Consider the following 57,671-nt stretch of genomic DNA (forward strand, 5'->3'; position numbering starts at 1 on the left):
ACTGGGCTACTACTGCGTTCTTTTATCTGAGAGCTCCGGGGCATTAGATCTCTCATAACACCAAACTAAGAATGGAAAGTTGGCAAGAAGATCGAATATGGCTATGGCTGATCGCTGCTTCAAAACGGCATCCTGATGATCAATGGATGTATTTCATTGACCTTGAAACAAAGGTACTTTTGCTTGAAAAGCATAAAAACAGCGAGTTATTGGTGAATGACAGATACTATGAATATCCTCCCTTGGATGACAGCTTCCCACTACTCCAAGATCCGAACGCGCATGTTTTTAGTGATAAGCAAGAAGACATTGAAAAAATGAACGATAGCTACCGGAGGATGAAGTATGCCGAGAAGGTTCTCGCAGATATTGGATTGGCATTCGAGGAACTAAAGGTAGTTTGAACCACAAATCATAAAACCATGATCAGAGTCATTTATAAATGGAAGGTCGTTCCTGAAAATTTTGAAGCTTTTCATAATACCTGGAGCGCCACAACCAATCGCATTCACGAATCAGTGAAAGGGGCGCAAGGCAGTTTCTTATTGCGTTCTGTAGAAAACGAAACAGAAGTACTCACGATCGCGAAATGGGATTCTTTAGAAGATTGGAAAAGCTTTTTCGCAAACCAGAACCCGGAATCCATGCAAGACATGCGAAAATTAGGGGAGCGTATCGCAGTAGAAGCGTACGAGGAAATTGAAGATCACACGAAGTAAAGTATGGATAAACTGATCAAAACTGAACTCCTGCGACTCGAAAAAGAGCAGCAAATCAAGATCTTGTACGCCGTAGAGTCTGGTAGTCGTGCCTGGGGGTTTGCCTCAAAAGACAGTGACTGGGACGTCCGATTCTTATATGTGCACCACCCTAATTGGTATTTATCCATTGACGACAAGAAGGACAGCATGGAAGTCATGCTTCCCAATGACCTGGATTTTGCCGGATGGGAGCTTCGTAAAACACTTAAGCTGTTTCGCAAGTCCAATCCACCGTTGTTAGAGTGGCTCAGGAGTCCGTTGATCTATATGGAACAGTTTTCTACAGCTGCGCAGATGCGTGAACTTTCCAACGAATATTTCAACCCGAAATCATGTTTGTACCATTACCTCCACATGGCTCGGGGGAACTTCAAAGCCTACATGCAAGGAGATCTGGTCAAAATGAAAAAGTATTTCTACGTATTGCGACCTTTGTTGGCCTGCAAATGGATTGAACAACATGAAACAATCGCTCCAATGGAATTTGAAGTATTGGTTGAATCACATGTCAAAAGTGAAGCCTTAAAAAAAGAGATCGACCAGCTTTTGGAACGTAAAAAGCGTGGTGATGAAATGGACCTGGCACCGCGCATAGATGTCATTCATGAGTTTCTTGACTTTGAAATCCAGCGGCTCACGGAATTATTGGAAGGATATGACATTCACATGACGCCTGACACAGAAAAACTAAATGTTCTTTTCCGTGACGCTTTGAATGAAGTTTGGAGCAGTTAAAGCTATCTCATTCATTTTGTGCGGGTTCTTTGATATAATTTTCCTTAATTAGGATTTATGAAGGATAAAATCGGAGTAGGTCTATTCATTGAAGTCGCCACATTAATATTTATCATTTTTATCGCCAGAGGCCAGGGAGTCAGTAAGGCTGAATTCTGGGAAAACTTCAACATCGGCACTGAAAAACTTGACATTCACTATCATGTCATTGGTTACGCTGGATTTAACGTAAATGGCACAGATGTAAGCACATGGCTCAAGGATAGCACCGTGGATACCAGCATCAAATACGACATCAATAGTATGCTGGACTCCCTCGCACTCAAAAAAATAGGTGGAGAGATTTTTTACAAAGGTGCTCAGGATACCTTGATCGCTGATTCGGAGATCAAGCATTTGGATGAACTAAAAGAACTGTTTACTCCGACGATCATCTTCAATGATTCGATCAGAACTTATTACAGAAACTTCCCCATCACTGTCCATCGCTACTATCCAGCAGATAAATTTAAGATCACACCCTTGTTGAAATCCAGAGACAAACCGTATTATTTCGACTTAGACTGGATCGACGACTTAACCGAAGAGAATATCGTCAACATTGATGAACTATCCGGGTTTACCAATATTGATCGCCTCGAAACACTGATCAAACTAGCCGAACCTGTTCTTGAGGAAAACGAGCACACGTTGGAGCTGACCTGGCGGAAGGGCTCCGAATCCCACTCCTATGGCAAAAACTATCTGGGTGGTGGTATCAGTCTCTACAAAATCAACAACCAAAAAGGGAAAGAGATCTATTACGCCGATTACTTATTTGACGGACTGGAATGGACCAGGGATGAATACGGTGAAGAAGTCGTTGACGAACGTTTCAACATTTGGTACCACAACTGGGTGTTTTGGGCATTTGCCATTGCTATTTCTATCAGTATCATTCGTCGGTTTCTGATTTGGAATAGCCTGTGACAAGATGCAATTTGAGAGAGCAGCTCAATAAGAAGTGGAAAATGAGATTTGCCCTGCTGTAGAGTCAAAGAGCAAATACGTTAAGTAGCTTAATCCCATTCAGGGTATTGAAAAATTCAATCCCTAATGATCGGAAACGACGCCAATTGATCTCCGGAAACTGAAAATTCCTAGGCTTCGGCATATCGATTTTTCACAATTTGCAGATCATGATCTTCAACAAACCAAACCACTACCGACTCATATTCTTGTCGATCCTGAGGAGCCAATGCTTTAAAAACACGGTTGCCCAGTTCTTCTACCATGGACTGTTCTTCGCCAATCTGCATCGGTAGCTCTCCGGTGGTAATCAACTCGACATTAAGGGTTTTCTTATCATCTTCTATGCACTGAAATACCTGATAGGATTCGAACCCATGGCTCTCACTCGTGTTTTGTAAATAGTCTTTGGTCAATTCATTAAGCTGGATTCTTTTTTTTCCTTCTTCTGGTCCATTCCAATTGAAGAAAAGGATAGCGATTAAGCCAATGATCAGACGTTGCATATTGTGTTGTTTATTTCCTGTAAGATAGCTCATTGCATGACGATCGGCCATTCAAAATCTTGCTGCCATGGCGTTGCAACGTAATCTCCGGATTCCGTCACTGAAAAATGAACCAGGTATTCGCCCGCTTCTTTCGGCGTAAACTGTACCATCATCACATGGCCGATTTGATTGGTCTTGAGATCAACGGGCACCTTTCTACCTGCTTTGGTAAGGTAGAAGTTTTCGTAGGCAAAAGTTGCATGGTCCCATAGCGATCGATCTCCATTCGGAAAAATGGCCATTTCGTAAAGCTCACCAGCGACTGCCCCATTGGTTTGTACAGTCATGGGGCTTGGAAAACAACAATCGACTATGCCGAGTTGCCGGGACCAATGCTCTACCAAAGAATACTCGATATAAGTCAACTCAGCTACTAATAGCTCTTGTGTTTGGGCATCCTGATCTTTACTATTCAAATATGCATCGACCCGAACAAAAGACTGGTCCAGGCCCAAATCATCTTTGATTTGAATTTTCAAAGCAACTAATCTGGATACGTAAACTTTCACTGCAGTCAGATCTCTATGATCCAGGTCTTTCCTGGAGTCCGCCAATTGCTTCAAAAGAGCGGTTAATTCTTCATTATTTCTACCGCGTTGCTCATCGGTCCAGATCGCTGTATTGAGTTGAAGGTCTACGTTCTTCCTCATGGACTCATTGGTCAGCCGAAGGGTTTGTATCAGGTTAGTCGGTCCTTCTGAAGTTTTTGTACAAGAACACATCATGAAAATGACCAGTAGGAAAAGAATAGAAGAATTTCTCATGAGATTATGATTTGCTCGTGCTTACTTAACGAAAATATGAAAACAAATTGCAACGAAAAGCATCAATGCCATAATGGTGCACCCCTATGATCATTTGAACACTTTTTCGTGCGACCAAACCACAAGTTCCATTATATTCACTCGAAGGAATACATCCATACAAGCACACCACCATGGACAAGCAGCAATCGATCAACGCCTATTTCAAAATGCCCTTTCAATTTGATGGCGACAAGCTTCAAGCAGATCTGACTACATGTGAAACCTATGAGTTTCAAGGCAATTACATCCCGGAAAACTACGATGGAGATAAATACATCCTACCACTTCGATCGGTGGAAGGCAAAATGGATCATGTCGTGGCTACACAGGGCGCTACGAATCAATTCAAAAACACCGAAGCACTGGAACAAAGCCCTTACTTTCAGGAAGTCATAGATCATTTTCAATGTGACAAAGAATCCGTTCGATTGATGAGCCTACCGGGTGGGGCCGTGATCAACAAGCACATTGATCGGCTAAGTGGGTATGAAGATGGTTTTTTCAGAATTCACGTACCGGTCAAAACCAATGATCAAACGCATTTTATCCTGGAAGACAATCCCATCCACATGGGTGTTGGAGAAGCCTGGTACACCAACATCAACCTTCCACATGGCGTGGAAAACAAAGGAACATCCGCACGGGTCCATCTGGTGATCGATTGTATCCGCAATGAATGGTCGGACGAATTGTTTGAGTCACTGGGGTATGATTTTGAAGAAGAAGCCCGATTAAAACAGCCAGTATATACGAAGGAAATGCTCGTTCAGATGATTGAAAATTTGTCATTAATAGGCAATGAGGCCTCCGAAGCATTGATTGCTGATTTCAAGCAGCAGCTAGAACAGCTCGACTCCTGAATCAATAAGAGCTTAAAAAATTAAGCCCGGAACCAGGGGCTCCGGACTTTCACTAACACCGCCTAAATAACTGGTTCTTAAAACTGAATTCTGTACAACACATCGGGGAAAAAACCGATCTGTTCTACACTGTTGATCTCGTCAGTCACTTCCTTGTATCTTCTCACGAACTCATTGGTACGATTGGTCACGTTTTGCAAGTCCACGAAGAATTGGTGGGAAACTTTCTTCGTTGCACTGTTCAAACGCACCCCAAATTTGAGATCCCATCGGAAGTAATCTTCGTAGCGTTCGCTGAAGGCAATGTTATCCATGCGTACTTCGCGTCCGGCATTTGCTCTGGTACCATCCAAATCGATTGGCGTAAATGTGTTCCCTCCTGCCGTGGTAAGCTTCGTATCAAAAGTCCAGGCATGTCTTCCATTAGGGCCAAATTTCCACTCTTTACCCGCCAGGAAGTTGACAATGTAATTGTTGTTATAGGCCGTACTTCGTTCAATGCCGTCACTGCCTTCATAAGTAGACTCATACAGTGATGTTGTGAACAAGGCATAATAGCCCCGGCTGAAGAATTTCTCAACGGTCAGCTCGATCCCGTAATTGGTACCGGTCCCTTCGTTGACCAATGAGCCCTTCTCGTCGAAGATGAAATCTGATCCCTGATTCACAATGGAATAACTGCTTGGAGTAGATTCAACCGGAATATCGAACAGGCCCTGGTAATACACTTCCGCTTTCACTCTCCAGTCGGTGCCAAAATTTCGATCATATCCCAGCACCAAGTGATGACTCTGCATGAATCCAATGTCGCTATTGGTTCTTTCAAAAGTCTCCGGAGCAATCTCTTCTTCGAAAAACAGGATTGGAGAGGGAGCAGCTTGTGCATGTAGACCGTATGCAAAGCTCAAACGCTGCACCTCGTCTAATTGCCAGCTCAGCCCAAATCTTGGTTCAAAAGAAGCTTTGTCCGTGAAGCTGTGGTACTGGCTATGAAAGCCCAATGTCGCATTGAAATCATCTGTGAATTTATATTCACCCTGAATGAAGCCCTGGGTCAGCGAATACACATCCTGAATGTCCCGCTGCAATAAGAATCGATCCGGTACTCCATCATTGTCTACATCTGGCAAGTCCACACGGTTATCACGATCTTCGGTAAAGAAATTCACGTCGTAAATCTCTACCAGACCTCCAGTCCTGAAACTGAAACGGGCATTGACTTTCTGATTGAACGTGGAACTTAGGGTGTATCGATTCTCACGATTGCTGGCATTTGTGGCTCGAAATTTACGCTCAATGTTACCATCTGCACTTCTGACTAAATTATCCTGACGATAGTCATTGAAAGTCGTGGACAGTCCCAGAGTGGTCTTGAGATAACCTGCTTTTCCAATTCTCAAGGTATTGCTCACCCCAAATAACCCCAGGTCATTGTCCACAAAAGCATCCTGATCAGGGTTGGCAAAAAGATCATTCTCATCGGTATCTTCTCCCTGGAATTCTATGTTGCTCAGTCCTCCAAGGCCAAATAACTCAAATCGACCTGCTTTGGTCTCGCCGAGATTTACTTTGAATGAAAAGTCCTGATAAAAGGGAATGGCGCTGGTTCCTGTCGCTGCCAGGCTGGCGATACCATAACGATAAGAGGCCACAAAAGAGCTGTTTCTTTCCCGGTCGATTGGCCCTTCTGCCATGAACTCCAGCCCGCTAAAAGCACTCATTTGTCCCGTAAATTCAAACTCATCGGGGTTACCATTTCGGAAGTTCACATCAAACACCGCCGCATTGGCATTGCCATATTCAGCAGGAAAAGCACTGGTCAGAAAGTCTGAAGTTCTCAACAGATTTGTATTCAAGGCATTCACCGGCCCACCAGTTGTTCCTAAAGTAGCAAAGTGGTTAGTCGTGGCTACAGGGATTCCTTCTACGCGCCATAGCAACCCTACAGGAGAATTACCACGAACCACAATATCATTCCGTGAATCATTGGGGGCACTTACTCCTGCAAAAGAAGTTGCCAGCCTTGCTACATCATTTCTACCTCCTGAAAATCGAGTGACTTCCTCTAGACTGAAGGTCCGGGCACTTACTTTGGCCAGTTCATTGATCGGAAGGTCTTTGTCGGCATCTGCCGTGATGACAATTTCTTTAAGACTTTCTACTGATTCTTCCAGTTGCACATTCAGCACTACCTGTTTCCCGGCGGTCACTAAAACGTTCGGTAGTGTGATGCTTTTGTAGCCTATATACTGAACGGCAAAATTATGCCGTCCCACAGGCACTCCTTTCATTTCGAAGTTGCCTTCTATGTCCGTTACCGCCCCGATGACCGGATCCGAACCTACTAACAAGATGGTTGCTCCGATCAATGGGTAGTCACCTTGCAGGTCGTTGATTTGCCCCTTTACCACCTGGGTTTGCGCGAGTAGTGTATGTGCGAGCAGGATAAGGGAAATTGCTAGTACTGATTTCAAATCTATTGAGTTCATAGTAATTGGTAGATTGTGAATTTCGATGGTGAAACTAGTGGGCTACCATCCTTATTAATAGATGAATCCTATTGAACTCAGGAATGACTATCTTGAAGCTTCAAATTGTCCATTTGAATCGTTTTAGGGCAGTTTTTGGGGATGTTTAGACTTTGACAGGTGTAATTCAGGGTTTCATCCCGATTTTTTCGGGTTTCACCATCAGATGAACATCCTGCAGGGGTACAAATACATAGTTTTAGGTATGATTTTACTGTGCTTGATATGAAGTTGAAACTGACAGAACCGATCATTCGGTGGGTTGGCATTCCCATTGTGGCTTACATTGCCAATCAAGTCATGGCGCACTTGGAAGATAGGCCAGCAGGGATCGTCTACCTGATTTCCCTTGGCTTCACTGCTTTATATTGGAATGGGGCCTGTTATATTATTTTTTACTTCAGGAGAAGATTCCCCGAAATTAATCGAACCAAGAAGCGTTTGATTCACACTGCAATATTCATCATGATATGGATGTCAATCGGAGGCATCCCACTGAAACTTCTTGTAGGGGTTAAAGAATTTCAAGATATCCTTCAACCTTCTGAACACACACAATTCCTTCCTTTCAATTTTGTAGCCGCCATCATCATTACGTTGGGCTATGAAGCAGCTTATTTCTTTGACAAGTGGCAGGTAACTTTCCGCCAGAATGAGGAATTGAAAAATCAACAGATCCGTACGCAGTTCGAAGTACTACAAAATCAAATGAGTCCGCACTTCTTGTTTAACAGTTTGAACGCCTTAACCACGCTGATCGCGGAGAATCAGGATACTGCCATAGAATTCACACAAAAGCTATCCGAAGTTTATCGATACATTCTCCAAACCAAAGACAAGGAACTGGTACGCCTATCGGAAGAAATCGAATTTTCAAAAGCTTATCTCTTTCTTTTGCAGATGCGCTATCCCGAGAACCTGGCCACGGAATTTTCAATCGAGCATCAATACATGGATCAGTACGTGGCACCATTGACCATTCAAATGCTCATTGAAAATGCCATCAAACACAATGTGATTTCTAAGACACATCCACTAAAGATTGAGATATATGTGGAGAACGGGCTTTCTGTGGTCGTAAAAAATAACCTGCAAATCAAAAAGACGATTGAAAAATCAACCAAGACCGGGTTGGCCAACATCAAAAAGCGCTACCAGTTCCTGGGGAATCGCGAAATTGACATCATCACTACCGCTCATAACTATATGGTGGCCATTCCGCTCATCAATGTGATGCGGGAGGAAGACTACAAACTAGCCAGTGCTTAAATGAAAGTATTGATCATTGAGGATGAAGCGCCTGCATTCCGAAGGTTGCAGAAAATACTTGAGGAAACTGATCCTGACATTGATATCGTAGAAGTGATCGATAGCGTGGAGGATTCTGTCAAATGGTTTCGACATCATGAGCACCCGCACCTTGTTTTCATGGACATTCAGCTCAGCGATGGCATCAGCTTCGAGATCTTTGATCAGGTCAAAGTCACGGCTCCAGTCATTTTCACTACTGCTTTTGATGAGTACATGCTGAAAGCGTTCAAAGTGAATAGCATCGATTATTTACTCAAACCTATTCGTCAGGAAGAATTGGCCAAGAGCCTGGAAAAATATCAGGAGTTGCGTCAAAGCTTCAGTGGCGAAGGACAGGTCAATATTTCTGAATTGGTTAAGGAAATCAGATTGGACGACAAGAAATTCAAATCCCGATTTTTGGCTAAGCAAGGGGATAAACTGATCTCAATCGAGACGGAAAGCATCGCTTATTTTCACAGCCGCCATGGTGTGGTACACTTGGTCACATTAGAGAACAAAAAATTCATTTTGGATCACACATTAGATGAAGTTTCTCAAGAAATCGATCCGGAAAAATTCTATCGTGCCAATCGACAATTCATCGTGCGGTTCAAAGCCATTGCGATGGTACACCGCTATCACAAAGGAAAACTACTGGTAGAAATGTCTCCTAAAACCGATGAGGAGATCATTGTAAGTGCCGAGAAAGCGAGTTCTTTTAAAGGCTGGTTGGATCAGTAATGGATCAAACAGGTTATAAGCCTGAATTTATCTCGAAGTTTAAATTAGCCATTAGGAGATTTAAGCTAGGTCTAGTGAATTTCCAAATCCCCCACCCTGCGGACACCCTTCAAGGATGAATCAATTCGATAATAATATTATGCTGAGAAAAGTGAATACCAACCGATCAGGTTCCCTTATGATCAAAATCATTACAAACAAATCAAATACTATAAATCCAGGGAATGACGATCGGTTGATAAGTGGATACTCTTCAGTAAGATCGCCTTTCAAGATTAAACTCAATCCAACCCAATCATGATAAAAGGTCCCCAGTACAAGGGGTCTCCGAATTCATTTCGGATCTCTTTTTTCGCGTCGATGAAGGCTTGTCTTTTGTCTCCCGTTTCAATCCATTTGCGGTAAAACTTCACCATCAACTGCTGGGTAGCATCATCCGCTACTTTGAACAGGCTCATGATGATGGTTTTAGCACCTGCCACCATGAAGGCACGTTGCAATCCATACACACCTTCTCCGGCCTCAATCTCACCCAGTCCCGTTTCACAGGCTGATAGCACCACGAGATCCGTTTGATCCAGGTTCAGGTTCATGGCTTCATAAGCGGTCAAAATACCATTGTCAATGTTGTAGTTGAACTTGGTTTCATTGAGAATGTCGCCTGCTCCGGAAAGCAACAAGCCCGTTTTCAACAATGGATTGTCATACGCTGCATTAGCTCGTAATTCATTGTCCAACGCACTAGCTGTAGCCGTTTCACTTTGGAAGAACCCATGCGTCGCAATGTGAAAGATCTTGGGACTGGAAATGGACTTGATGGCTTGCTCGCTGGCGTTGAGCTCAGTATAATCATTGATCTCCCAACCTCGATCTCCAAGATATTCTTTGAGTTCTACAATCTCTTTCTTGGTTCCAGGCAACTCACTGATCACTTCGGCTGTGGCACGAGTCAAACCTGAATTAGCAGCGGGTCTACCCGGCTGAGTGTCCACATAAAATTTCGGATTTCCAAACAGCATGGCGACCTGATTGGTCGGTTGAACATCTACGGGATCCTCCTCCTTCGGCTGCTGCAAAAAGAGGTCTTTGGTATTGCTGAGTAAGATGATGTTCGAATTATCCAACACATACCGCCCATCTGGCGTCGGGAGTGCCTCTACATTGATCTGGTTATACACGCCATCAGGTGACAAGTACAACCTCGAAACCGTACCTAATTCACTTTGGATAGGTGCCCAGAATTGATCATAGGAAAACTTATCCTTCAATTTGAACTTGATGCTGTTACGGTAGTACTTCAGGTATTTCTTCTCAAGCTCCGCTCCATTGGGTAACAAAATGACTTGTGGAGTGGAACGCTTTTCTCCAGTCACATATAACATTGCGTACATGACTGAATCGGTAAACGTATGATCAAACACCCTGAACCTTACCATTTCCATAGCCACTTCCTGTTCCTTCAGTGAGGAGCGAACGTTCTTCCAGGTGATCGCTTTATTTTCCAATCCCTGACCAAAAATCTCGGATTTCAGACTCAGCTCTTTTTCCAACAATTCTACTTCATTGGTCAAAGCAGATTGATTGATCCCATTTTCCGCCAGTTGCTGCGGCCCCATTGAAAGAGCAGCGGTCAACATTTCCTTTTTACTCACCCAATTGGCGTAGGCCTGCTTCAATTCCTCATCGTCGCTATTATTGATCCGCTGCCGAATCTTGATCGAGGAGTTCAAAAGCAATGCTTTGGTCAGCAGCGCATTGTTAAATAATTCTCCGAGGTACTTGCTGTTCCTGTTTTTGCTCACCACCAGCGTGTTATAAAATTCATAATCTGATTTGATGGTGTTCCAAAACTTGGTTTTTTCTCGCTCTGACAGTGCCGGGAAGTAATTGGCAATAAAATCCTGATAGTTACTTAGAACAGATTCCATCTGCTGTTGTGACTTTCGCCAATCTCCTTGCATGAAGTACGTTTTCGACAATTTGGATTGTACTTTCACAAATTCAGGATGACTATCACTAAAGAACTTCTCGAACTGCTTTTTGGCATCTTCATAGAATCGTTCTGCACGGTTGTAACGCTTTTGGCGATAGTAGATATCTCCTTTCAACATGTTGATCGTTGCGGCGTTGATGTTGTTTCTGCGACCAATCTTTGCGCTCCAGATTCGTCCCGCATCATCAAGGAAACTGAAAGCAATGTTATACTGCTCGGCGGCGATGTTCACAATCGCCAGGTTCTTAAGAATTTCCGCATAAGTTGGATTAGACGCCCCTAACTTCGCGCCAATGATCGTTTCTGCCTGAGTAAAAAGGTCCTGAACCTGCTCAAGGGAAGCTCCCTGATAATACTTGACCAGCGCCAGATCGGAGATGGACTTGGCCACATCGACATGCTCCGCACCAAATTGTTTCTTTTGAATAGCAATGGCATTGACCAGCAGGGCTTCCGCTTTGTCATAATCGCCGATCGTGCTGTATACCTCAGCCAGCCGAATCATGGAAAGTACCACCTTTGTAGATTCATCACCGAAAATTGCGCGCGATAATCCATTGGCCCTTCGTCCCAGGTTTTCCGCCTCTGTATAATCACCCTGCTTCAGTAATAATTCCGAACGCAGCACCAGTGGCTCATTCAATTGGCGACTATCTGCTCCGAATTGTGACTCCTTTTCCTCCAGGGTATACTCAAGAATTTCATCTGCTTCGACCAGCCGACCCAATTTGATATAAAGCCCCGCCAAATCCACATAGGAAGTCACAGCGGTTTCAACCGTCAATGCGCCATCTTCCTGCAGCTTATATGACTTATCCAGGTTGTCCTCTGCTTCATCGTAAAGTCCCTTGATCGCAAAAAGTTTAGCTTGCGTGATCAGCGCCAAAGACTCGGCGGTCTTGGCTTCACGGGTCTTTAATTCATCGAAGATTGCGAGTGCTCCATTGATGTTTTCTTCTGCTTTTTCGTAAGCCCCGATTTTGATTTGCAGGCCAGCGATCTGTTTCAACTCATTGCCATAGGCTATGTCTTTGTTATCGTACTTTTTGCGAGCAGTCAACAAGGCTTCATCCAAAACCTCGCTGGCTTTGCGATAATCATCTGTCTCCTGATAGTAGGTCGCCAAATGATTTAAAATATCGAGATAAGCCACATGGCCAGCCATGATCTCCGGCTGAACAATCTGTTCAAAACTCTCTTCGTACGCTGCTTTGGCTTCATCGAATTTATCCGAATAATCAATCCAGAAATTAGCAATATCGATCTTGGTCAGGTGGTATTCGGGAGATTCTGCCCCATACAAGTACCATTTGATCTGCAGGACTTCATTCAGATAAGTCTCGGTATTTTTTACCGATCCCTGTAATAAGGCCACCTGATTAGTAAGTTCCAGTAATTGGATGCGATACGAATGATTTTGAGGTATACTGGATTCTTCTAATAACTCATTGAGTATTTCCACAAGAAACTCGACATCCTCATTGATCAAACTGTAATTCAGTCGAATCAGATCATCTGCCAACCGGTAAACACTTGCCCGAGGATAGTCTTTGGAAATGGTCTTTTTGAACTCCGCAGAAACTACTTTAAGCTTACTTCCATTGCCATTTTCATAGTACGCTTTCATCAAGCTTTCACGAATGGCCATCAAGAGTTGATGTGAATTCGCATATTTCCGACCCGCTTTCAGGTAAATGTCCTCAAAGCGCTTGGCTTGAGCTTCCACACTCAACCCGTTTTCTTCTAGTAGTTGGGTATTCAGGTATTGATTTTCCGCATAGAGAATGTGGGTTTTTCCTAATTCTCGCTCAATCCATTGTTCATTGTAGACAAATGCCGAATCTGACCGCAGATAGTCCCCCATTTTCCGCAAAGCATTGGCCTTGGCAATGAGGATCCCAGCGTAAGCCGCTCTGGGCTCTTCATCTTTTTTACCCGCGCGCAATACCCGATCACTAAAGAAATCCGTCAGGCTATCTACTACGTTAATGGCTTCACGGTAATACCCCCTACCCGTAAGCACTTGCGCCCGCAAAACATCTAGTTCAGCCAGAAAGCTTTCAGGTACATCACCTGTTTCTGCTACGGTACTGCGGGAATCCCGGATGTAATCATCCGCCTTGCGAAAATTTCCATAAACTACCAGGATCTTGGCTGCCTCTTTCAGCAGATACGCTCGTTCCGCTGGGTTATTTGTATTGACTTGCTCACTGAGTGTGATGGCTTCTTCTACACCAGACTCCACCTCGACGAGTAGCCCCAAGCCGAGGTTATACTGCGCTTTTCGAAGCAAGGTACTCGCTAGTATCGGGCTATTTTCTCCCAATTTCTTCCGAACCTTCTTCTCGATTTTATCAATTCCTTTCCTGGCCTTGGCATAATCACCATAAGCATAGTAGGCATCCAGTTTGGCGAATGATTTTTCCCAATTCTGAGCAGAAAGGGGTAACGAGCCGATGACCAATATGGCGATCAGCAAGCTTTTGGCGAGGCTCAGCATGATAAAAGTTGATTATTTATATAAAATTATGGACTTTTCGGATATTTTCCATCTGGAATCCTGGAAAGATTTTACAGATTCGACTTTTATCAAGTAGTTTCTTCAAGAAAGTCTGTCCATTTCTATCTGATCAAATGTCATCTCTGACACTACATTCTTAGCTAGAAAACATTAATTCGACTCCATCAAGTTCTCCAAAATCTCAGTGGCAGCGGATGCGATGACCGTTCCAGGTCCAAAAATCGCCAACACACCTTTGTCCTTCAGAAACTGATGATCGCTTTCCGGAATGATCCCACCGGCCACTACCGCAATATCCGATCGGCCAAGTTTTTCAAGCTCTTCGATGAGTTCGGGAACCAGGGTTTTGTGTCCTGCAGCAAGTGAAGACGCACCTACTAAATGAACATCATTTTCAGCCGCCTGCATGGCCACTTCAGCAGGTGTCTGAAATAATGGACCTACGTCTACATCGAATCCCAGATCAGCGAAAGAAGTGGCAATAACTTTTGCACCACGGTCATGTCCATCCTGCCCCATTTTAGCAATCATGATCCGAGGCCGACGACCATCGAACTCTTCGAATTGATCGGCTAATTTCCTTGCTTTGAGGAATGTCTCATTTTGTTTGATCTCTGAAGAATACACGCCGCTAATGGTTTTTGTGTTTGCTTTATATCGACCGAAGCTTTTTTCCATAGCCATTGAGATCTCACCCAGTGTCGCACGATTACGTGCCGCATCAACAGCGAGTGCTAATAAATTACCCTCTCCGGATGCTGCGGAATTCTCCAATACCTTAAGTGCCTTTTCAACGGCGACCTGATCCCTTTCACCTTTCAAAGCAGTCAGCCTTTCTACCTGACTTTGTAGTACTTTCTGGTTATCAACTTCCAGCAAGTCGATTTCCGTTTTATCGTCGGTTTGGAAATTATTGACGCCAACGATGGTTTCTTTCCCGGTATCGATCCTGGCTTGCTTGATCGCCGCAGCTTCCTCGATCTTCATCTTTGGGTAGCCCTGATCGATGGCCTTGGCCATACCTCCCATAGCTTCTACTTCCTGCAAGATCTCCCAGGCCTTCTCCATGAGTTCATGTGTCCTTTTCTCCACTTCACGCGAACCACCCCAGGGGTCAATCACCCGAGTAATATCTGTTTCTTTTTGAAGAAATAACTGGGTATCTCGAGCAATTTTTGCCGAATAATCCGTCGGAAGCGCAATGGCCTCATCCAGGGCATTGGTGTGCAAGCTTTGGGTGTGACCAAAGACTGCTGCCATGGCTTCAATGCATGTACGAGCCACGTTATTATAAGGGTCCTGGGCGGTTAAACTATAGCCGGAAGTCTGACTATGGGTACGCAACGCCAGTGATTTAGGATTCTTAGGATTGAATTGCTTCACCAGCTTAGCCCATAGTACACGCGCAGCACGCATTTTGGCGATTTCTGTCAACAGGTCCATTCCAATCCCCCAGAAGAAGGAAAGTCGAGGAGCAAATGCATCGATATCGATCCCCGATTCTATTCCTTGCCGAATGTACTCCACGCCATCTGCCAGCGTAAACGCTAACTCAATCTCAGCCGTAGCTCCTGCTTCGTGCATGTGGTAACCACTGATACTTATCGAATTGAATTTAGGCATGTGCTTGGAGGTATACTTAAAAATATCACCAACAATACGCATAGAATGTGATGGCGGATATATATAAGTGTTTCGAACCATAAATTCCTTCAGGATATCGTTCTGGATGGTTCCCGCTAATTGCGCCGGAGCTACTCCTTGTTCCTCGGCCGCGACTATATAGAACGCCATGATCGGGATCACCGCCCCATTCATGGTCATGGAAACAGACATCTTGTCGAGCGGTATCCCGTCGAACAGGGTCTTCATATCGAGAATAGAATCAATGGCCACTCCGGCTTTACCTACATCACCTTTTACCCGTGGGTGATCACTGTCATATCCGCGATGGGTGGCAAGATCAAAAGCCACCGACAATCCTTTTTGGCCTGCTGCCAGATTTCTTCTATAAAAGGCATTCGATTCTTCCGCCGTAGAAAACCCAGCGTATTGTCGGATCGTCCAGGGACGTAAAGTATACATCGTACTGTAAGGCCCCCTTAAATACGGAGCAATACCTGCAGAAAAACCCTCATGTGCGTAAGGCTTCGGCCCAGGAAGATCAGCATTGAAAGATGCAATTATTGCTTCATAGTCTGGTAGGCCCTGGTCTCTTTGTCGCATGATCTTCCAAACAGCCTGGCAAAACTGATCAGTCAGATGATCCAGCACATACGACCCGGCGCTTGCATCAGCCAATTCTTCCAGACGAGATTCGTAACGTAACAGATTTCCAATGTTTCTGGCAATCCTGCTATCAAATTCCGTGGATTTGAAAGGGTGTATCTCAAAACCTATTGCATCTGCCCCCCCAAGAATGGCTGCCATTCCGGAAGTAGTCAGGCTCAGTAAGTCATTCTCAGCATTTCCGGTGGATTTTGGAAAAGCGACTAAGGCGAATTCTCCGGAGCTTTCCCTCCAGTTTTGCAATGCCTGCCCGAGAAATATAAGGGTACGCATCCTGATCACCTCTGAATAAAATCGATGCGATGGGTGAATGGTCAGGGTAGTATCATCAAAAGGATGACCTTCCTTCAACAAGGCAAGCAGCACCTCCGCTGTGTGCTCAATCAGGCTTTCCGTATTGAACACCTGCGTATCTAAGCCGTAAGTCCTGATCTCCGCTGCATGTACGTCTTCAATTTTCCCCGTACCGAATACAAAACCTGACATTTGGTCCTCGGCAACATCAGCACGCTGAAGGTATCCCTGTAATTGATCATTCGAAATTCCAGAGAATGAAACTGAACAATATTGTGGCTGTATTCCTGAAACTACTTTGGACAAATCAATTGAAGGATCCTGGAACTTAAAGAACACGCCATCTATTCCTGCCTTTAGCGCCTGAAGTGCTTCATGGTTGGCCTTACTTTCTTCTTTCGCCTTTACTTCAATCGGTTCAAGTAACTGCCAGCGCTTTGCCTGACGTTTTTCAAAAAAATGGGTAAGGTATTGCGATGGTACAACCGAACTTTGATCGTAATAGCCAAAAGCTTTCAAATGAGGATCCACAGACCAGGTCAGGGAATCTTCTAGCGAAGCTCCCTTAATATCGGCCGTGGCCTTTGCAATCCAACCGTCATTATCGATTTTGTTAAACTCCTCAAAATCAGGCATTACTAAAGTGGGGTTAATGTATGTTAGGGTAAAATTAGCTCTTTGTTAAAAACAATCTTGATATAGTTCAAACACGAAAAAAAAGGGAATTGCATTTTTCAAAGAATTTTATCAGGAAAGTCGGCCAAATACGTGTGAAATGAGTTTTCGAAAAAGTCAATAGGAAAACAATTTTTTTCTTAAAAAAGTTTGAGTCAATTTTGATGTCCCCTTAAATCTAAATGAGGGAAATAAACACTCAAAAGACCGCCCGTAAGACGCTTGTCCATGTACACAAAAACCTGGGAAAAATGCCTCCAATTCATTCAGCAGCGCATTCCTGCTCAAAGTTATAAGACTTGGTTTTTGCCTATTCAGCCAATTAAGCTGGAAAACAATGTACTTACCATTCAGGTACCGAGCCAGTTTTTCTACGAATGGTTAGAGGAAAACTACGTACACTTATTGAAACAAGCCATCCAGGCAGAAATCGGTTCCGAAGGTAGATTGGAATATTCTGTTGTGGTTGATAGAGGCGATGAATTGGTTCAACCATACACTGTAAATGTCTCTGGAGTTGTAAATAGTCAAAATAAAGCCCGTGTAAACGGTTTTGATCAATATAAGAATCCTCAATTCATTCAGGAATTGGCTTCGGATTCTAATCTGAATCCAACTTACCTTTTTGAAAATTTCATAGAAGGTGATTGCAATCGACTGGCTCGCTCAGCAGGATATGCAGTTGCGAAAAAACCGGGTGTTACCTCTTTCAATCCACTGATGATCTATGGAGGTGTTGGATTAGGAAAAACACATCTGGTTCAGGCCATTGGCAATGAGATCAAGCGAAACCATCCTGATAAGTATGTATTCTATGTTGCGTCTGAAAAATTCACGACGCAATTCATTGATGCATTAAAGAATAACAGCATTCAGGAGTTCATCGCTTATTATAGAAATGTGGATGTACTGATTCTGGATGACGTTCAGTTTCTGAAAGAAAAAGAAAAGACCCAGGAAATTTTCTTCCACATCTTCAACCACCTGCATCAGAGTGGTAAGCAGATCATCATGACTAGTGATTGTGCACCCCGAGATCTTCAAGGCTTACAGGAAAGATTGGTTTCCCGATTCAAATGGGGACTGACAACTGATTTACAAACGCCGGATTTCGAAACGCGCATGGCAATCATCCTTAAGAAATTGCAGGCAGATGGCATTCGCATCCCGGATCAGGTGGTAGAATACCTTGCCTATTCTGTTGACACGAATATCCGAGAGCTCGAAGGTGTGATCATTTCCCTAATCGCTCATGCATCTCTGACTAAAGATCAGATCGATCTGGAATTAGCCAAGCAGACACTTAAAAATATCGTTACTGATATCGACTCAGAGGTTGGGATCGATTACATCCAAAAGACGGTTTCTGATTACTTCAAGGTTGATCAGGATGACCTGAAAGCGAAGACCAGAAAACGCGAGATCGTAATTGCGCGTCAGGTGGCCATGTATTTCTCCAAAGATTACACCAATCATTCGCTGAAATCCATTGGTTATCATTTTGGAGGTCGTGATCACAGTACGGTCATTCATGCTGTCCAGTCTGTCAATGACATGATGGATACCAATGCCAAATTCCGCTATTCTATAGATGAACTGAAAAAGAAGCTCAAAATGCGTACAGCATAAGGGATTTTTCAACGCAGTTTTTCCGAACATTCTCCTTCTACCTATCTTGGTGAGATGAAAAGGATTTTCTCAATCCTGTGCATCTTGATCTTGTGCAAGGCTTGTACGCCCATATCGGACCTCACAATAATCCAGGTGTTCGTAGCTGCCAGCTTAAGTCCTGTTGTCACGGAATTAGGTGAATTGTATCAAGATGAGCGAAACATCAAAATTGTCTTGAATACTGCTTCCAGCGGAACCCTCGCCAGGCAAATCGCTCAAGGAGCATCAGCAGACCTTTTCATATCTGCAAATCAGCAATGGATCACCTACCTTCAAAACGAACAACTGATTTTTAACGAAAGCACACTACCCATCATTAATCAATTGGTTTTGGTGGCTCCCATAAAAGATTCCCATGATATCATTGACCCCTATAACAATGAAAAAATTAATGACCTGCTACAATCTAACAGATTAGCCATTGGAGATCCTAATCACGTCCCAGTGGGACAATATGCCCTACAGGCCATTGAGGCTTTGAATTGGCAACTATCATCAAAACAGACCTTACCATCCAAAGACGCCCGTGCCACTTTGGTGGCAGTAGAATTGGGAGAAGCGGAACTGGGTATTGTTTATCAAACCGACGCTAAAAAATCGAAAAAGGTCAACATCATTGGTACGCTCCCTAAAGAAGCATACGCGCCGATTCGCTACTTTGCAGGTACTTGTAGTAATAATCCATTGACTGCCGAATTTTTAATCTTCATGAACAGCCCTGAGGCAAGGCAGATTTGGGAAAAACACGGGTTTATCTTGTAGTGACCATTGACCTTTAGTGAATCAACATATCAAGCCATTTATCTGTCCGTAAAGGTCGGACTTATCAGCACACTGGTATCACTGCCTTTTGCAATTCTATTGGGTTATTGGATGGCCCGTAAAAACTTCATAGGGAAGCCCGTGCTGGAAGGGATCATCCATTTACCACTGGTGATGCCTCCGGTTGCTACTGGCTATTTACTTCTCCTGATTTTTGGGACGAAGGGGATCATCGGGAATTGGTTATTCGAAGTTTTTGGCATTCGATTGGCTTTTGCTTTTCCTGCAGCTGTTCTTGCAGCGATCGTCGTGGCGTTTCCCCTCATGGTACGTTCCATACGAACGGCCATGGAGCTGATCGATCCGAAACTTGAACAGACATCATTGCTATTAGGTGTCAGTCACATCAAGACCTTATTCAAAATCACGATCCCGCTTGCGGCTCCAGGCATCATATCCGGTACTGTATTGGCCTTTGCCAGATCTTTGGGTGAATTCGGAGCGACCATATCCTTCGCAGGAAATATCCCTGGAGAAACACAAACATTGCCCCTTGCCATCTATTCAAAAATGCAAATACCCGGTGAAGAACAAGCCACTTTTATGCTGGTGGCAATCGCCGTTGGCATTTCATTTATCGCCATGATCCTTTCTGAGTGGTCCATCAAAAAAATGAAGCTGCATGGTTAGTGTTGATTACCTTTTGGATCGAGGAAACTTCAAAACCCAGGTGAAAACCATCTTTCCAAAGGGTATCACTGGCATCTATGGCCCAAGTGGTTCCGGGAAAACCACTTTATTGAACGTTATAGCTGGCCTGGACAAACCGGATACTGGCAGCATTGAAGTCGGTGATCATACCTTATTTGATTCCGAAGCAAACATTCATACACCTATATCCAAAAGGAATGTCGGGTATGTCTTTCAGGAAGGTCGACTGTTCCCGCATCTTAGTGTGGAACAAAACCTGAAATATGGCATTAAGCCTGAGAAAGCGAGTCAGTTCACTTTTAAGGAAGTCATTGATTTACTGCAAATCCAACATTTATTATCCTCCAGGCCTGCCCAGCTTTCGGGTGGAGAACAACAACGCGTTGCCATTGGTCGCGCGCTGCTCTCCTCGCCTGCTATTTTGCTCTTAGACGAACCATTTTCTGCATTAGATACTCAGCTTCGGGATCAGATCTTACCTTTCATTTACCAGATTCATCAACGGATTGAAATCCCTATTTTGGTAGTCAGCCATGACTTATCAGAATTACTGAAACTTTCCCAAAATCTACTCTGCCTTCAGCATGGTCAATGTGTCGGGCATGGCAATTTTATTGACCTAATTAAGCAACCGGAGACACATGCCGTGTTTGGTAATCGTCCTTTGATCAATTGTTTTGAAATGCAGCCGGTTTTGACCGATAAGGATGAAGACCTCACTACCCTAAAATGGCAGTATGACAAACAAGATGTGTTTGTCAAATGTCAGCGTACAGCTATCGAACATGAGGGCTCTGTGAGGGTTTTCCTGAACGCTGATGACATTTCTTTATCCCTGCATCAAGTCGAACAGGTCACTACACAAAATCAATTGTCTGGAAAAGTGACGCAACTCATCCCTCGCAACCAGGCCATGATCTGTATTGTGAATGTAGGCTTCCCTCTGATCGTGGAGATCACACGTGATTCTCAGAAGCGACTAAACATCCAAGTGGGTACTTCGCTTTGGTGTTTGTTTAAGTCGGTAGCTATTGGGTTGGCGTGAGGATACTGTAAATGTCTACTTCGACAGGCTCAGTATGACATTAAATTCGATTGGCTCGGAGACACCCCAAAGCCATTAAGCTATGATTCGTCACAGCGAAGAATTGATCGGCCGAAGCGGCAGTCTATTCCCTATTTCAACTTCGAAACCTTATTTGAGATTGCTTCTTGGCATCGTAATGACGGTCCTTTTCTTAGCTTAATGGCTTTGGGGATACCTTGTCGGCATGAGTTTAAATTGCCGGGCTCTGTGACTTGCGGCTAGAATTACAATTAGCCTCTCATTTTAGCTTGTGTACCTACACACTTACAAATTTCTACCAATATTACCCATCCCATAGAAATACGACCTCTCGTAATGCCCGACGCTGACAGCTCGGATAGTTGATTCTAATTTCGAATCATGAGTTTTCGTTTTACTACTTTTTTCCTACTATTTCTGGGTTTCAATTTGGTTTTCGGTCAAACTGAATCTGAATTCCAGGAACTCATCAAAGTGCAAGTTGATTGCCGTGGTTGCAACAACAACTTCATTCGCCAAAACATCCGAAGTGTCTCTCATGTCCGTGACCAGGCGTTGGCGGATGTTTATGTGTTGGTCAATCAAACCTTTACTCCTGCTACCCGATTATTCAATATCTCCCTGGAAGGGTTGAATGAATTTGAAGGGATCAATAATCAGTTTGAACACCCGATCTCCCGTACGCAGACCTCTCAGGAGCAAAATGAGGAACTAGTCAAAGTACTTACTATCGCCCTGGCGCCTTATCTGTTGCATCGCATATCTGATGCCATGACCTTGGAAATATCCGCAGATTCGGCTAATTTGATCGGCCCGGAAGAAGAGGAAGACAAGTGGCGCAACTGGATCTTTAGCGTAGCCGCAAGACTCAACCTGAACGAACAGGATACTCGAAAACAATCTTCTCTCACCCTGCGCTTTGATGGCGATAAAGTAACTGAAAACTGGCGGGTACGGCTGGATGGCCGGTTTCGCCGGAACATCTTGAAAATCTCAGAAGAAGGCCAGGAGCCATTCTCTAGTCGAGTAGAAAATGAATTCATTGGTGGTAGTGTGGTCAAAAGTCTTTCCAACCATTGGTCTACTGGTGTATTCAGCAGCTATTTTGCCAATACGGCGGACAATTTGAACAGTCGGGTCAACACCTCCTTTGCTCTGGAATACAATTTTTTCGATTACCAGGAAGTACTGACAAGAGAGATGACCATCGCCTACCGACTTGGCATGAACTGGCAAGCGTATCAGGATCCGACCATATTTGATCGCCTTGACGATCGGTTTGGGAGCCAGTCGCTTGCCGTAGAAATACGATTTAGAAAGAACTGGGGTAATTTTTTCTCGACGATCCGGGGTTCTCATTTCCTGAATAATTTTAAGAGAAACCGGCTTTCCATCGACAATTCCGCCTCTGTCCGGGTCTGGAAAGGGCTCACTGTACAGCTCAATGCGGAATTCAATATCATCCGTGATCAGATCAATTTACCGAAGGGCGAAGCCTCTCTGGAAGATGTCATTCTTCAGCAAAGGGCAATTGCTAAAAGTTACGACCTGTTCATTGGTACTGGCATTAACTACACTTTTGGTTCCATCTTCAATAATATTTTGAATACGAGGTTGTAGGGATAAATAAGTATAAACGTCAACTTAAGCGTCATTCCTGCGCAGGCAGGAATCTCAATATTAGATGTGCGATATGATTTTGAGATTCCCAGACACGCCGGGAATGACGAATATTTTTTTTCGGCTTAAGTTGACTACCTCAAATCGCAACGATTAATTCAAGACAAGTATCAGAACCTATACGGAAAATAAACCTGTCGTCCATTTCGGTCGATACCGACAATGGTGACCCTGCCCCGGATACGGGACAACAACTCAGAAAGTTCTTCCGGAGTATCCATCGGACGACCATTGATGGAGGTAATGATGAACCCTTCCGGGATGTCTAGTCGGGCAAAGAAACCTCTTCGATCAAATTCAATAACTTTTATCCCTCCGGAAACGCCATACGCCTCTCTATCAGCTTTCGGCAGTGCTTCAAACGTCGCTTGCAGGTCTTCTGAATAGTAAGTTACCTTCCTTAGAATACCGGTGGTTCCTTCCCGATTGGTCAATGTCATGTTCTTATTGAGCGTGCGATCGTCGCGACGAACCACCAGATCAATCTCATCACCGGGGTATAATCCAGCCAGGTATTCCTCCAGATTGGCTTTGGAATCTACTTGCTTACCATTGGCTCTTAGGATGACGTCTCCTTTTTCTAATCCGGCCTTTTCTGAAGCACTATTTCGAGCGACTGCCGCGATCAGGACTCCTTGCAAGCTTTGTAGCTCTAATTTATCGGCAATCTCACTGTCTATGTCCAGGAATTCTGCACCTGTTAAGGCTTTCTGTACCTGACCATATTTTACCAGGTCCGTGTATACTTTTTTCACAATGTCTACAGGGACTGCAAATCCATAACCAGCATAAGACCCTGTTCTGGATAATATGGCGGTATTGATTCCGATCAATTCTCCCTTTTTGTTGACCAAAGCACCACCACTGTTCCCTGGGTTAATGGCCGCATCTGTTTGAATGAAAGATTCGATTGGGAAGCGGTCTCTTAAAATATTGATATTTCTACCCTTGGCACTGACAATACCTGCGGTAACCGTTGAAGTAAGGTTAAAGGGGTTTCCTACGGCCAGCACCCACTCACCTACATTTACGTTACTAGACTTCCCTAAGGCAATGGCCGGCAAACTGGCATCATCTACTTTGATCACAGCCAGGTCTGTTGAAGGATCGGTTCCAATTAATTCCGCATCATAAATTTTCTTACCTACTGTGACTCGGATGATATCCGCATCTTCAATCACATGATTGTTAGTAACGATATAGCCATCTTTTGAAAAGATCACACCAGAACCTGACCCCACCTTTTGCTGGCTTCTGGGCTCAAAGAACCAATCGAATACACTCCTTCCCATGTATTCGTATTCGGTCGAAGTTTGAATGAATACTACACTGTTGGTACTGGAAAAAGAAGCTTGCACAAAATCCTCCCGAAACAAGCTGGTGTCTACGGGTATATCTGCCCTGGAGATGATGGGTTCATCTTCGGTTGATCGAAAATTCGAAAACTGCGCTGATGTATCTTGTTCGATCTCAGAAATGATCTCAGATTTGTACCATTCGGCTCCTACGATCAATCCTAAAAACCCTGTTGAAAACCCGATAATCGCCGTAAGCAAAACTCTTCTCATCCGTTCACTCTTTTATTTCGAAAGTTATTTACTGCAAAGTGAAAAAATTGTTTCATTATTGTTTGTTCGACACGACTAAATTTGTGCAACGTCTCACCTAAATATGGGAATCCGAGCCATTTTAAGCAAACCTTTTGCCTCACTGATTGTGAAAGACCAAAAAAAATGGTCTCAGCATCCTGGTGAGTATCAACAAGCCATTTTCAACCACCTGATCAAAGTTGGTGCAACAACGACTTTCGGGAAAGACCATGGCTTTGGTGACATCAAAAACCACGAAGACTTCAAAAAACAAGTTCCGATTCGGGATTATGAAGCTTTGTCACCGTATGTTCAGCAAATACTGGATGGAAAATCGGATGTACTTTGGAAAGGTAAGCCTACTTATTTTGCCAAAACGTCCGGAACCACCAGCGGCACCAAATACATCCCGATCACTAAAGATTCTATCCCTAACCACATCAACAGTGCCCGGAATGCGCTCTTGTCCTACGTTCACGAATCAGAGAACTCGGATTTTCTGGATCGCAAGCTGATCTTCCTTTCCGGTAGCCCTACGATGGATAAAAGGGCTGGCATTCATACCGGACGACTTTCTGGCATTGTTAACCATCATGTACCTTCTTACCTGCGAACCAACCAGCTACCCTCTTACGAAACGAATTGCATCGAGGATTGGGAATCGAAAGTGGACAAAATCGTAGAAGAGACCATCGATCAGGACATGTCACTGATTTCTGGCATTCCGCCCTGGGTACAGATGTATTTTGACCGACTGGTAGAAAAGAAAGGCGTTCCAGTCAAGGACATTTTCCCCAATTTTTCGCTATTCGTTTATGGAGGGGTCAATTTCGAACCATATCGAAAAAAACTTTTTGAAACGATTGGCAAAAGCATTGATTCCATAGAGACTTATCCCGCCTCGGAAGGATTCATCGCTTATCAGGACACACAGCACGAAGAAGGATTATTGCTCTTAGCCAATAGTGGGATATTTTTTGAATTTGTTCCTGCAGATAAATATTTCGAAGAAAATCCTCCTCGTTACACCATTGATGAAGTAGAGATCGGAATAAACTATGCAGTCATCATCAATAGTAACGCCGGCTTATGGGGGTATTCCATCGGCGATACAGTGAAATTTGTGAGTAAATCTCCTCATCGATTGTTGGTTACTGGCCGGATCAAGCATTTTATTTCTGCTTTTGGTGAACATGTGATCGGCGAAGAAGTTGAAAAGGCAATGAAGCTTGCTTGCGAAGAACAGCCAGGAACAGAATTGGTGGAGTTTACTGTAGCTCCCAACGTGACCCCAGAAGAGGGTCTACCACGACACGAATGGTACATTGCATTCGCTAATGAACCAAAAGACCTGTCCTCTTTCGCAAAAAGCTTAGATTTGCACCTTCGTAAGCTTAACTCCTATTATGATGATCTGATCAGCGGGGCCATTCTGGAAGAGCTTAAGATCATTAGGTTGCAAAAAAATGCTTTTATCGACTACATGAAATCCATTGGAAAACTGGGCGGGCAAAACAAAGTTCCCCGACTGTCAAACGACCGAAAAATTGCCGATCAGTTGATCCAACATTCCCTCAAATAAGATCTTGGAAAAGCCCCAGAAACGAATTGCAATCTTAGGTTCCACTGGTTCCATTGGAACACAAACCCTCGAAGTGGTCGCGCAACATGCGGATCGGTTTGCGGTGGAAGTATTGACGGCCAACAACAATGCAGACCTACTGATCCGTCAAGCCGGTCAATTCAAACCCAATGTAGTGGTCATCGGCAATGAATCCCTGTACGATCAGGTATTCTCAGCACTGGATCCATTGGATATCAAAGTATATGCCGGCGACAATGCGCTGGCGAGTGTCGTGCAGATGGACTCAGTGGATATTGTGCTTACGGCATTGGTTGGCTATTCAGGGCTGAAACCTACCATCGCAGCAATAGAAGCCGGAAAACCGATTGCACTGGCGAACAAAGAAACATTAGTGGTTGCCGGTGAACTGATCACCAAACTGGCACAGGAAAAAGGTGTCAATATCCTTCCTGTAGATTCGGAACACTCTGCTATTTTCCAGTGCCTGGTCGGAGAATTCCACAATCCGATCGAAAAATTGATCCTTACGGCTTCAGGCGGCCCTTTCCGAGGAAAATCCAGAGAGGAATTGCTGACCGTAACCAAGGCCCAGGCCTTGAAGCACCCCAACTGGGACATGGGTGCCAAAATCACCATCGATTCCGCCAGCCTTATGAATAAAGGGCTGGAAGTGATCGAAGCAAAATGGTTGTTTGGCATTGGCCTGGACAAGATTGAGGTGGTGGTACATCCACAGTCCATCATCCACTCGATGGTTCAATTTGAAGATGCATCGATTAAAGCACAACTTGGACTACCAGATATGCGTATTCCTATTCAGTTCGCCCTGAGCTATCCAGAGCGACTGAAATCTAATTTCCCACGATTTGATTTCGTGGACTATCCATCGCTGACGTTTGAGAAGCCGGACACGTCCACTTTTAGGAATCTGGCTTTGGCGTACGAAGCCATAAAATCAGGAGGGAATAAACCATGCATCCTGAACGCGGCCAATGAAATAGCCGTAGACGGATTTTTGAAGGATAAAATAGGATTCCTGGAAATCTCCGATATCATCGAGCAATGTCTCGAAAAAGTTGATTTCGTAAGGCAACCCATATTGGAAGACTTTGTAAATACAGATAAAGAAACAAGAATTAAAGCGAGAGAATTAGTAGCGTAATGGAAACGATTATTATGACGGTCCAGCTTTTGCTGGGTTTATCCATACTTGTAGGCGTACATGAGTGGGGCCATCTGGCTGCCGCCAAAGCCTTCGGCATGCGTGTCGAAAAGTACTCTATCGGATTTCCACCGAAGATCTGGGGTAAAAAATTCGGTGAAACAGAATACTCCATTGGAGCGATTCCTTTGGGTGGTTTTGTGAAAATCTCCGGCATGATCGATGAATCACTGGACACAGAAAGCCTTAGCGAAGAACCCGAACCATGGGAATTTCGTGCTAAGCCAGCCTGGCAGCGTCTGATTGTCATGTTGGGTGGTATCATCGTGAATGTCATCACAGGTATCATCATATTCATCGCTCTTACTTACTCCCAGGGCGAAAGATATCTATCCAAAGAAGAGCTCAATAAGCATGGAATCGTAGCTTATGAACTGGGTGAAAAGATCGGATTCAAGACGGGTGATAAGGTCATCAACATCAATGGCCAGGATTTTCAGAAATTCCGTGATTTGATCAGCCCCGATGTGTTGTTAGGTACGGATGGTTACTACACCGTACTGCGAGATGGCCAGGAGGTCCGAATCGATATTCCTAACAATTTCCTGGATGATTTTTCCGAAGGACGCGAAGCTACGCCATTCATCATTCCGCTTGCGCCGTTCAAAGTAGGCACCATTCCAGCAGGCAGCGACGCAATTCAAGGCGGGCTTCAGGAAGGTGATAAATTCATTACGGTACAAGGTCAACCCATTCGTTTTTATGATGATCTGGCAACAGTGCTTGATCAAAACAAAAACGGTTCTGTCAATGCCGTGGTAGACCGGGATGGTCAACAACATGAGCTTAACTTAATCGTGAATGAAAATGGAAAATTGAAAATTGGCATTCAATATGACATTGATTATTCCACCAATGAATTCACTTTCGGAGAATCCGTATCCAGAGGGACCAACCGCGCATTCAGCGTCGTATGGGTGAACATTAAAGCATTTGGTAAAATCTTCTCAGGAGATATCTCGCCTAGAAAATCATTATCCGGTCCTATTGGTATCGCTGGCCTGTTTGGTGGCGATTGGGACTGGGTGAACTTCTGGAACATCACAGGACTACTCTCTATGGTTCTTGCTTTCATGAACTTGCTCCCGATCCCTGCTTTGGATGGCGGTCACGTCATGTTCCTTACCTGGGAAATGGTCACCGGCAGAAAGCCTTCGGACAAGTTCCTGGAGAATGCCCAAAAAGTAGGTATGGTTCTAATTCTGGGACTGATGGTTTTTGTCATTTTTAACGACATCTCCAAGTTCTTTTAACATATAAAAGATACTTTTTGAATACTTTAAACAGCCTCTTTTGAGGCTGTTTGTTTTTAAGGAGATTTGAGAATAACTCAGTACTTCAATAGTATCCATCGTACTGCTGATACCATTGTTTACTGAAGTTACGCAAGTTACTTTTTATGTTGCCACCTGACTTCCTGCCTCCAGCAAGTATAACCGTGAACCCGGAAAGTAAAAAGACTCCACCGATAGCTGATCTTTGATTTACTCCCTTCTGAAAATCCGAAGCGCAACCAGCCGTTCCACACTTAACACTTCCGAGGATACCTTGAACTTGACTAGCAAGTAGCAGACCTCCTCCAATTGAGGATAAGGCTATTCCCAAACTTTCAGATGCCCTGTGCTTTCGTCGATTTCTCAAGATCTTATTCAGCATATCATTAAACTTTGTCATAGAACCGTCATAATATTCGATATGAATATTTCTATCCTTCAACCAACGGGCATTTTCGTCAGACCTAAACAAGTCCGTACCTTCATACTTATCTCCTAAGGTCAAATCCAACCAATTGATTGTGGTCTTTTTCAGTTTCGCCAAAGACTTTGTTTTCAGTGCCTCTGATAAGTTTTTATTGATTGTGGGATTATTCCACTCGTATATGTGAACTGGAAAGTGATTTTCTTCCAGCCACTCTTCCTGCGCCGGGTAGAGAGAAGTCGTTTCTTGCGAAATAGCATCCTGGCACAATGGACAAAGTAGCACCAACAATAGAAATAGTTGCAGTTTCATGAATGATTTGAAGTTTTGATCAACATGTCAAAACTGATACAACAACCCGGCTTCATTTAATTGAATTTCAATTTTCCTGGTAAGTTGAGTTGCAAGATTCAATACATTTGAGAGTGAGTACGCGCTTTTTTGGGAAGCCCTATGTGACTAAGAAACTTGGCCAATTGCGATTATTTCATGAAATTCAACAACGTATGCTTAATCAAATTCCGTAGCGATTGAGATATTGAAAATGAGTATAAAACGAACCTCCCTTATTGTAGCTATTTTTCTATGGACCAGCCAATTAGAAGCACAAATCATGAAAGTGGATCGGATAGACGTCACTGCAGACTCCAGTTATTGGTCAGGGAGCGTTGATTTCCAACTTGATGTCAACAATCAAAGTGCAGAAGAAGAGGAGAACGCCACCTTTGTTGGCACCACACTCGATGTTGATGTGAGCTTCATTGGTGACAATCACCTTTACAAACTGATCAATCAGCTGCAATACTTTTCAACCGGGGTGGGACCATTCGTCAGTACCGGATACGGCCACTTCAGGATACAATGGCTCAGGAAAAAGAACTTCTCCTATGAAAATTTCGCTCAGGTACAATACGACCAGGGAAGAAACTTAAAATGGCGGGGCCTGACTGGCGGTGGCATCAAGATCAGACTATTTCGAAAGAAAAATTCTTATGTCCATTACGGACTGGGGGCCATGTTTGAACAAGAACGATGGACAGACTTTGAGAGCAATGTGATTGAAAAGAACCTCCTCAAAATGTCGACTTATTTTGGTTCTGAAATGGACCTGGGACAAGTAGGGAAAGTAACAACAACCCTCTATTTTCAGACCGGGTACGATGCAGATGATGCTGTTCATAGAAACAGGGTCAGTGGCGACCTGGCTTTGGAATTTGAAATCACAGAAGTCCTCGGGTTTACGAGCAACTTCAGCTTACAATACGAAGACAAACCGATCATCGACATCAACAACATCGTGTACTCGATCACCAATGGGATCACCCTGAATTTTTAAGAGATCTTTCCCTCTCTCTATTATTTACAGTACCCGAGGATCAGTAAAATTCAAGACAATGAATCCTTAGGTAAGAAGAATCAGTTTATTTTGAGCTTGCATTATGAAATTCACCGAAGAACAGCTAGCTATCATTCAATCGGATACAGACTTGAAAGTCAATGCGGTCGCAGGGTCTGGCAAGACCTCTACCCTATTGGCCTATGCAAAACAACACGCTGATAAACGCATCCTTTATCTCGTTTTCAATAAATCAGTCAAAGAAGAAGCCAAATTAAAATTTCAGGAACAGGGCTTGCGCAACACCACGGTAGAAACTGCTCACTCGCTGGCTTACGGCGCAATGAGAAGCAAGGGTCATATTGAGTTACGACACCAGGGATACACGGCTTTTGACGTCAGAGAGCTGCTTCAGTTTTCCATGGGTGATCTGATCACTGAAATGAAAATTGCCAGTCATGTGGTCAAGATGGCTTCTTGTTTTTGTAATAGCCAGGAATTGAAGCTGAAAGACTGTCCCTATCTATCCTTTTTGCCTCCAGGGCAGGAGCGCCAGTTTGCAGAAGAATACTTTGACCTGATCCATCAGTCGACCAGAGACTTTCTAGGTCTGATGCACCGACGAAAGCAACCCCTGACACATGAGTTTTACCTAAAACAATACCAGCTCTCTCAACCTCGCCTGAATTATGACATCATTCTGTTCGATGAAGGCCAGGATGCCTCAGGTGTAATGTTGGATATCTTTCTAAAGCAAGCTGCGCGAAAAGTGATTGTCGGAGACCAAAATCAGCAGATCTATAGCTGGCGATATGCGATCAATGCACTCACTGAAGTTGATTTTGAAGAGAAGGTCCTGACAAATAGTTTTCGCTTTCCGCAGGACATTGCTGATATCGCCAACGATGTATTGGCCAGAAAAGAACACCTGGATTATCCAAAAAGTCCAACAATCAAAGGATTGGCTGAAACCAGATTGATGACCAGTCCAGCCAGAGCCACCCTTGGGCGGACCAACTCTGGCATCTTAGTGAGTGCCATCGATCAGCTGATTGAGGAAAAAGAGATCAAGTCACTGTATTTCGAAGGAAATTTTGAGACCTACACCTACGCGGATGAAAATGGATCCATCTGGGACATTCTCAATTTGCACCAGGGCAAAAAGCACCAGATCAGAAATAACCTGATCCGAGGCATGAAGGGCATGACCCAACTCAAGGAATATGCTGAAGAAACCAATGACTCCTCGTTAAAAGGCCTGATCGAAATTGTGGTAAAGTATCAGAGTGAATTGCCATATCTGATCAAAAAAATCAAGAATGCACAGGTAGAGGTCGATGAGAAAGACAAGGCAGACATGATCTTTTCGACGATACACAAAGCCAAAGGGATGGAGTATGATCAGGTGACTTTAACTGCTGATTTCCTCACAGAAGACAGACTACTGGAAACCATCGGATCCGCTGACAAGGCCTCTCTTGATAAAGGACGGCTGGGTGAAGAAATTAATCTACTATATGTTGGGGTCACCCGAACCAAACAACAGCTCAACATGCCTAACGACTTGCTTCCGGTGGAAATGCAGGAACCGGAAGACGAGAAAAAAGGAACTGGTTTTTTCGACCTACCCGACTGGAGGTTCTCGCAGCAAGAAAAATCCAGTAAATCGATAAAACAAAGCAGGCAAACCAATCCGAATGCCTATAAGAAATGGACCGCTGCAGAAGATCAGGAGTTGCAGGATCGCTATGCGGAACAACAACCCATAAAGCGTATCAGCCAGGAAATGGGCCGAAACAAAGGAGCAATCTATTCCCGCTTGAAAAAACTTGGATTGGCAGAAGAATAAATTGTCTTTACTAAAGTTTTTAATCTGACATTCATCTTACCTATTTGAAAGGTCTATCGAAAAAGTGGCTCTCGCCTTTCTAAATTTCATTTAGCATTGCAGAACCTAACCACAAACTAATGAAGAGCATCCGCCAAGCCCTTTGTTTGCTATGTCTATTATTTGCCACTGTATTGACTGCTCAGGAAGATTATCTGGCAATTTGAACAGGCTATAATAGCACAAGTTTAAACTCATCTTCTAATTCAGATATCTCAATAAGTCCCAGAAATACGTGGCACGCGTCACTGGTTTACACTTATATTTCAGAGAATAACCTGATTGGATACTCCATAGAGCCCGGTTACATGATCAAAGGCTCAAGAGTTGGGAATGATACCACGGATTACAAGTTCAACTTCCTGAGTGTTCCAATCTTGTTGAATTTCTACCCAATCAAGAAACTAATGATCAGTGCAGGGCCTGAAATAGGCTATCTCCTTAATGCGAAAAATATCGTGAATGATTCAACCAAGGTCAAAATACACGATGTTTATGATAATCGACTGGAAATTTCAGGTATCATAAGCGCGAGTTACTCCATATCCTTCTTTGCAGACCTGGGAGTACGATATAACAGGGCTTTTACCTCGCTTTCTGGCAATGACGTGACGTTAAAAAGAGAAGACCTTTTCAGCTAGTACTTTCAGGTTTTTCTTACTTTGAAAATAGCTAACTAAAAGGCCTTCGTATATCAACTTAAGTAATCAGAAGATTACTCAGGAGTCTTCTCTTCAGGCCACTCTTTCTTGAAGTTGCCCCAGAATTCGTCCACTGTACTTTTCATGTCTTTGCGGAGTAGGAAGATACCCACTAAGTTAGGTAGGGTCATCACAGCAATGGTGATTCCTGAAAGGGTCCAGATGATGGTTGTGTCCGTAAATGCTGCCAGACAGAAAGCAATTACGTACACGATACGGTAGTAAACTACTGACTTACTTCCAAACAAGAAAGTCATGGCCCGGTCACCATAGTAAGACCAGGAAATAGCCGTACTAAACGCAAACAGCAGCAGTCCAATCGAAACGATGTATTGCCCCCATTCGCCAAAGAGCCCTTTCTGGAAGGCAATAGCGGTCAGTGGCGCACTATGAACCAGCGATTTTCCTCGAAGTACCACATCCGAAGAACTGGGCTTACCATCAACAATGGACAAGGCTCCTGAATACAGATTCCCTGTTTCAGTGTCGAACACCAATACTTTTTCGGCCAGAGATCTCGCATGGATCACCGACACATTGCCGGGCAAAGATCCATTGCTAACACGTGCTTCTCCATTGAATAAAGGAAGCGGTGCTTCTCCACTGATGTGGCCATATAGCAGTGCTCTTCCATCTTCAGTCGCATCAGTGTAGGTACCTTCGACAATGGCCAAATCTGACAACTGGAATTCGTTTTGATGTTTTTCGTTCCATACCCCAGACGATAAGAGTACCAGTCCGGTAACGGTACAGATCACGATGGTGTCTATGAATGGCTCCAAAATGGCAACCAAACCTTCTGACACGGGCTCATGTCCTTTTGCAGATGCGTGGGCGATTGGCGCACTACCCTGACCCGCTTCATTGGAAAACAAGCCTCGACCTACTCCTTTGTTAAAGGCAAAAGCAATGGATGCTCCCAGGAATCCGCCAGAAGCTGCAGAACCGGTGAATAAGTCAGCGAAAATGGATACAAATGATGATCCAATATTACCCAGGTTAGCAAAGATCACCGCGAAGGCTCCTATGAAGTAGATGATGGCCATAGAGGGCACTAATTTCTCGGTCACTGCTGCAATACGTTTGATACCACCAATGATGACAAATCCGAGCAAGATCGCCAGCACCACACCAGTTGCTACTTTATCGATCCCGAAGGTCGCAAAGAGTGAATTAGAAATACTATTGATCTGAGGCAAGCTACCCGTCCCAAAAGATGACAATACGGTAGCAACCGCAAAAATTGCTGCCAACCAGCCCATGTTCAACTTGTTCTTCATGTAGTACATCGGACCACCAGCCATGGTACCATCTTCCGCTTTTTCACGGTACTTATGCGAAAGCGTTACCTCCACAAACTTGGTACACATACCGACTGCAGCCGTCATCAGCATCCAAAACAAAGCTGCCGGGCCTCCGATGTGTACTGCCAGTGCTACACCGGCGATGTTTCCGGTTCCGACTGTTCCTGACAGGGCGGTAGCCAAAGCCTGAAAGTGAGAGGTATCTCCTTCGTCATCCGCTTTGTCAAACTTCCCTTTGACCACTTTGATGGCAAACCCAAAGTATCTGATCTGTGGAAACTTCAGATAAATGGTGAAGAATAGTCCCGTACCGAGCAAAGCGTAAGGAAACCATGCTGCACTTCCGATGTAGCTATCGATCAGGGCCAGAAAATCATTGAGTTGCTGCATACAATAATTGAGGTTAGGTAAATCGCAATCCGACAAAAATAAAGATATTGCCCTAGCGACCAAGACTGGGGAAAATTTAATTATACCTGTTAAGTGAATGACGTTATAAATGGTGACTAATCACCTTTGATATACCTATGGCAGAAAGAACAAATTTAAGCTCGGGTGCCCCCTGGGAGGCACATGTTGGTTATTCCAGAGCAGTCAGGATAGGAAATACTATCGAAATTTCCGGAACCGCGCCTGTGAAAGATGGACAAACCATGGAAGGCACACCCTATGAACAAGCAGTCAGGTGCCTGGAAATCATACAGGAGAGTCTGGAAAAACTGGGCAGTGGTCTAAAAGATGTCATACGCACCCGCATGTTTGTAACCGACATCAGTCAATGGGAGGCGATCGGACGTGCGCATGGTGAGTTTTTCAAGGACATCAACCCTGCAACCAGCATGGTGGAGGTTTCTCAACTCATTGATGAGCGGATGGTTGTCGAAATCGAAGCTACAGCGATTGTGCAGTAAATGGAGTACTTTAATCAATAGGCCGGGTCTCGCCAGACCGGGTCGCAAACGCACGCTATCTAAAGTAACCCATAAGGTATCATCAAGTCTTCTTCTTGACCAGGATTACCGTATTGTCCAATTCCTCTATCAATGCATATGCTTCTCTTAGTTTAGGATAATATCGTACATCGAATGAATTGGTCCGGGTCCAGAACAAAAAAGTGATATTGGCGGTATTCCCTCGTTGCGTAACATTGAACGACACATCCAACAATCGATTTGGCAATCGAATCAGCTTACTTTCTGGCAAGGATTCGAAAGTGTATTCATCCGACAATTCTATGTTCAACTGATAACTGTAACGTTTCCTGTAGAAAAAATCTACAGGGTAAGAACGCTCCTCGGCCTTTATTGGATTTTCATCAAAAATCAATTCATCAAACGTCAATGGGATCAGGATCAGACCATCTTCCACCTCCTTGGCAATGCTGGCAGTGACTTTTCTGGAAGTCAATTCGTCTTCTGCCATCTTCAGATCTTGCAATTCCCAGTCAGGCTTGAATAAATCCTCCAGTTCATCATTAGCGGAAACCATTCCATAATCCTCCATGGCGAGGATCATATCTGCAAGGATGGAGTCTCCAGCAATGGTAAGGTTCACCTGGCTTGTTTTTTGATCTTTTGCCGCTTTGGTTAGATCCTGCCATTCGACTTGATTGCCCAACACCAAACCTCGGCCATTCAAAAAATTACTACTCAAGTAGCCAAAAGGCATGTTTTGCAGTGGATCTAACAAATAAGTCTTCCCATCGATCTTCAATCGGACCACTGTCGCAATCAGCTTATCACTAAACGGATAATTGTAAGAAATAACACCATTGAATCTTGGACTGAAAAGAACCGGCTGCGCATCGAGTCCAGCTTGTCGCAGTACCTGAAACAAGGTAAGTCCCATTGAACTTGCATTACCCGTACGTCCTTCCATCATTTTCTTATAACCTACATCCGGATACACCCCATAATATTTGTTCCAGACAAATGTCTTTTTGAAATCAGAGTAGATGGCCTGTGCTCTTTCCAGTGGATCTTCGGCCGTTGACAAAGTGAAAGCTTCTTTAAAATCCTTTTTGCCCGTATAAAAAAGCTTGAACCTATGACTGTTCTGCAGGTCTGTAGTAACATCCTGCCAGGTTTTTAGAAAGTTCTTTTCATACTCCGGCGTACGCAGTGTCTGAAGTTGAAAGACCAACTTGGAAATATAATCCTCGCGGGTAGTCATGAAAGGTTCCTTGCGGAAAGCAGGAAGGTCTTCCATCAACCAAAACGCCTTCAAATCCTGATAGGTGTAGCGTCCGAAAGTTTTCATCTCTCTGTCCAATTCCATTTTAGACGCCTTGGCATCAAAATATCCTTGCTTTTGAAAAACGTACACATAAAAAGCTGGGATTGTCACTGCAAATCTGCTTCGCTTCACCGGAAAGTCCTTCTGAAAATGCCAATCGTCTAATCGGTGGATAAATGGCGAATGTTTGACATAAGCAACTTCAATCACCGAACCTACCTGTACATTAGGTAGTGAAAAGGAAACCTCCCTGGCATTTTCATCCAATTCCGTCTTGTAAATATTTTTTTTACTGAGTGCCGACTTTTCTATACGGCCTGAATTCACATTGAAGTTGTAGGTAGAAGACCCGCGTATCTCCACCGTTTCACGTTGATCCGCCATTTTACCCGACTGATAGAGTCTGATTTTGACATTTCCCAACCCCAAGGCATCGGTTTTCAAAATCTTAACCCGGTATATACGTTCAGTAGAAGCCACCCACGTATTGATAGAACGATCATAACGTACTTCCGTATGGCCATCGTTAACCAGATAAACAGCTGAAACATCTTCCGATGAATCCTGCGCTTGAAAATCGAGCATATTGACAGCCCTTGGTTTCTCAAGTTGGCAGTAACTGATAAAAAAGGAAATACAAGCGGCGGAAAGCAATACAATTCTTTTTGTCATCATGGTTTGTCATTTTGTTGTCTCGCGATGGTATGGATGCGTCACGAATCAAATACAGAGGGAAAGATACGCATTCGGATGATAATAGAGGATCCTCAAGCCAATTTAGAAAATAAGGAGCTGGTTCTGGTAGATGAGATTTAAATTTCTGTCAATTTTATTCGTCCATGATGTCAGATCCCCTCTTAGAAAACTTCCAGTTGCACATTGAATTGTCACAGGAGGATTATCAGCGGATACGTAACCTTTTTGTAGACGAAATCTTTCGTAAAGGGCAATACCTGATCCAGCCAAGTCACTTTGTACATCATCAATATTTTGTACTCGAAGGAAACCTGAGGACTTTCATGATAGATCACAAAGGCAAGGAACATACTTTACAATTTGCTGTGGAAGGTTGGTGGGTAAGTGACTACCTGTCTTACTATCAAAATATTCCTTCTGCCTTGCATGTGGAGTGCCTGGAAGAATGCCACCTGTTGAAGGTTTCAAAAACTGATTTAATCAATTCATTCGATGAATTTCCAGTTCTTGAGCGATTTTTCCGAAAACAACTTGAAAATGCTTTTGTGGCGTTCCAACAAAGGATTCTTTCCAATTTGCAAGATAGCGCTGAAGAACGGTATTCGGCCTTTGTTGAAAAGTATCCTTCCATCGAACAACGTGTCAAAAACTATCAAATCGCCTCTTATCTTGGTATTGCTCCAGAAAGTCTAAGTCGTTTGAGAAAGCAAAGAATGAACTCGCTTTAGGAAATTCTCTTCTTAACCTAGATCAATTTTTCAATCTATTCGTGCCTCTAGCTTCGTATCTCGAAATAAACACAGATACACATGAAACGAATAACCTATCTATTTACTCTCCTCACTTTGGTGATCAATTTAAGTGCTCAAACGCTGACAAAAGAATGGGAAGTAAGTGGACTTGAGGCCCCCGAATCGGCGGTATTCTACAATGGAAACTACTATGTCTCAAATGTAGCCGGACAGCCCGCAGAGAAAAATGGGTTAGGATACCTTACCAAAATTGATAAAAAGGGCATCATCTCAGAATTAAAGTGGCTTGAAGGGTTTAATGCCCCAAAAGGTCTGGCAGTCTACAACAATCAACTTTTTGTAGCAGATATTGATCGAGTGGCTGTGGTGGATTTGGCTACCACGGAAATAGTAAAGTGGTACGATGCAGCTGGCGCCACCTTTCTCAACGATGTTGAAGTGGTAAACAATAGGGTTTTCATCTCTGATACTTTTGGAGGAAACTCCATATATGTCATCGAAAAGGAAGAAATCTCTTTATGGCTAAAAGATGAACGCCTGGATTACCCAAATGGCTTAATGAACGATGGAAACAAACTACTGGTAGCTTCCTGGGGTGTGGTAACTGATCCTGCAACGTTTGGCACCGATATACCAGGAAAACTAATAGCGGTAGACCTGAAAACTAAAAAGATCCAGGATGTCTCTTCATCCACCGGAAACCTTGACGGTCTGGTCAAATGGAAAAAGAACTACATCGTCTCAGATTGGATTGCCGGAGGGATTTTAACCATTGATAAAAAAGGCAATTCCAATCAAATTCTCGACATGAATGCAGGCTCGGCAGACCTAACCTACATTTCCGAGGCCAACCTTTTACTTGTTCCACAAATGATCGATGGCAAATTGACAGCATTCAGCGTTAAATAGTTAAACTAACAATGTAAGCCTTCATAACACCTTAAGTTGTGGAGGCTTTCACTTTGATGACTATTTTTTTTTGAATAAAAGGTTCTTAATTTCACTTACTTCAAAACGCGATTCACTCCAAAAAGGCGATAAATCAATTCCGCCGCCGGATCCTCATACTTATTGATCTTGAATGCTCCTGAGAAATATGCTGCTCCTCCGGCCTCGTCCACTACTTCATAGGTTGCTGTGAGCCCTTCTTCTGATTCTTCGAATCCAATCTTCACCACCGGCCAGCTTCCTTCCTCTGTCCAATCGACATTGACACTTTCCAGCTCCTCTACAATTAACTGTGCGCTTTCATTATCAGGCGTTGGCTCAAGCTGAAGCTTAAATTTCATGGTCGACTCAGAAAAAGGCACCAACTGAGGAAAACTTTTATAAAAGTCCATCAAGTGTTGAGCGGACTGGTCCGTTTGACCCTTTTCGTCATAGGCCAGACTCAATGCTTCATGTACCCTTGCAATCAATAATTTCTCATGATCCGTATCAAGATCAGGTGCTTCCAGGATAGCGTTCAATCGTCCGATCCCTCTGTCCACCTCATTATCCAGCAAGTAAAACCTGGCGATGTAGTAATTGAGGTATTTTTTGATGCCCTCACGAGGTTCATTGGCCAATTTCTTTTCAAACAGACGGATAAAGTAGTTGGGATTGAAATCTTTGATCAATTCCCATATCTCATCGAAAAAGATCGTGTTTTCCGAAGCGAAAATATTGTAGAGTACTAAAAATCTTTCCGGGTTGACTGACAATTCACTCGTTAACAGGAGGTGCGCATTTTCCTTTTGGAAGTAGTGTCCGGCCATGTCCCACAAGTCACTGCCATCCCGCCAATAATTGCGATTCAGGAATTTGATCTCATTCATTTTGCCCTGATGGTACAGGTATTCAAACAGTTTGGTATTGCGATCATACTGCACTTTCCCCCAGGTAGAATTGATGTGCAATTCTTTGAAGTTAGCAGCCTTGTCTCGAAAGGTTTTAGCTTCCGCTAAATCACCAGAATAATAATTGACCCGTGCCATGGCAATGTTGTTCCAGCCATAGCCTGGTGAAGGACCCATGATGTCCATCGAGTTCTGGACGATGCCTTTTGCTTTTCCCAGATCATTCTTGAAAATATTGATCACGGACTGCATGTAGTCAAACTCTTTTGTTTCTTTTTGAAAGTAGCCATCTGAGTCTCTCTCCAAATCATAATACTTCTCTGCCTCTTCAAACCTGGCCTGAATGAATTGCAGGTTGCCGTAATTATTATTGGAAAGTCGACCCAATCTTTTGAGGTTCTTCGCACTAAATTCCGCGGAATCAACATTCAAGAGATAGGAATAAACAATGTCTTTGTAATGCCAATAACTACCTTCTATGGGATCAAAACCACTGGTGATGTACTGGCTGATGAATTGATAGTTTTTGCGATTGTTGATCAGGATGGAGTCTGCATATTTTGACGCCAGTTTCACATTCCCCTCAATGCTTGAACTTAGGAAGGGGTACTTTTCAGAGGTATAGACCCTGTTTTTGTGATACATCCAGGACAGGTGGGCATAGGGATTTACTTCCCAATTGTAGATGAACTGGCGGTCTAACAGCTTCCTAATAACAACAATGCTTTTGTCCAGCTGATCAGTGTTATTGTAGCATTGAATGAGTAGATCACACAAAATGGCATATTTCCGCTGTATCTCGTAGATCCCCGCATATGTCTGTAAGTCTTTGATACGCCGAAGCTCTCTTCGATAATCCTTCTCCATCAAGGTCAGGCCTTTCTTGAGCGGTTTGAGCGCCAGCTTATATCCTAGCTGGTCCGAAGCTCTTAAATACCGATAAATACCTTCATAGTAGTAACCCGTGTAATAGGTACTATCTATCTGAATGAACTTCTGAGACAATTCATAAGCTGCTCTGCTTCGGAATGAATCACGGAAATCACGTTCTAGCCGATCGATTTCCATGCGCTGCGCCCGAACGGAAAACGACCCTGCCAGCAACAGGGTCAACAGAAATATGCCATGCCTATTTCGCATCGAACGAAAGCTTAAGCCTCGCCAATCGCTTGATTTCTGATTTCACAATGGTATTGAGTGCATCTGCTTCTGCACTTTTGTTGCGAAATAACAGCCGGTGGTGCAATACCGGGTGTACCAGTTGTGTCAGGTCATCTTCAATGACATAAGCGCGTTTCTGAATCATGGCATGAGCTTTCAGACATTTCAATAGGATGATCCCACTTCTCACGGATGCACCAAGTGTGATCGCTGGATTACTTCTGGTGGCCCTGATGATGTTATTGACGCCACGTACAATCTCATCATGAACAAAAACTTTATCCGCTTCTGACTGCAAAGCCAATACATCTTGCAAAGTCAACACACTTTCAGTAGTCGCCTCGAAATTGGAGATCTCCAGGTATTTCCGGTAAATCTCAAACTCGACCTCTTCGGCAACATAACCAAAACTGATCTTCATGAAGAAGCGGTCTAATTGAGCATTGGGAAGTGGATAGGTCCCTTCCATCTCAATGGGGTTTTGTGTGGCGATCACAAAAAATGGCTTTTCCAAAGGATAGGTCTGATCACCCATGGTGATTTGATGTTCAGCCATGCACTCCAGCAACGCCGATTGTACTTTAGGTGACGCTCGATTGATCTCATCTGCGAGGAGAATGTTCGTAAACAAAGGTCCTTTTTTGAAAATGAAATCCTTCGCAGATTCATCATAGATGTGAGAACCCAACAAATCCATCGGCAACAAGTCCGGTGTAAACTGGATCCGATTGAAATCCGCATACCCTTCCGAACTTTCCTTACTTGAAATGGAATGAGCAAGTGTTTTCGCCATCACGGTCTTTCCTGCACCGGGATTGTCTTCCAGCAAGATATGACCTCCGGCGATCAGACAGGTAACCACTTGCGTGATCTGCTCATGGTGACCTTTGATCACTTGCCCGATATTACTGATCAGCTTATCTGCAGAAGTCTCGCCAGGGCTTTGTGTTTCGAATTGTTCCGATGGTGCTTCTTCCATGGTATGTCTATGTAATGTTCAAATTAATCAAATAATAAAACCAGCGATTGACCTTCAGGAAATTCAAAAGGCGGCTCCCAACAGAGAACTTCACCCTGAATTTTTTCTGGAAATCTTCATAAAAATCATGAACGAAGGCCTCTTCTTCGCTGGTCAGGTTTTCGTTGCTGTACTTGATCTTCAGGTAAATCTCCATCAGGTCTGTATATCGCGTACCTAGCAGTGTATCCACTGTAGCTTTTGCGTAAACCGAAGGTGTCATCAGTCCCCGTCCGTATCCCATCTGATTCATCAAAAACTGAATGATCGGATACAGGGCGATGGTTTTTTCTTTTGCCGAGGTGTTACTCTTGTATCCGGATTTGATCAACGAATAGTGAATGAACGGTGCTGACAAAAGGACAAATACGATCAGCGCAAGCAATGCAACAGCATATCCAATCCATTGATTTACTGCTTCGCGAATGGTCGTCTCATCTTCTTCTGGAATCTCTTCTTCCGGTTCCGGATTGACCATGATCTCCTGGACCAGGATGTTATCCGGCAATCGATCTGCAAATTGTTCATTGGATTCGGAGCGCCGTTTCTCCCGCATGTTTTGAATGCGTAAATCAAAAGAAGTAACTACGGCAGTATCTCCAACTTCCAGATCTGCCAGTGAAAGTGTATCGTATTCGGCAATCACTTTTGCGGCAGAAACATCCAGATCAAACGTCTTTGGTTCGTCCCAGGACATGGAAGTCTTCTTCAATACCATGAGGTCGGCATCCAGCGTCAATGCTTTAGTAGCTGTATCCAATTGTGTGATCACACCTTTGGCCACAAACTGTGGTTCTACTGGTGGCAAGGGCGGAGTTCGATCCGGTTGATTCGTTTCTTCTGCATCTTCATTACTTATTGTCAAATCGAAATCCAGCCAACCATATTCCGGGAAATAGACTTGTGTCCAGGCATGTGCCTGATCCGCATAGAACCAGTACCAGCCTGGATTGTTGTGACTCCTGTTCACGGTAAGAAACCCTACTGCCATTCGAGTAGGAATACCCTGGGATCGCAGCATGAAAAGTGTAGACGCGGCAAAGTAGGTGCAATATCCTTTTTGGGTGTTGAACAGGAAGTTGTTCAATAAGGACAGGTCCGGAATATTGGGATCGGTTGGAGAGCCAGGCGTCAAAGTGTATACAAAACGCGGCTCGCCGTTTTCGTCCTTCGACAAAAAGTAATCACGAAGTGCAATGACTTTATCGACGGGTGTCTTCGCATCCTTGGTCAGATCTGCAGCCAGCTCGCTGATTTTGTCATAAACGCCTCCGGAAGGCATTCGAGTATAGTAGTCAAGGTATTCCTGAGAAACCTCCGTATAGTCTTTGACCTTTCTCAATGTATTGAATCGTTCTTCCTGGAATTGCTTCAATTCTGGTTCACGCGTGTTGTAAACGAAATAAGCACTGTTCAATGCAGAGACTTCCGACTGCACATTGTAGGCAAACTTGTACTGATCCCTAAAAGCAGCTTCCACTGAAATCGGCTGACAGGAATAGGCCGTACTTGGCGCCACAAATACTTCCGGGTCCAGTTGGTTGATGTAGATGGTGCTCTGAATGGGTTTGATAAACTTCTCCATCTTATCATTCTCCAGCACTTCTTCGTCTATTTGGACATAGTAGTTCGGGATCTGTGTCGGGTTCGGGAGAAATAGATCATCGGCCAATCCTTCCGGGTCTACCTCAAAACGTTCCAGTTCTTCATTGTACTGATTGAGGTGATACAAAGTGATGTATTGTGGGTTAGGCACGCCATTATCCAGGAAATTGTCCATATAAGCCGTGAAAAGCAGCTCTTCCGACTGCCTCAGCCTGGGCCTCAATTCCGTATAATCTTTCAATCGGAATTGGTCCTTTTCATTCCGATCCATCATATTATCATCCTGACGATCTTCATTGCTTCCTCCCTCACCTTCTCCGTTCTGCTGCGCTTGCAGCTCCTGATCTAGCTCTGAAAACTTGTTTTGCAACAGCTCAGTGGTTCCCCAGAAAAATAAGAACAGAATGGAACAAAACACGGCAATGCGCAACAGAATCTTTCCGTAATTCACCTGACTTTGGTGACGAATGCTGTTCAACAATTCTTTGGCAAACAGAACATAAAACACGTATAGCACGGGCGGCGCAATCAGCCAGGACAGTTGATTGGCATCATATACGCCTACAGAAGACAGTGCAATGGCCGAAATGGTCAATACGAGCAATGCGTAAATGATCAGAAAATAGCGCCATCTGGCGATCCCAAAACCTGCGAACCAACCCAAAACAAACAACGTCGCATTGATACGGAATCGACTGGCGATGTAATAGGAATCGAACTCATCGAATGGAAAGAATACGATGCTTTGATAAATGAAGTAAAGGACTACCAGCAGTGCACCGAAGACAATGAAAAAACGCAGGCGGGTGCTGTGCAGTGCAAACGCCAATACCATGGCTCCGCCAAACACCGTGACCAGTCTTCCGGTATTGATGAACAACAATGAATAATGCTCACTGATATAGTTGAGCAAGGGATAAGAGACGATCAGCGTAGGCAACACCAACAGGATCAAACCCAAAAACAGGTTCTTTTTCTTTTGCTTTACCGTCATATCAGTTGTCCCTGGAAATCCATACCACTTGCTAATGCTACAATTTTCTCCTCATTTTTCCGGAGCTTTCTTCGTTGAGCAGAAAGTATCCACTTCAGTTTGCCAACCTCACTCTGGTCATCATTTCGCAAGATCATGTTCGACCAATTGATCAGGTTTTGTTCATCCAGGTATTTCGAAACCTGCACGATGAATAGCGTTATAGATCTTTTTCTAATCAATGACTCTAGTTGATCTGCCGGAATCATCGAACTAACACACACGACACTGGAACTGGCGATCGTAGGAAATTGCTCATCCAAATTTCCGTCCTGCCACTGGGCACAACTCAGGAAATAACCCAGCATGTCCTTTTTGTCTACGATAAGGCTATCCCCTACTTCCTGATCCATGCTAAACTCAACCTTTCTTCCCGATTTTTCAATTTCAATACACGTATTAAAGATGATGTCCTTGTAGTAATCCAGCATCCCGATCGCAAAGGGTGAATCCTCGGCTAACAGGGAGTTTTGAAAACTTGCAAAGAAGTGTAAATGCGAAGCAAATGGATTGATCACTTCCGGAATACGAACAACAAGCTCTTTGTTCTTTGCGAAAATTTTCCAGACAATTCGTCGAACGTCATCCCCTGATTCAAAGTCTTTGTAATTCAGAAAATCACCTTCTACTTTTTTACTGGTTGTCACTTTTTCCAGTTCTTCTTTTGCTTTGGAAGGTGGAATATCCGTTTGAGACACCTCACGCTTTTGTGAATAGAGATAAAAAGTCTTTTTGTCCTTTTTGAGCCAGGAAAAGCGAAAGAACTGCAAATAATCTTCGATAGAGAAAATGTAGCTCTTCACCTGATACTGTGCCCTTTTCGTCAATTGCAGATCGGCTTGGCCTGCTTTGGCCCGTAAATCTTTCCAGCCTCCGGAAAATTGATTGATCACGATTGGCCCCACCATCGCCCCATCTTCAAAAACAAGCCAGGTTTTCAGGTAGCCTGCCAGTGGCATGATCGCTTTAGAAATGCTCAAAGTAGCCGGAACTTCACCCGCTTCGCCTTTCTGACCATCTTCCAACCCAATGGATAGTTCGACCTGTAATTGTTTGGATTTAATGGCCAGGAAAAGCCAGCAGATCAACGTGTATAAGCCTCCTAGTCCAATGATGGCGCCGGCAAAAATGGCGCTGAGCCAAATGAATACATCAAGGAATGGAGCATATTGAGATTCTTCGCCGTAGTACTCGTTGCGCACGAAGAGATATAGTAGCAAGGCGGCCATAAAAAAGACCAACCCATTCCTTTTCAAAGGAATGAACTGCGTATAAAATCGAATAACAGATAAAAACTTATATCTCGTCATGCAATAGTCTGTTCTGTGCCGAGCAAAGATCAGCCAAGTTAAAACGGATTGTCTGACCGATGAAGTTAAATTAGGTTAATACCCATACTTCTCCTGCCAGCGAGCTCTCAAAAATTTTCTGAGTTCTTCCTCACGTGGGTTCTTGCCTGGGTCATAGAATTTGGTATTAGACAATTCGTCTGGCAAAAATTCCATTGCCGCGAAGTTGCCCGGATGATCGTGAGCGTACTTATACCCCTGACCATAACCAGAGTCTTTCATCAGTTTGGTTGGTGCATTTCTTATCGCCATTGGAACAGGCAAATCACCCTGTTCTTTCACCGCCTTTTGTGCAGCCCCGATGGCCATGTAGCTGGCATTACTCTTAGGTGAGCTCGCCAAATAAGTGGTGCACTGACTCAAGATGATTCGGCTTTCGGGATACCCGATCAGGTTCACCGCCTGAAAACAGCTGGTAGCCATGACCAGTGCCGTAGGATTTGCATTGCCTATGTCTTCAGAAGCAAGGATCACCAGGCGCCGGGCAATAAATTTTACATCTTCTCCGCCCTCAATCATGCGAGCCAAATAATAAACCGCTGCATTGGGATCGCTACCTCTAATGGACTTGATGAACGCACTGATGATGTCGTAGTGCATTTCTCCTTGCTTGTCATAAAGGATCGTCTTGCGCTGAGCAATATGAATCACTGTTTCGTCTTCTACGGCAATCTCAGTTCCTTCCTGGCTTTTGACCACCAACTCGAACAGATTCAATAGCTTGCGCGCATCTCCTCCGGACAGGTTGAAAAGGGCTTCTGTTTCTTTGAGTTCTACTTTCAGCCTTTTTAGCTCCTCGTCCTGGGCAAGGGCCCGATCGATGATGTCTAATAAGTCTTTTTTCTCCAGGTGATTCAAGGTGTAGACCTGGCTTCTGGAAAGCAAGGCACTGTTCACTTCGAAACTTGGGTTCTCTGTAGTGGCGCCAATAAGCGTGATCGTTCCTTTTTCAACTGCTCCCAATAGCGCATCTTGTTGGGCCTTGTTGAAACGATGAATCTCATCGATGAAGAGAATGCTTTTACTTCCTGGTCGCACTTTCGCGATGACTTCCCGGACTTCCTTCACCCCTGCACTGATCGCACTTAGGGTATGGAAGGGCAGCTTCACCTCATTGGCAATGATGTTGGCCATGGTCGTTTTCCCGGTTCCGGGAGGCCCCCACAAGATCATCGAAGGCACTCGCCCTTGTTGTATTGCCCTTCTAAGTACGCCCTTCTCCCCCACCAAATGGTCCTGACCAATGAGGTCATCCAGCGATTTTGGGCGCATGCGTTCTGCTAAGGGAGAATGATCTTGAAACATCAGGACTAAAGTAGTGATTCTGGATTAAGAAGGGTTTTGTGAGGTCGTGGAATTTTCTTCGAAAGGTCTCTAAGAATAGCAAAATCCCCCGCCTTTCAGGCACCTCCTACGCGGGCCGCCCTTTGAAAAGGGGGATTTTCGGTAGATTATTTCCGCAACACGATCAAGTTGCTCAGAAGAATTAGAGAGATACCTCCAATCGACCAGACATTCAACGCGTAACCTTCCAGCAAAACGGAGATGACCAAAGCAGTGACCGGAATGGTAATCAGTACATAAGCCGCTCGATCCGGGCCGATCTGACCGATCAAAGTAAGGTAAGCTCCAAACGCGGTGATGGAACCAAATACTGATAGGTAGAGCAATGAAAACACATATTCTGATTGCACATTGAATGTGGGGGCAATCCCCGAAAAAACAGCAATCAACGCCATTCCTAACGCGCCGTAGATCATACCAAACCCATTGGCTTGCAAGACCGGAATGCCCTTCGACTGATTGGAAGCAGAGGTGACATTACCAAGAGAGGCAAATACAACAGACAATACAAGAACAGCCACACTGTAAACTGGAATGGTTTCATAGTGAACACCCGTCAGGTCATTATAAAACAAGGCGAATGTTCCAGCCAGTCCAAGTCCGGCCCCTAAAAAGACTTTGCGGACCGTTTTCTTACCCAGGAAAATCGTTCCGAAAAAAATATTGAAAAAGATAATGGTAGAAAAAGCGACAGCCACCAATGCACTCGTCAGTTCTTCCTCCGCTTCATACACCAGCCAGTAGTTCACCCCAAACAGCAGTACACCCTGAAGGGCCATTCGAGCATGTTCTACGAGGGTAAACTTCAAATTGATTTTTCGGATCAACGCGTAAGCCAACAAGATAAGACCAGCCAGAAAAAACCGGTAGCTCACAGACCAAAGCGGATCTACCTGACCCAGTTGAAACTTGATCACGTACCACGTAGACCCCCAAATCAATGCGGGGACTACAAAAAGAACAACCTTTGAACCGCTGTATTGCGACATGATTGAATCAGGAGATTTTTTTGAATACCTTGATCAATTCTTCCAGGTGCGCATTGGTAAAATCCAGGTGCGTTACAAAACGAACGAGCCCTGGTCCAAATCCTACGGCAGCTACACCATTAGCACTGAGCTGATCCAACATCCATTTTTCAGATTTCCCTTCCAAAGCCAGGATCACAATATTGGTATCTACAGGATACACCTCTTTGACATAAGAAATTTTCGCTGCTTCATCACCGATGGTACGTGCACGGTCATGGTCTTCCTTCAACCGATCTACATGATGATCTAATGCGTAGCTACAAGCCGCTGCCAGGAAGCCCGCCTGACGCATGCCACCGCCAAATACTTTTCGGACTCTTCGCGCTTGTTTGATGTTTGATTTAGTACCCAACAAAACAGAACCTACCGGGGCTCCCAATCCTTTGGAAAAACACACGGAAATGGTATCGAAAATGTCACCAAAATCTTTCGGCGAGATGCCTGACTCGACAATGGCATTGAACAATCGTGCTCCATCGAGGTGCAGCGCCAGACCATGCTCATCGCATACTGCATGTATCTTGCGCAATTCCTCCAATGAATAGTAGCTTCCCCCGCCTTTATTCATGGTATTTTCCAGCGAAACCAATTGGGTCCGAGGAAAATGAATGTCATCAGGATTGATGCTGGTCGCAATTTGATCTGCCGTCAAACGTCCCCGATCCCCTTCCAACAATTTGGGGGATAACATCGAATTGTAAGCCAGTCCTCCTCCTTCGTACAAATAAATATGTGAGTGCTTATGGCAGACTACCTCATCCTGAGGTTGGGTCAAAATCCGCAACCCGATTTGATTGGTCATGGTCCCAGACGGACAATAAAGGGCCGCTTCCATGCCAAAAAGATCAGCCACCTTAGCCTGCAAGGCATTGACCGAAGGATCAGACTCAAAGACATCATCTCCTACTTCTGCTGAAAACATAGCCTCCTGCATCCCTTTGGTCGGCTTGGTTACTGTATCGCTTCTAAGATCAATCATCATATTCTGGTGTTAACTTCCAATCGGCATGTCCGAAAAAATTCCACTTCACTTTCGTAAGATCAACCTCCGGATCTACCGGCCTATGTTTCGGATTACCATTCAAGGACATTTTAAAATGGGCGTAAACAGCTACTTCTTTCCATCCTTTCTCTTCGTAGATCGTTTTTAGTCGTTGCGCAAATTGCCAAGTCATGTCCGGGAAAGTGGCCACTTTAGCATATTGCTTGTAAGTCAGGTATTCTCTTGGATTGACCCATTCTTGCTTGCCTGACTTTTGATCCTTAACCAGATAATTGCCTGTCCCGCTTTTTGATCGCAGCATCATTCTCCAGCTATATTTATGACCTTCTTCTGTCCAATTCACATTTCCAGGAACAAACCAGTGGCGTAATGGCAATGCCACCTGAATAACAAGATAAATCACGACCGAATAGGTGGCCCATATGGGGAAAGTGCCTGTTTTGGGGGTTACGGGTTGCTTTTTTCGGAGGAATACTTTCCTAATGGATTCTCCCGGATAAAAGAACACTGAAAACAAGATCATCAGATAAGGGAAAATCCCAATCTGAAAAACAGCCGAATTGAACAAATTAAAGAATAAGGACAGGAAAAAGCCCAATTTTCTAGTTCTGTGGTTCAGCAACAAAAAGACGATGATACCATCATAAAGGATACCCCCGTAAGCAACGAAATAGTGCATCCATTCTTTTTGCAGCAATGGGCCAATCAGGAAGTAATTGCGTTTGATATGGAACCAAATGGCGATGGGTTTGGCTTGAAGCCAATCGGGATAAACTTTGTTGATGCTGGCAAAAACATAGACGATGGCCACCTGAGCTATGAACAAAAACACGAACCCATAGGAGGCTGTTTCTTTGCGGTTCGTCCATCCCAGTTTGACATCCACGGAATAGACTTTATGTGCTGGTAAAAAGGCCATTAGCCCAGAGAGAATGATCAGCAAATAGTAGTGATTGTTGTAGCTGGATTTTTGCATGACGTAAGAGCCAAACCACAACAAACAAAACATAATGGAAGAGAGGCGATAGGCAAACCCGATCATCATGAAAAGGCCAAACAAGCCCATCAGGAAAAAATAGTAGTACATGCCATTACCATCGAAAGGCTGCAACCACTCAAACCCAATGTAAGAGAACGTAAAATCAGGCTCTATGAATACACGACGGACCCATCCTGTAAGGATAGCCCCCCAGCATTCGGCCATCAGTAAAAAACCAAAGCCTATGCGAAACACAACAATGTTGCTGTTGTCGACTTCTCTGCCAAGAAATGCTTGTAATTGTTTCATAGGACTTGTTCGCAAGACGAAATTAGTCCATGAATTGCGAATCGGGAATGATGGTTCAAGGGAAATGACCTGAGGCTTACAAAAAAATTAAAATGGAAAATTGAAGGATGGAATTGCGGCGTTTAGCTGTTTGGGTTTATAGGAAAATCCTTGAAATACTAAAAAAAGAAAAGGGCACCCCGTCGGGACCCCTTTTACTAAACCAATGTGTTTTTCTAAAGAGAAATTATGCTTTCTATACGAAAGGACCTTTCATATTGTTTCCAATTCTGCAGCAATTTAGCAATAATATTCTGTAATAAAAGCTTTTAACAAATTTTATAACCATAGTTTCCTTCACAAGAAAGTATTTTATATAGGTTTTTATACCATTTCAAACGTTTTCCTTACCATTTTCCAGTCCTTTTTACTACCGGCCCATACAGGCTCTCTTTCTTAAGAATCTGGAAAAAACTTAGTCATCCTTATTGTAAAAGGTTCAGCTTGAGAATCTCATCATATCTTTGACCCACTTTGATGAACCCACAGAACAAGATCGCCGAATTGATCCAACAGGAAATTGCAGCCTTGCAAAACATCCCATTGGGACCTGAACTCCATGAGACCGTCGAACTCATTCACCAACAGGTACACAAAATGAATGCCAAACTTGTCTTCAGCGGCATGGGAAAAGCAGGACAGGTTGGAAGCAACATCGCCACAACGCTCTCCTCTACCGGGACTCCTTCCATATTTTTGCACCCTTCGGAAGCGCAACATGGTGATTTGGGCATTTTACAGCCCAATGATGTCCTTTTTCTGGTCTCCAATTCTGGTAAAACTACCGAAATCCTACTGCTGGTTCAATTGGCTAAATCGCTTTATCCGGAGGTAAAAATTATCTGCATGACGGGTCATCCGGACAGTCCACTGTCCGAAAAAGCGGACATCACTCTTTTCACCGGAAATCCGAACGAAATCTGCCCACTTGGACTTACGCCAACCACAAGCACAACCGTTATGGGTGTGATCGGAGATATGTTGGTGGTCATGTTGATGGAAAAGATCAATTTCACCGTAAAGGACTATGCCCAACGACATCACAGTGGCTACCTGGGTGAAAAAAGTAGAAATCATGAATAAACTATTCCTCATTGCCGGGCCTTGTGTGGTCGAAAATGATGAGACACCTTACTTAATCGCTGAGCGAGTAGCAGGCATCTGCCAAAACTTAGGCATTGATTACATCTTCAAAGCTTCCTTCAAGAAAGCCAACCGGACGAGTTTATCGAGTTTTACAGGAGTGGATAAAACTCAGGCCCTGGAAATCATTCAGGGTGTGGGAAAGCAATTTGATGTACCCACCATCACTGATATTCACGAATCTCATGAGGTAGATGAGGTCGCAGCTTTTGTGGACCACCTTCAAATCCCGGCATTCCTGTGTCGGCAAACGGATCTGTTGCTCGCCGCTGGTAATACAGGAAAAGGTGTCAACATCAAAAAGGGCCAGTTCCTTTCACCTGAGGCCATGCAGTTCCCGCTCGAGAAAGTACAATCAACTGGAAATAACAACATTTGGCTTTGTGAGCGGGGTGTAACTCACGGATATGAAAATCTGATCGTGGACGTCACATCCATTGCCCGGATGAAAAAACTGGGAGCACCTGTGGTGATGGATTGTACCCATGCCCTGCAACAACCGAATAAATCCGATGGTGTCAGTGGTGGAAATCCCGATATGATCGAAACGGTAGCATTATCGGCAGTGGCCACCGGAGCTGATGGCCTGTTCATCGAAACACACCCCGATCCCGCTTATGCCCTGAGTGATGGAAAATCCATGCTACAAATCGATCGTCTAGAAGCGATCTTAAATCGAGTGCTCAAAGTACGCAACGCGCTGAATGATGAGTAAAAAACCAATCAAACTACTGATACTTGATGTCGATGGCACCCTGACAGATGGGGGTGTTTATATTTCTGAAAAGGGAGAACAGTCTAAGAAGTTCAACGTGAAAGATGGCATGGGGATCGTGGTGTTGAATAAGATGGGCATTGAAGTTGGGATCATCAGTCACAGCAGTGTTTCAGAAATGATCTCTAATCGCGCGAATACCCTCAAGCTTAATTACGTTTATGTGGGGCAAAAGCCTAAACTAGAGGTACTGCAGGATTGGTTACAGGAATTGAAGATCACCTTAGAAGAAGTGGCCTATATGGGTGATGATATCAATGACCTGGACGTCATAGAAGTATGTGGCTTCACAGCATGTCCTTCAGACGCCATGGCCATCGTCAAAGAAAAAGTGGATCATGTTATGACCATGAAAGGTGGTGAAGGAGCGGTCAGAGAATTCATCGATCACTACCTACTGGATAAGCCACTTGGGTATTAGGAACCAAATAAGCCAACACCCCACAAACCAGGGCTACCACCGCCATTCCAAATAAGAATCCGTCATCATCAGCCACCGCAATCCCCAGGATCAGTAAATGAGAAACCACTGCCCCGGACATAACGCCGATGGTCAACAGGGCACCCCATTTTGTAAACCTTGGAACAAACAACAGTATAGAAGCGAGCAATTCTCCTATTCCGGTGCCGATCCGTACCAACCACTCCAGATCAGATGAACCCAACAAGAAACTGGTGACCCCACCAAACAGGTTTTTCGATTCTTCTAGCGCTTCGGGTCCACCTAGTCCGAATTTGAAATAAAGGGTTTGCAACATGATCAGAGCAGCAATCACGCGAGGTAAGTAGTATTTGAGCTTTTGCATCTTTCTATGTGTATGACACAAACATAGAAAAACACGCCGCTGGCATTTGCCCACTCCTTGACACTTTAATCAAAGTAAGAGGTGTCAAACATTCAAAAGGTTGAGATGATAACTCTTTGGAAATAACTCCAAATGAGGCGTAGTGCCCTCGCAGGTGTTATCACCTGCGAGAATGCTAGTGAGAAGTCGAAGACTTAAAATTATATATTAGCCTCAGTCACAAACTGAAGCTAGGGTCCGATATGACAACCTTAGATTAGATTACCCAATTTCTACTTTAACCTGATCGGTGAGTGGTTTACCTACACAAAGCAGTACATAACCTTCGTCCAGCTCGTCCTGAGTGAGCCCTTCTGCTCCATCAATACTGATTTCACCTTCGGTGCACTTTCCTCGGCATGCGGTGCACAGACCTGACTGACACGAGTAAGGCATGTCCAATCCATCTTCCAGACCTACTTCCAAAACCGGGCGATCCTTTGGCACCGTGATGCTGTAGTTCTCACCTTCAAGTAAGATGCTTACTTCACTGCTGTTCTCACCTGCGCCGGATTCATCCGCAATGATCTCAGAAGGCGAAGTTTTACCAGCTTCGAAAGATTCCAGGCGCACCTGCTCATCCTTCACATTGGCAAGTTTCAAACCATCCGTAACGACATCCATCATCGGTTGGGGTCCGCAGATGAATATTTCAGTTTCTTCGTTAACGTCTAGTTTTTCAGTAATTTCTTTAATGGTCTCAGGCGTAGGTCGACCTACATAATCCGCTTCCCCTTCTTCGAGGATATGGATCAACTGGAACCTGTCCGAATAAGTTGCTTGCAGTTCTTCTAGTTCTTTCTTGAAGATCACATACTCTTCACTCCTGTTTCCATAGACCAACGAAAGTGTCGTATTGGGCTCTTTCAAAAGCACCGAACGGATCAAAGAATATAAAGGTGTGATACCAGAACCTCCTCCGAAAAACACCAGGTTACGCAAAGCAGCAGCATCATAGGTTGTGGTAAACATCCCCATCGGCTCCATGACCTCTACTAAATCCCCGGCTTTCAGGTTATCATTGACATGGTTAGACATCAACCCTCCGGCTACTCGCTTTACCGTCACGGCAGGATGCGCATCTTCGAACGGAGTGCTGCACAAGGAATAAGCCCGTCGGATTTTCTGACCTTCGACATGCTGGATCAGGGTGATGAACTGTCCCGGTTCATAGTTAAATTCTGCTTCAGGAGATTCAAATACCAGGTTTACCGCGTCTTTGGCGATCGGAACTACTTCCTTTACTGCCAGCTGGTGATACCGGGAGTCTCCTCCGTTTTTCTGTTTGTCTTTTTTCTTTTTGAATAGTCCAAATACCATGTCAAGTACTGATTTGAGGCCGCAAAGGTAAATGCACAGAACCTACCCTCCAAGTTGGCTGGTTCATCTTATTTTTGCACCTCATTTTGCTCGTATGTCCGAATTAAACCCTTTAATGGCTATTTCTCCGATTGACGGTAGATACCGATCAAAAACGGCAAGCCTGGAAAATTATTTCTCAGAATTCGCATTGATCCGATACCGGGTCAAAGTAGAGGTGCTTTACTTTATCTCACTTTGCGACGCAATTCCCAATTTAACAGGGGTTGATAGAAATTTGTTCTCGGAGATGCATGCCATCGTTGATAATTTCTCAGAAGCTGATGCAGATCGCATCAAAAACATTGAGAAAACGACTAATCACGATGTAAAAGCTGTCGAATATTTCCTGAAAGAAAAGCTGGAAGCACTCGGGTTATCCGAGCAAATTGAGTTCATTCACTTTGGACTTACCTCTCAGGACATCAACAATACGGCCATTCCGATGAGCCTGAAAGATGCCATCGAAGAAGAATTCATTCCTCAGCTGGAAAAAGTAAAAGATCAGATCGCAGGATTGGCCAATGCATGGAGCGATATCCCCATGTTGGCCAAAACTCACGGGCAACCTGCCTCACCAACCCGGCTTGGAAAAGAACTGGATGTATTCGTGAAAAGACTTGATGTTCAGTTGGTACAACTCAAGCAAATCCCCTACTCCGGAAAGTTTGGTGGAGCTACAGGAAATTTCAATGCGCATTACCTGGCCTACCCGGAGGTGGATTGGCATGCTTTCGCCGGGAAATTCCTATCAGATAAATTAGGCATCAGCCGAAGCGAGCCTACCACTCAGATTGAGCACTATGATAATCTGGCCGCACTATTCGATGCTTTGAAGCGGATCAACACCATCTTGATTGACCTGTGTCGTGATGTCTGGACTTATATTTCCATGAATTATTTCTCACAGAAAATCATCGCAGGAGAGATAGGTTCATCGGCCATGCCGCACAAAGTCAATCCCATTGATTTTGAAAACGCAGAAGGAAATCTGGGATTGGCCAATGCCCTTTTTGAGCATTTATCCGCTAAACTCCCGATCTCGAGATTACAGCGTGACCTTACAGATTCCACGGTTCTGAGAAATATTGGCGTTCCTATTGCTCATACACAGGTCTCCTTGTTTTCCATAGCGAAAGGTTTAGGGAAACTCCAATGCAACGAACAGGTGATTGCACAAGACCTTGAAGAAAACTGGGCCGTGGTAGCTGAAGGCATCCAGACCGTATTGCGCCGAGAAGGATTTCCTAAACCTTATGAAGCCTTAAAAAGCCTGACACGCAAGAACGAAAAGATCACGGAAGCGTCTATTCAAGCCTTTATTAACGACCTGGACATCAGTGAAGAGATTAAAGCAGAATTGCGGGCCATATCGCCGTTCAACTACATTGGGCGGTAAGCAATTTGCCGAAATCTGATCTTTTCGACCTTACGATTTGACTATGAGACGGTTCGACATAAAAATGTTTCCGGATTGGGTACGAGATTGGTATATTCACGCGAATTTTGACAGGAAGAAAAAGCACCTTTTACAACAGCTCAATAATTTGTCGCTGCACGTAGGGGAAAGCACAAAATAATTGTCTTAACCAAGAATTATACTACTGATCAGCCTTATGAAGAATTACCTTCCCCGGCTGGTGCCAATGTTTGTGATGGCATTACTTATGGGGAGCGCACATGCGCAAATTTCACTAGAAGACCTGGATCTGGACCAGGACGTTAGTTCTTGGTACGATGACAACTCAGGTGCCGAACTCCTCGAAATCTACGAGGGGAAAATCTTTCAACTCAATATTAACATTACCACCAGAAAAACATTTAGTGCCTTTAAATCGGCACAGTGGATTGATGGCACGGTGATGTTTCGTGACAAAATCTATGATGAGATCCCACTGAAATACGATCTCTTCAGTGATCAACTCACGGTTTTGAACGTTGCAGGTTCGCCTCTACAACCCATCATACCTAACCAACAAGACATAGCTTATTTTGATTTGGAAGGTGATTATTTTCAGAACCTGAGTGCTGAAAATGCCCCTGAAGGAGATGCAGGCTTTTATCATGTGCTTTACGCTGGCTCGCAAGTAGCCTTATACGCGAAATACTCAAAGAGACAAGTAGTAGAGGGTCGGAAATTGGAGTTCGTACGGTCCGAGAAGGCTTTCCTCAAAAATGGCGATCAATTCGTTCGGGTAAAAAACAAAGGATCCTTTATCCTGGCATTCCCTGAACACAAGGCAGCTATCAAAAGCTTTTGTAGTTCAAACTCTTTGAAGATCAAACCTACTAATCAGATCGCTCTGATCAGACTTACAGAATATTGCGAATCTTTAACTGGCTCAAAATGAAATATAGCATCAGCATACTTTTTTTATTCTGCGCATGCTTTTTTGCCATGGGCCAGAATGATGACATTAAGTTCTCAGGCACATTCAATAGCGCTTCGATAGTGGAAGTTGCTAATTCAATCCAATCAGGAACAGGTGTAGATCTTTTTTATTCCCCTTCGGCGACTGACTCCCTGAAGTTTTCAGGCTCATTCAGCCAGGAACCGCTGGAATCTGTGCTTAAGACCTTATTTCAGGATCAGGGAATTAACTATTTACTGGATGGCAATTCAGTGATACTTACTTACAACTCCAGGGTGATCAAAGACCTGGGCATCACATCTGCCTTTAGAAGATCACAACAACAGCAACAAGAAGAACAAGTGGACAAAGGGTTGATCTTCCGGAGAGAATACCTCAACCTCGATGGTGAGGAAGAAGACCTGACTACCAAGGTTTTTGAGATTGGCAAATGGACTCCCGGAGATGCCGATGCCAGATCTACCATTGCGGGATATATCACAGAGCAAGTCTCCGGTGACCCTGTTGAAGGGGCGTTGGT

Annotated in this window: 45 protein-coding genes and 3 pseudogenes (2 of these 48 running past the window's edge); 28 read left to right on the forward strand and 20 right to left on the reverse strand. The window is 44.1% G+C overall.

Annotated features, from left to right (window positions below; translation table 11 throughout):
* The 5 genes in view from R8G66_25155 to R8G66_25175 are tightly spaced (at most 57 nt apart) and all read left to right on the forward strand, a layout consistent with a single transcriptional unit that may run on beyond the window.
* On the forward strand, window positions 1-47 hold the end of the coding sequence (locus R8G66_25155; protein ID MDW3195690.1) for a DUF2961 domain-containing protein. The gene continues 883 nt to the left of window position 1, outside the view; only the last 47 of its 930 coding nucleotides appear in the window; its start codon lies off the left edge, out of view; it ends in the stop codon at window positions 45-47.
* A 24-nt stretch (window positions 48-71) separates the two neighbouring features.
* Window positions 72-404, forward strand: a complete 333-nt coding sequence (locus tag R8G66_25160; GenBank protein ID MDW3195691.1) for a hypothetical protein — start codon at window positions 72-74, stop codon at window positions 402-404.
* Between the two features lie 18 nt (window positions 405-422).
* Entirely contained in the window at window positions 423-719 is a 297-nt protein-coding gene (locus tag R8G66_25165) for an antibiotic biosynthesis monooxygenase (GenBank protein ID MDW3195692.1), read from the forward strand.
* A gap of 3 nt (window positions 720-722) precedes the next feature.
* Window positions 723-1,496 carry a nucleotidyltransferase domain-containing protein gene (locus R8G66_25170; protein ID MDW3195693.1) on the forward strand — a complete coding sequence of 258 codons (774 nt, stop codon included), beginning with the start codon at window positions 723-725 and terminating at the stop codon, window positions 1,494-1,496.
* Between the two features lie 57 nt (window positions 1,497-1,553).
* A complete protein-coding gene (locus R8G66_25175; GenBank protein MDW3195694.1) occupies window positions 1,554-2,465 on the forward strand; it encodes a hypothetical protein in 912 nt (303 codons plus the stop codon).
* Window positions 2,466-2,635: 170 nt separating this feature from the next.
* Here the strand turns inward: R8G66_25175 and R8G66_25180 are convergent, their stop codons facing one another.
* Window positions 2,636-3,010, reverse strand: a complete 375-nt coding sequence (locus tag R8G66_25180) for a hypothetical protein (protein ID MDW3195695.1) — start codon at window positions 3,008-3,010, stop codon at window positions 2,636-2,638.
* Between the two features lie 29 nt (window positions 3,011-3,039).
* Entirely contained in the window at window positions 3,040-3,816 is a 777-nt protein-coding gene (locus tag R8G66_25185) for a hypothetical protein (GenBank protein MDW3195696.1), read from the reverse strand.
* Window positions 3,817-3,989: 173 nt separating this feature from the next.
* Here R8G66_25185 and R8G66_25190 point away from each other — a divergent pair, with 173 nt between their 5' ends.
* Window positions 3,990-4,718 carry an aspartyl/asparaginyl beta-hydroxylase domain-containing protein gene (locus R8G66_25190; GenBank protein ID MDW3195697.1) on the forward strand — a complete coding sequence of 243 codons (729 nt, stop codon included), beginning with the start codon at window positions 3,990-3,992 and terminating at the stop codon, window positions 4,716-4,718.
* Window positions 4,719-4,795: 77 nt separating this feature from the next.
* Here the strand turns inward: R8G66_25190 and R8G66_25195 are convergent, their stop codons facing one another.
* Complete coding sequence (locus R8G66_25195) at window positions 4,796-7,192, reverse strand: TonB-dependent receptor (GenBank protein ID MDW3195698.1); 2,397 nt, start codon at window positions 7,190-7,192, stop codon at window positions 4,796-4,798.
* Between the two features lie 279 nt (window positions 7,193-7,471).
* On the opposite strand from R8G66_25195, the gene R8G66_25200 reads away from it, so the two are divergent.
* The gene (locus R8G66_25200) at window positions 7,472-8,515 is read left to right on the forward strand and encodes a histidine kinase (GenBank protein MDW3195699.1); all 1,044 of its coding nucleotides are present in this window, start codon (window positions 7,472-7,474) and stop codon (window positions 8,513-8,515) included.
* Window positions 8,516-9,280, forward strand: coding sequence for a LytTR family DNA-binding domain-containing protein (locus R8G66_25205; protein ID MDW3195700.1), 765 nt, complete (start codon window positions 8,516-8,518; stop codon window positions 9,278-9,280). It abuts the gene before it with no gap.
* Between the two features lie 281 nt (window positions 9,281-9,561).
* Here the strand turns inward: R8G66_25205 and R8G66_25210 are convergent, their stop codons facing one another.
* The 3 genes and pseudogenes from R8G66_25210 to R8G66_25220 all read right to left on the reverse strand — a co-directional run bounded on the left by R8G66_25210 (window position 9,562) and on the right by R8G66_25220 (window position 17,013).
* A complete protein-coding gene (locus R8G66_25210; protein MDW3195701.1) occupies window positions 9,562-13,773 on the reverse strand; it encodes a CHAT domain-containing protein in 4,212 nt (1,403 codons plus the stop codon).
* Window positions 13,774-13,944: 171 nt separating this feature from the next.
* A pseudogene (scpA, locus tag R8G66_25215) lies at window positions 13,945-15,924 on the reverse strand (methylmalonyl-CoA mutase).
* A gap of 99 nt (window positions 15,925-16,023) precedes the next feature.
* Window positions 16,024-17,013 (reverse strand): annotated as a pseudogene (locus R8G66_25220) (methylmalonyl-CoA mutase family protein).
* Between the two features lie 267 nt (window positions 17,014-17,280).
* On the opposite strand from R8G66_25220, the gene dnaA reads away from it, so the two are divergent.
* The 5 genes from dnaA (at window position 17,281) to R8G66_25245 (ending at window position 22,882) form a co-directional block, all read left to right on the forward strand.
* A complete protein-coding gene (gene dnaA, locus R8G66_25225; GenBank protein ID MDW3195702.1) occupies window positions 17,281-18,681 on the forward strand; it encodes a chromosomal replication initiator protein DnaA in 1,401 nt (466 codons plus the stop codon).
* Window positions 18,682-18,735: 54 nt separating this feature from the next.
* On the forward strand, window positions 18,736-19,485 hold the full coding sequence (gene modA / locus R8G66_25230; GenBank protein ID MDW3195703.1) for a molybdate ABC transporter substrate-binding protein: 750 nt from the start codon (window positions 18,736-18,738) through the stop codon (window positions 19,483-19,485).
* 6 nt (window positions 19,486-19,491) lie between these two features.
* Entirely contained in the window at window positions 19,492-20,175 is a 684-nt protein-coding gene (gene modB / locus R8G66_25235; GenBank protein ID MDW3195704.1) for a molybdate ABC transporter permease subunit, read from the forward strand.
* Complete coding sequence (modC, locus tag R8G66_25240; GenBank protein ID MDW3195705.1) at window positions 20,168-21,241, forward strand: molybdenum ABC transporter ATP-binding protein; 1,074 nt, start codon at window positions 20,168-20,170, stop codon at window positions 21,239-21,241. The genes modB and modC overlap by 8 nt, the downstream gene beginning before the upstream one ends.
* Window positions 21,242-21,643: 402 nt before the next feature.
* A complete protein-coding gene (locus R8G66_25245; GenBank protein ID MDW3195706.1) occupies window positions 21,644-22,882 on the forward strand; it encodes a hypothetical protein in 1,239 nt (412 codons plus the stop codon).
* 170 nt (window positions 22,883-23,052) lie between these two features.
* Here the strand turns inward: R8G66_25245 and R8G66_25250 are convergent, their stop codons facing one another.
* A complete protein-coding gene (locus R8G66_25250) occupies window positions 23,053-24,510 on the reverse strand; it encodes a trypsin-like peptidase domain-containing protein (protein ID MDW3195707.1) in 1,458 nt (485 codons plus the stop codon).
* 103 nt (window positions 24,511-24,613) lie between these two features.
* Here R8G66_25250 and R8G66_25255 point away from each other — a divergent pair, with 103 nt between their 5' ends.
* Genes R8G66_25255 through rseP form a run of 3 tightly spaced genes read left to right on the forward strand, consistent with a single transcriptional unit; the run spans window position 24,614 to window position 28,591 of the window.
* Window positions 24,614-26,113 carry a GH3 auxin-responsive promoter family protein gene (locus R8G66_25255; protein MDW3195708.1) on the forward strand — a complete coding sequence of 500 codons (1,500 nt, stop codon included), beginning with the start codon at window positions 24,614-24,616 and terminating at the stop codon, window positions 26,111-26,113.
* Window position 26,114: 1 nt separating this feature from the next.
* Entirely contained in the window at window positions 26,115-27,278 is a 1,164-nt protein-coding gene (locus R8G66_25260) for a 1-deoxy-D-xylulose-5-phosphate reductoisomerase (GenBank protein ID MDW3195709.1), read from the forward strand.
* Window positions 27,278-28,591, forward strand: a complete 1,314-nt coding sequence (gene rseP / locus R8G66_25265; protein MDW3195710.1) for an RIP metalloprotease RseP — start codon at window positions 27,278-27,280, stop codon at window positions 28,589-28,591. Before R8G66_25260 ends, rseP begins: the two co-directional genes overlap by 1 nt.
* 85 nt (window positions 28,592-28,676) lie before the next feature.
* Here rseP and R8G66_25270 read toward each other — a convergent pair whose 3' ends face one another.
* On the reverse strand, window positions 28,677-29,348 hold the full coding sequence (locus tag R8G66_25270; GenBank protein MDW3195711.1) for a hypothetical protein: 672 nt from the start codon (window positions 29,346-29,348) through the stop codon (window positions 28,677-28,679).
* A 232-nt stretch (window positions 29,349-29,580) separates the two neighbouring features.
* Between R8G66_25270 and R8G66_25275 the strand changes: the two genes are divergently transcribed.
* From R8G66_25275 to R8G66_25285, 3 genes and pseudogenes are all read left to right on the forward strand, one after another.
* Window positions 29,581-30,372 (forward strand): DUF481 domain-containing protein, encoded by a 792-nt coding sequence (locus tag R8G66_25275; GenBank protein ID MDW3195712.1) that lies wholly within the window; start codon window positions 29,581-29,583, stop codon window positions 30,370-30,372.
* Window positions 30,373-30,475: 103 nt separating this feature from the next.
* Window positions 30,476-32,221, forward strand: a complete 1,746-nt coding sequence (locus R8G66_25280) for a 3'-5' exonuclease (protein MDW3195713.1) — start codon at window positions 30,476-30,478, stop codon at window positions 32,219-32,221.
* Window positions 32,222-32,442: 221 nt separating this feature from the next.
* Window positions 32,443-32,901, forward strand: a pseudogene (locus R8G66_25285) (outer membrane beta-barrel protein).
* Between the two features lie 74 nt (window positions 32,902-32,975).
* Here R8G66_25285 and R8G66_25290 read toward each other — a convergent pair.
* Window positions 32,976-34,655 (reverse strand): amino acid carrier protein, encoded by a 1,680-nt coding sequence (locus R8G66_25290; protein MDW3195714.1) that lies wholly within the window; start codon window positions 34,653-34,655, stop codon window positions 32,976-32,978.
* A gap of 137 nt (window positions 34,656-34,792) precedes the next feature.
* On the opposite strand from R8G66_25290, the gene R8G66_25295 reads away from it, so the two are divergent.
* Window positions 34,793-35,176 carry a RidA family protein gene (locus tag R8G66_25295; GenBank protein MDW3195715.1) on the forward strand — a complete coding sequence of 128 codons (384 nt, stop codon included), beginning with the start codon at window positions 34,793-34,795 and terminating at the stop codon, window positions 35,174-35,176.
* 82 nt (window positions 35,177-35,258) lie between these two features.
* Here the strand turns inward: R8G66_25295 and R8G66_25300 are convergent, their stop codons facing one another.
* On the reverse strand, window positions 35,259-37,175 hold the full coding sequence (locus R8G66_25300) for a DUF3857 domain-containing protein (GenBank protein ID MDW3195716.1): 1,917 nt from the start codon (window positions 37,173-37,175) through the stop codon (window positions 35,259-35,261).
* Between the two features lie 164 nt (window positions 37,176-37,339).
* On the opposite strand from R8G66_25300, the gene R8G66_25305 reads away from it, so the two are divergent.
* Complete coding sequence (locus R8G66_25305; protein ID MDW3195717.1) at window positions 37,340-37,924, forward strand: Crp/Fnr family transcriptional regulator; 585 nt, start codon at window positions 37,340-37,342, stop codon at window positions 37,922-37,924.
* A gap of 81 nt (window positions 37,925-38,005) precedes the next feature.
* The gene (locus R8G66_25310; GenBank protein ID MDW3195718.1) at window positions 38,006-38,857 is read left to right on the forward strand and encodes a hypothetical protein; all 852 of its coding nucleotides are present in this window, start codon (window positions 38,006-38,008) and stop codon (window positions 38,855-38,857) included.
* Window positions 38,858-38,952: 95 nt separating this feature from the next.
* On the opposite strand, the gene R8G66_25315 is transcribed toward R8G66_25310, so the two are convergent.
* The 8 genes from R8G66_25315 to R8G66_25350 form a co-directional block, all read right to left on the reverse strand.
* Entirely contained in the window at window positions 38,953-40,926 is a 1,974-nt protein-coding gene (locus tag R8G66_25315) for a hypothetical protein (GenBank protein MDW3195719.1), read from the reverse strand.
* Window positions 40,916-41,926, reverse strand: a complete 1,011-nt coding sequence (locus R8G66_25320; GenBank protein MDW3195720.1) for an AAA family ATPase — start codon at window positions 41,924-41,926, stop codon at window positions 40,916-40,918. Before R8G66_25320 ends, R8G66_25315 begins: the two co-directional genes overlap by 11 nt.
* Before the next feature lie 7 nt (window positions 41,927-41,933).
* Entirely contained in the window at window positions 41,934-44,564 is a 2,631-nt protein-coding gene (locus R8G66_25325) for a transglutaminase-like domain-containing protein (GenBank protein MDW3195721.1), read from the reverse strand.
* The gene (locus R8G66_25330) at window positions 44,561-45,913 is read right to left on the reverse strand and encodes a DUF58 domain-containing protein (protein ID MDW3195722.1); all 1,353 of its coding nucleotides are present in this window, start codon (window positions 45,911-45,913) and stop codon (window positions 44,561-44,563) included. Before R8G66_25330 ends, R8G66_25325 begins: the two co-directional genes overlap by 4 nt.
* A 75-nt stretch (window positions 45,914-45,988) precedes the next feature.
* Window positions 45,989-47,257 (reverse strand): replication-associated recombination protein A, encoded by a 1,269-nt coding sequence (locus R8G66_25335; protein ID MDW3195723.1) that lies wholly within the window; start codon window positions 47,255-47,257, stop codon window positions 45,989-45,991.
* Window positions 47,258-47,403: 146 nt separating this feature from the next.
* The gene (locus tag R8G66_25340; protein MDW3195724.1) at window positions 47,404-48,285 is read right to left on the reverse strand and encodes an EamA family transporter; all 882 of its coding nucleotides are present in this window, start codon (window positions 48,283-48,285) and stop codon (window positions 47,404-47,406) included.
* Between the two features lie 7 nt (window positions 48,286-48,292).
* The gene (locus tag R8G66_25345; protein ID MDW3195725.1) at window positions 48,293-49,309 is read right to left on the reverse strand and encodes a GntG family PLP-dependent aldolase; all 1,017 of its coding nucleotides are present in this window, start codon (window positions 49,307-49,309) and stop codon (window positions 48,293-48,295) included.
* Window positions 49,299-50,618: an HTTM domain-containing protein gene (locus R8G66_25350; protein ID MDW3195726.1), complete on the reverse strand. Its 1,320-nt coding sequence runs from the start codon at window positions 50,616-50,618 to the stop codon at window positions 49,299-49,301. Before R8G66_25350 ends, R8G66_25345 begins: the two co-directional genes overlap by 11 nt.
* A gap of 516 nt (window positions 50,619-51,134) precedes the next feature.
* Between R8G66_25350 and R8G66_25355 the strand changes: the two genes are divergently transcribed.
* Genes R8G66_25355 through R8G66_25365 form a run of 3 tightly spaced genes read left to right on the forward strand, consistent with a single transcriptional unit; the run spans window position 51,135 to window position 52,996 of the window.
* On the forward strand, window positions 51,135-51,740 hold the full coding sequence (locus R8G66_25355) for an SIS domain-containing protein (protein MDW3195727.1): 606 nt from the start codon (window positions 51,135-51,137) through the stop codon (window positions 51,738-51,740).
* The gene (gene kdsA, locus R8G66_25360; GenBank protein ID MDW3195728.1) at window positions 51,733-52,515 is read left to right on the forward strand and encodes a 3-deoxy-8-phosphooctulonate synthase; all 783 of its coding nucleotides are present in this window, start codon (window positions 51,733-51,735) and stop codon (window positions 52,513-52,515) included. Before R8G66_25355 ends, kdsA begins: the two co-directional genes overlap by 8 nt.
* Window positions 52,505-52,996 (forward strand): HAD-IIIA family hydrolase, encoded by a 492-nt coding sequence (locus tag R8G66_25365; protein MDW3195729.1) that lies wholly within the window; start codon window positions 52,505-52,507, stop codon window positions 52,994-52,996. Before kdsA ends, R8G66_25365 begins: the two co-directional genes overlap by 11 nt.
* Here R8G66_25365 and R8G66_25370 read toward each other — a convergent pair.
* Window positions 52,956-53,381 carry a DoxX family protein gene (locus R8G66_25370; GenBank protein ID MDW3195730.1) on the reverse strand — a complete coding sequence of 142 codons (426 nt, stop codon included), beginning with the start codon at window positions 53,379-53,381 and terminating at the stop codon, window positions 52,956-52,958. The genes R8G66_25365 and R8G66_25370 overlap by 41 nt on opposite strands.
* A gap of 261 nt (window positions 53,382-53,642) precedes the next feature.
* Window positions 53,643-54,740, reverse strand: coding sequence for a ferredoxin--NADP reductase (locus R8G66_25375; GenBank protein MDW3195731.1), 1,098 nt, complete (start codon window positions 54,738-54,740; stop codon window positions 53,643-53,645).
* Between the two features lie 94 nt (window positions 54,741-54,834).
* Between R8G66_25375 and purB the strand changes: the two genes are divergently transcribed.
* From purB to R8G66_25390, 3 genes are all read left to right on the forward strand, one after another.
* A complete protein-coding gene (gene purB, locus R8G66_25380) occupies window positions 54,835-56,178 on the forward strand; it encodes an adenylosuccinate lyase (GenBank protein MDW3195732.1) in 1,344 nt (447 codons plus the stop codon).
* A gap of 217 nt (window positions 56,179-56,395) precedes the next feature.
* Entirely contained in the window at window positions 56,396-57,130 is a 735-nt protein-coding gene (locus R8G66_25385) for a hypothetical protein (GenBank protein MDW3195733.1), read from the forward strand.
* Window positions 57,127-57,671: the beginning of a TonB-dependent receptor gene (locus R8G66_25390; GenBank protein ID MDW3195734.1), read on the forward strand. The gene runs 2,248 nt beyond the window's last position; 545 of the gene's 2,793 nt are visible here — the first part of the coding sequence; its start codon is at window positions 57,127-57,129; its stop codon lies off the right edge, out of view. Before R8G66_25385 ends, R8G66_25390 begins: the two co-directional genes overlap by 4 nt.

The sequence above is a fragment of the Cytophagales bacterium genome, from assembly GCA_033344775.1.
GTDB lineage: Bacteria > Bacteroidota > Bacteroidia > Cytophagales > Cyclobacteriaceae > JAWPMT01.

What these genes read in the sequence shown, in the direction of transcription:
- R8G66_25350 (MDW3195726.1), bottom strand. Translation starts at nt 50,618, where the DNA reads ATGAAACAATTACAAGCATTTCTTGGCAGAGAAGTCGACAACAGCAAC.
- R8G66_25280 (MDW3195713.1), top strand. Translation starts at nt 30,476, where the DNA reads ATGAAATTCACCGAAGAACAGCTAGCTATCATTCAATCGGATACAGAC.
- R8G66_25325 (MDW3195721.1), bottom strand. Translation starts at nt 44,564, where the DNA reads ATGACGGTAAAGCAAAAGAAAAAGAACCTGTTTTTGGGTTTGATCCTG.
- R8G66_25355 (MDW3195727.1), top strand. Translation starts at nt 51,135, where the DNA reads ATGAACCCACAGAACAAGATCGCCGAATTGATCCAACAGGAAATTGCA.
- R8G66_25315 (MDW3195719.1), bottom strand. Translation starts at nt 40,926, where the DNA reads ATGCGAAATAGGCATGGCATATTTCTGTTGACCCTGTTGCTGGCAGGG.
- R8G66_25340 (MDW3195724.1), bottom strand. Translation starts at nt 48,285, where the DNA reads ATGTCGCAATACAGCGGTTCAAAGGTTGTTCTTTTTGTAGTCCCCGCA.
- R8G66_25200 (MDW3195699.1), top strand. Translation starts at nt 7,472, where the DNA reads ATGAAGTTGAAACTGACAGAACCGATCATTCGGTGGGTTGGCATTCCC.
- R8G66_25275 (MDW3195712.1), top strand. Translation starts at nt 29,581, where the DNA reads ATGAGTATAAAACGAACCTCCCTTATTGTAGCTATTTTTCTATGGACC.
- R8G66_25295 (MDW3195715.1), top strand. Translation starts at nt 34,793, where the DNA reads ATGGCAGAAAGAACAAATTTAAGCTCGGGTGCCCCCTGGGAGGCACAT.
- R8G66_25335 (MDW3195723.1), bottom strand. Translation starts at nt 47,257, where the DNA reads ATGTTTCAAGATCATTCTCCCTTAGCAGAACGCATGCGCCCAAAATCG.
- R8G66_25375 (MDW3195731.1), bottom strand. Translation starts at nt 54,740, where the DNA reads ATGGTATTTGGACTATTCAAAAAGAAAAAAGACAAACAGAAAAACGGA.
- R8G66_25270 (MDW3195711.1), bottom strand. Translation starts at nt 29,348, where the DNA reads ATGAAACTGCAACTATTTCTATTGTTGGTGCTACTTTGTCCATTGTGC.
- rseP (MDW3195710.1), top strand. Translation starts at nt 27,278, where the DNA reads ATGGAAACGATTATTATGACGGTCCAGCTTTTGCTGGGTTTATCCATA.
- R8G66_25290 (MDW3195714.1), bottom strand. Translation starts at nt 34,655, where the DNA reads ATGCAGCAACTCAATGATTTTCTGGCCCTGATCGATAGCTACATCGGA.
- R8G66_25300 (MDW3195716.1), bottom strand. Translation starts at nt 37,175, where the DNA reads ATGATGACAAAAAGAATTGTATTGCTTTCCGCCGCTTGTATTTCCTTT.
- R8G66_25365 (MDW3195729.1), top strand. Translation starts at nt 52,505, where the DNA reads ATGATGAGTAAAAAACCAATCAAACTACTGATACTTGATGTCGATGGC.
- modC (MDW3195705.1), top strand. Translation starts at nt 20,168, where the DNA reads ATGGTTAGTGTTGATTACCTTTTGGATCGAGGAAACTTCAAAACCCAG.
- R8G66_25345 (MDW3195725.1), bottom strand. Translation starts at nt 49,309, where the DNA reads ATGATGATTGATCTTAGAAGCGATACAGTAACCAAGCCGACCAAAGGG.
- R8G66_25305 (MDW3195717.1), top strand. Translation starts at nt 37,340, where the DNA reads ATGATGTCAGATCCCCTCTTAGAAAACTTCCAGTTGCACATTGAATTG.
- R8G66_25160 (MDW3195691.1), top strand. Translation starts at nt 72, where the DNA reads ATGGAAAGTTGGCAAGAAGATCGAATATGGCTATGGCTGATCGCTGCT.
- R8G66_25210 (MDW3195701.1), bottom strand. Translation starts at nt 13,773, where the DNA reads ATGCTGAGCCTCGCCAAAAGCTTGCTGATCGCCATATTGGTCATCGGC.
- R8G66_25190 (MDW3195697.1), top strand. Translation starts at nt 3,990, where the DNA reads ATGGACAAGCAGCAATCGATCAACGCCTATTTCAAAATGCCCTTTCAA.
- purB (MDW3195732.1), top strand. Translation starts at nt 54,835, where the DNA reads ATGTCCGAATTAAACCCTTTAATGGCTATTTCTCCGATTGACGGTAGA.
- R8G66_25170 (MDW3195693.1), top strand. Translation starts at nt 723, where the DNA reads ATGGATAAACTGATCAAAACTGAACTCCTGCGACTCGAAAAAGAGCAG.
- R8G66_25180 (MDW3195695.1), bottom strand. Translation starts at nt 3,010, where the DNA reads ATGCAACGTCTGATCATTGGCTTAATCGCTATCCTTTTCTTCAATTGG.
- R8G66_25370 (MDW3195730.1), bottom strand. Translation starts at nt 53,381, where the DNA reads ATGCAAAAGCTCAAATACTACTTACCTCGCGTGATTGCTGCTCTGATC.
- R8G66_25250 (MDW3195707.1), bottom strand. Translation starts at nt 24,510, where the DNA reads ATGAGAAGAGTTTTGCTTACGGCGATTATCGGGTTTTCAACAGGGTTT.
- R8G66_25175 (MDW3195694.1), top strand. Translation starts at nt 1,554, where the DNA reads ATGAAGGATAAAATCGGAGTAGGTCTATTCATTGAAGTCGCCACATTA.
- R8G66_25385 (MDW3195733.1), top strand. Translation starts at nt 56,396, where the DNA reads ATGAAGAATTACCTTCCCCGGCTGGTGCCAATGTTTGTGATGGCATTA.
- R8G66_25330 (MDW3195722.1), bottom strand. Translation starts at nt 45,913, where the DNA reads ATGACGAGATATAAGTTTTTATCTGTTATTCGATTTTATACGCAGTTC.
- kdsA (MDW3195728.1), top strand. Translation starts at nt 51,733, where the DNA reads ATGAATAAACTATTCCTCATTGCCGGGCCTTGTGTGGTCGAAAATGAT.
- R8G66_25310 (MDW3195718.1), top strand. Translation starts at nt 38,006, where the DNA reads ATGAAACGAATAACCTATCTATTTACTCTCCTCACTTTGGTGATCAAT.
- R8G66_25185 (MDW3195696.1), bottom strand. Translation starts at nt 3,816, where the DNA reads ATGAGAAATTCTTCTATTCTTTTCCTACTGGTCATTTTCATGATGTGT.
- R8G66_25255 (MDW3195708.1), top strand. Translation starts at nt 24,614, where the DNA reads ATGGGAATCCGAGCCATTTTAAGCAAACCTTTTGCCTCACTGATTGTG.
- modA (MDW3195703.1), top strand. Translation starts at nt 18,736, where the DNA reads ATGAAAAGGATTTTCTCAATCCTGTGCATCTTGATCTTGTGCAAGGCT.
- R8G66_25320 (MDW3195720.1), bottom strand. Translation starts at nt 41,926, where the DNA reads ATGGAAGAAGCACCATCGGAACAATTCGAAACACAAAGCCCTGGCGAG.
- R8G66_25205 (MDW3195700.1), top strand. Translation starts at nt 8,516, where the DNA reads ATGAAAGTATTGATCATTGAGGATGAAGCGCCTGCATTCCGAAGGTTG.
- dnaA (MDW3195702.1), top strand. Translation starts at nt 17,281, where the DNA reads ATGTACACAAAAACCTGGGAAAAATGCCTCCAATTCATTCAGCAGCGC.
- R8G66_25165 (MDW3195692.1), top strand. Translation starts at nt 423, where the DNA reads ATGATCAGAGTCATTTATAAATGGAAGGTCGTTCCTGAAAATTTTGAA.
- R8G66_25245 (MDW3195706.1), top strand. Translation starts at nt 21,644, where the DNA reads ATGAGTTTTCGTTTTACTACTTTTTTCCTACTATTTCTGGGTTTCAAT.